The 57,671-nt window shown below is 58.6% G+C and carries 52 protein-coding genes and 1 tRNA gene (2 of these 53 cut by a window edge); 36 read left to right on the top strand and 17 right to left on the bottom strand.

Annotated elements, in window-relative coordinates; all coding sequences use genetic code 11:
- On the bottom strand, positions 1 to 317 hold the 5' end (the start) of the coding sequence (locus tag ASN_RS05070; RefSeq protein ID WP_197603335.1) for an HPP family protein. Its footprint begins 388 nt before the window's first position; only the first 317 of its 705 coding nucleotides appear in the window; its start codon is at positions 315 to 317; the stop codon falls past the left edge of the window.
- A 264-nt stretch (positions 318 to 581) separates the two neighbouring features.
- Between ASN_RS05070 and thyX the strand changes: the two genes are divergently transcribed.
- The 3 genes from thyX (at position 582) to ASN_RS05055 (ending at position 2,246) form a co-directional block, all read left to right on the top strand.
- Positions 582 to 1,490 (top strand): FAD-dependent thymidylate synthase, encoded by a 909-nt coding sequence (gene thyX, locus ASN_RS05065; RefSeq protein WP_006558914.1) that lies wholly within the window; start codon positions 582 to 584, stop codon positions 1,488 to 1,490.
- Between the two features lie 6 nt (positions 1,491 to 1,496).
- A complete protein-coding gene (locus ASN_RS05060; protein ID WP_058987401.1) occupies positions 1,497 to 1,796 on the top strand; it encodes a hypothetical protein in 300 nt (99 codons plus the stop codon).
- Positions 1,797 to 1,937: 141 nt separating this feature from the next.
- The gene (locus tag ASN_RS05055) at positions 1,938 to 2,246 is read left to right on the top strand and encodes an AAA family ATPase (RefSeq protein WP_058987400.1); all 309 of its coding nucleotides are present in this window, start codon (positions 1,938 to 1,940) and stop codon (positions 2,244 to 2,246) included.
- A gap of 84 nt (positions 2,247 to 2,330) precedes the next feature.
- On the opposite strand, the gene ASN_RS05050 is transcribed toward ASN_RS05055, so the two are convergent.
- From ASN_RS05050 to ASN_RS05040, 3 genes are read right to left on the bottom strand one after another with little or no spacing between them, the layout of a single operon-like run.
- Positions 2,331 to 3,002: a methionine ABC transporter permease gene (locus ASN_RS05050; RefSeq protein ID WP_006560422.1), complete on the bottom strand. Its 672-nt coding sequence runs from the start codon at positions 3,000 to 3,002 to the stop codon at positions 2,331 to 2,333.
- Positions 2,983 to 3,972, bottom strand: coding sequence for a methionine ABC transporter ATP-binding protein (locus ASN_RS05045; RefSeq protein WP_058987399.1), 990 nt, complete (start codon positions 3,970 to 3,972; stop codon positions 2,983 to 2,985). Before ASN_RS05045 ends, ASN_RS05050 begins: the two co-directional genes overlap by 20 nt.
- Positions 3,969 to 4,781 (bottom strand): MetQ/NlpA family ABC transporter substrate-binding protein, encoded by an 813-nt coding sequence (locus ASN_RS05040; RefSeq protein ID WP_058987398.1) that lies wholly within the window; start codon positions 4,779 to 4,781, stop codon positions 3,969 to 3,971. The genes ASN_RS05045 and ASN_RS05040 overlap by 4 nt, the downstream gene beginning before the upstream one ends.
- Positions 4,782 to 5,069: 288 nt before the next feature.
- On the opposite strand from ASN_RS05040, the gene ASN_RS05035 reads away from it, so the two are divergent.
- On the top strand, positions 5,070 to 5,345 hold the full coding sequence (locus ASN_RS05035) for a hypothetical protein (protein ID WP_407922294.1): 276 nt from the start codon (positions 5,070 to 5,072) through the stop codon (positions 5,343 to 5,345).
- Positions 5,346 to 5,399: 54 nt separating this feature from the next.
- Here ASN_RS05035 and ASN_RS05030 read toward each other — a convergent pair whose 3' ends face one another.
- Positions 5,400 to 6,533, bottom strand: coding sequence for an Mrp/NBP35 family ATP-binding protein (locus ASN_RS05030; RefSeq protein ID WP_058987397.1), 1,134 nt, complete (start codon positions 6,531 to 6,533; stop codon positions 5,400 to 5,402).
- A gap of 162 nt (positions 6,534 to 6,695) precedes the next feature.
- Here ASN_RS05030 and ASN_RS05025 point away from each other — a divergent pair, with 162 nt between their 5' ends.
- The 8 genes from ASN_RS05025 to ASN_RS04985 all read left to right on the top strand — a co-directional run bounded on the left by ASN_RS05025 (position 6,696) and on the right by ASN_RS04985 (position 16,589).
- Entirely contained in the window at positions 6,696 to 7,907 is a 1,212-nt protein-coding gene (locus tag ASN_RS05025; RefSeq protein WP_006560173.1) for an OpgC family protein, read from the top strand.
- A gap of 152 nt (positions 7,908 to 8,059) precedes the next feature.
- Entirely contained in the window at positions 8,060 to 8,926 is an 867-nt protein-coding gene (locus ASN_RS05020; RefSeq protein ID WP_082666585.1) for an SGNH/GDSL hydrolase family protein, read from the top strand.
- Between the two features lie 394 nt (positions 8,927 to 9,320).
- Entirely contained in the window at positions 9,321 to 10,898 is a 1,578-nt protein-coding gene (locus tag ASN_RS05015) for a DegQ family serine endoprotease (RefSeq protein ID WP_006559578.1), read from the top strand.
- 25 nt (positions 10,899 to 10,923) lie between these two features.
- Positions 10,924 to 11,949: an FUSC family protein gene (locus ASN_RS05010; protein WP_006559577.1), complete on the top strand. Its 1,026-nt coding sequence runs from the start codon at positions 10,924 to 10,926 to the stop codon at positions 11,947 to 11,949.
- A 504-nt stretch (positions 11,950 to 12,453) separates the two neighbouring features.
- The gene (locus ASN_RS05005) at positions 12,454 to 13,443 is read left to right on the top strand and encodes a quinone oxidoreductase family protein (RefSeq protein WP_082666584.1); all 990 of its coding nucleotides are present in this window, start codon (positions 12,454 to 12,456) and stop codon (positions 13,441 to 13,443) included.
- A 517-nt stretch (positions 13,444 to 13,960) separates the two neighbouring features.
- Complete coding sequence (locus tag ASN_RS05000; protein ID WP_407922299.1) at positions 13,961 to 15,208, top strand: autotransporter strand-loop-strand O-heptosyltransferase; 1,248 nt, start codon at positions 13,961 to 13,963, stop codon at positions 15,206 to 15,208.
- 251 nt (positions 15,209 to 15,459) lie between these two features.
- Positions 15,460 to 16,185 carry a hypothetical protein gene (locus ASN_RS04990; RefSeq protein ID WP_006559572.1) on the top strand — a complete coding sequence of 242 codons (726 nt, stop codon included), beginning with the start codon at positions 15,460 to 15,462 and terminating at the stop codon, positions 16,183 to 16,185.
- 158 nt (positions 16,186 to 16,343) lie between these two features.
- Complete coding sequence (locus tag ASN_RS04985) at positions 16,344 to 16,589, top strand: hypothetical protein (protein ID WP_006559571.1); 246 nt, start codon at positions 16,344 to 16,346, stop codon at positions 16,587 to 16,589.
- Between the two features lie 329 nt (positions 16,590 to 16,918).
- Here ASN_RS04985 and ilvD read toward each other — a convergent pair whose 3' ends face one another.
- Positions 16,919 to 18,787, bottom strand: coding sequence for a dihydroxy-acid dehydratase (ilvD, locus tag ASN_RS04980; RefSeq protein WP_058987394.1), 1,869 nt, complete (start codon positions 18,785 to 18,787; stop codon positions 16,919 to 16,921).
- Positions 18,788 to 19,071: 284 nt separating this feature from the next.
- Here ilvD and pstC point away from each other — a divergent pair, with 284 nt between their 5' ends.
- The 6 genes from pstC (at position 19,072) to ASN_RS04950 (ending at position 27,060) form a co-directional block, all read left to right on the top strand.
- Complete coding sequence (gene pstC, locus ASN_RS04975) at positions 19,072 to 20,061, top strand: phosphate ABC transporter permease subunit PstC (protein ID WP_039905138.1); 990 nt, start codon at positions 19,072 to 19,074, stop codon at positions 20,059 to 20,061.
- Positions 20,058 to 20,936, top strand: coding sequence for a phosphate ABC transporter permease PstA (gene pstA, locus ASN_RS04970; RefSeq protein ID WP_006559568.1), 879 nt, complete (start codon positions 20,058 to 20,060; stop codon positions 20,934 to 20,936). The genes pstC and pstA overlap by 4 nt, the downstream gene beginning before the upstream one ends.
- Before the next feature lie 23 nt (positions 20,937 to 20,959).
- Positions 20,960 to 21,763, top strand: coding sequence for a phosphate ABC transporter ATP-binding protein PstB (pstB, locus tag ASN_RS04965; protein ID WP_058987393.1), 804 nt, complete (start codon positions 20,960 to 20,962; stop codon positions 21,761 to 21,763).
- Positions 21,764 to 21,780: 17 nt separating this feature from the next.
- The gene (gene phoU, locus ASN_RS04960) at positions 21,781 to 22,485 is read left to right on the top strand and encodes a phosphate signaling complex protein PhoU (protein WP_006560290.1); all 705 of its coding nucleotides are present in this window, start codon (positions 21,781 to 21,783) and stop codon (positions 22,483 to 22,485) included.
- A gap of 44 nt (positions 22,486 to 22,529) precedes the next feature.
- Positions 22,530 to 23,480, top strand: coding sequence for a retroviral-like aspartic protease family protein (locus ASN_RS04955; RefSeq protein ID WP_058987392.1), 951 nt, complete (start codon positions 22,530 to 22,532; stop codon positions 23,478 to 23,480).
- Positions 23,481 to 23,973: 493 nt separating this feature from the next.
- On the top strand, positions 23,974 to 27,060 hold the full coding sequence (locus ASN_RS04950) for a Hint domain-containing protein (RefSeq protein WP_082666582.1): 3,087 nt from the start codon (positions 23,974 to 23,976) through the stop codon (positions 27,058 to 27,060).
- Positions 27,061 to 27,589: 529 nt separating this feature from the next.
- On the opposite strand, the gene ASN_RS04945 is transcribed toward ASN_RS04950, so the two are convergent.
- The gene (locus ASN_RS04945; protein WP_058989131.1) at positions 27,590 to 28,432 is read right to left on the bottom strand and encodes an SDR family oxidoreductase; all 843 of its coding nucleotides are present in this window, start codon (positions 28,430 to 28,432) and stop codon (positions 27,590 to 27,592) included.
- A 135-nt stretch (positions 28,433 to 28,567) separates the two neighbouring features.
- Complete coding sequence (locus tag ASN_RS04940; RefSeq protein ID WP_058987391.1) at positions 28,568 to 29,917, bottom strand: hypothetical protein; 1,350 nt, start codon at positions 29,915 to 29,917, stop codon at positions 28,568 to 28,570.
- A gap of 219 nt (positions 29,918 to 30,136) precedes the next feature.
- Between ASN_RS04940 and rplM the strand changes: the two genes are divergently transcribed.
- Positions 30,137 to 30,613: a 50S ribosomal protein L13 gene (gene rplM / locus ASN_RS04935; RefSeq protein WP_006560057.1), complete on the top strand. Its 477-nt coding sequence runs from the start codon at positions 30,137 to 30,139 to the stop codon at positions 30,611 to 30,613.
- Between the two features lie 5 nt (positions 30,614 to 30,618).
- Positions 30,619 to 31,104, top strand: coding sequence for a 30S ribosomal protein S9 (rpsI, locus tag ASN_RS04930; protein ID WP_006560058.1), 486 nt, complete (start codon positions 30,619 to 30,621; stop codon positions 31,102 to 31,104).
- Positions 31,105 to 31,434: 330 nt separating this feature from the next.
- On the opposite strand, the gene ASN_RS04925 is transcribed toward rpsI, so the two are convergent.
- Positions 31,435 to 31,731, bottom strand: a complete 297-nt coding sequence (locus ASN_RS04925) for a hypothetical protein (protein ID WP_167541293.1) — start codon at positions 31,729 to 31,731, stop codon at positions 31,435 to 31,437.
- 60 nt (positions 31,732 to 31,791) lie between these two features.
- On the opposite strand from ASN_RS04925, the gene ASN_RS04920 reads away from it, so the two are divergent.
- On the top strand, positions 31,792 to 32,517 hold the full coding sequence (locus ASN_RS04920; RefSeq protein WP_231948385.1) for an SGNH/GDSL hydrolase family protein: 726 nt from the start codon (positions 31,792 to 31,794) through the stop codon (positions 32,515 to 32,517).
- A gap of 428 nt (positions 32,518 to 32,945) precedes the next feature.
- Here ASN_RS04920 and ASN_RS04915 read toward each other — a convergent pair whose 3' ends face one another.
- Positions 32,946 to 34,520, bottom strand: a complete 1,575-nt coding sequence (locus tag ASN_RS04915) for a S10 family peptidase (protein WP_058987389.1) — start codon at positions 34,518 to 34,520, stop codon at positions 32,946 to 32,948.
- Between the two features lie 151 nt (positions 34,521 to 34,671).
- Here ASN_RS04915 and ASN_RS04910 point away from each other — a divergent pair, with 151 nt between their 5' ends.
- Positions 34,672 to 35,394: a hypothetical protein gene (locus ASN_RS04910; RefSeq protein WP_058987388.1), complete on the top strand. Its 723-nt coding sequence runs from the start codon at positions 34,672 to 34,674 to the stop codon at positions 35,392 to 35,394.
- A gap of 94 nt (positions 35,395 to 35,488) precedes the next feature.
- Here the strand turns inward: ASN_RS04910 and ASN_RS04905 are convergent, their stop codons facing one another.
- Both ASN_RS04905 and ASN_RS04900 read right to left on the bottom strand, forming a co-directional pair.
- The gene (locus tag ASN_RS04905) at positions 35,489 to 37,255 is read right to left on the bottom strand and encodes a DEAD/DEAH box helicase (RefSeq protein ID WP_058987387.1); all 1,767 of its coding nucleotides are present in this window, start codon (positions 37,253 to 37,255) and stop codon (positions 35,489 to 35,491) included.
- A 115-nt stretch (positions 37,256 to 37,370) separates the two neighbouring features.
- Entirely contained in the window at positions 37,371 to 39,302 is a 1,932-nt protein-coding gene (locus ASN_RS04900) for a hypothetical protein (protein WP_058987386.1), read from the bottom strand.
- 155 nt (positions 39,303 to 39,457) lie between these two features.
- Between ASN_RS04900 and ASN_RS04895 the strand changes: the two genes are divergently transcribed.
- The 11 genes from ASN_RS04895 to ASN_RS04845 all read left to right on the top strand — a co-directional run bounded on the left by ASN_RS04895 (position 39,458) and on the right by ASN_RS04845 (position 48,050).
- Positions 39,458 to 39,859 carry a VOC family protein gene (locus ASN_RS04895; protein WP_039904813.1) on the top strand — a complete coding sequence of 134 codons (402 nt, stop codon included), beginning with the start codon at positions 39,458 to 39,460 and terminating at the stop codon, positions 39,857 to 39,859.
- A gap of 73 nt (positions 39,860 to 39,932) precedes the next feature.
- Positions 39,933 to 40,745, top strand: coding sequence for a diaminopimelate epimerase (gene dapF / locus ASN_RS04890; RefSeq protein WP_058987385.1), 813 nt, complete (start codon positions 39,933 to 39,935; stop codon positions 40,743 to 40,745).
- Positions 40,742 to 41,986 (top strand): tRNA (N(6)-L-threonylcarbamoyladenosine(37)-C(2))-methylthiotransferase MtaB, encoded by a 1,245-nt coding sequence (mtaB, locus tag ASN_RS04885; protein WP_058987384.1) that lies wholly within the window; start codon positions 40,742 to 40,744, stop codon positions 41,984 to 41,986. Before dapF ends, mtaB begins: the two co-directional genes overlap by 4 nt.
- A 57-nt stretch (positions 41,987 to 42,043) precedes the next feature.
- Positions 42,044 to 42,913: a signal recognition particle-docking protein FtsY gene (ftsY, locus tag ASN_RS04880; RefSeq protein WP_058987383.1), complete on the top strand. Its 870-nt coding sequence runs from the start codon at positions 42,044 to 42,046 to the stop codon at positions 42,911 to 42,913.
- A gap of 130 nt (positions 42,914 to 43,043) precedes the next feature.
- Positions 43,044 to 43,343: an AtpZ/AtpI family protein gene (locus ASN_RS04875; RefSeq protein WP_006559154.1), complete on the top strand. Its 300-nt coding sequence runs from the start codon at positions 43,044 to 43,046 to the stop codon at positions 43,341 to 43,343.
- A gap of 55 nt (positions 43,344 to 43,398) precedes the next feature.
- On the top strand, positions 43,399 to 44,148 hold the full coding sequence (locus tag ASN_RS04870; RefSeq protein WP_035377334.1) for a F0F1 ATP synthase subunit A: 750 nt from the start codon (positions 43,399 to 43,401) through the stop codon (positions 44,146 to 44,148).
- 52 nt (positions 44,149 to 44,200) lie between these two features.
- Entirely contained in the window at positions 44,201 to 44,425 is a 225-nt protein-coding gene (locus ASN_RS04865) for an ATP synthase subunit C family protein (protein ID WP_003624142.1), read from the top strand.
- A gap of 38 nt (positions 44,426 to 44,463) precedes the next feature.
- Positions 44,464 to 45,054 (top strand): F0F1 ATP synthase subunit B family protein, encoded by a 591-nt coding sequence (locus tag ASN_RS04860; RefSeq protein WP_035377335.1) that lies wholly within the window; start codon positions 44,464 to 44,466, stop codon positions 45,052 to 45,054.
- A 33-nt stretch (positions 45,055 to 45,087) separates the two neighbouring features.
- Entirely contained in the window at positions 45,088 to 45,582 is a 495-nt protein-coding gene (gene atpF / locus ASN_RS04855) for a F0F1 ATP synthase subunit B (RefSeq protein WP_035377347.1), read from the top strand.
- 27 nt (positions 45,583 to 45,609) lie between these two features.
- A complete protein-coding gene (locus ASN_RS04850) occupies positions 45,610 to 46,365 on the top strand; it encodes a glycosyltransferase family 2 protein (RefSeq protein WP_006559158.1) in 756 nt (251 codons plus the stop codon).
- Positions 46,359 to 48,050: an ArnT family glycosyltransferase gene (locus ASN_RS04845; protein ID WP_058987382.1), complete on the top strand. Its 1,692-nt coding sequence runs from the start codon at positions 46,359 to 46,361 to the stop codon at positions 48,048 to 48,050. Before ASN_RS04850 ends, ASN_RS04845 begins: the two co-directional genes overlap by 7 nt.
- A 1,503-nt stretch (positions 48,051 to 49,553) precedes the next feature.
- Here the strand turns inward: ASN_RS04845 and ASN_RS04840 are convergent.
- Positions 49,554 to 49,629 (bottom strand) — tRNA-Thr (locus tag ASN_RS04840).
- A 172-nt stretch (positions 49,630 to 49,801) separates the two neighbouring features.
- On the opposite strand from ASN_RS04840, the gene ASN_RS04835 reads away from it, so the two are divergent.
- Genes ASN_RS04835 through ASN_RS04825 form a run of 3 tightly spaced genes read left to right on the top strand, consistent with a single transcriptional unit; the run spans position 49,802 to position 53,704 of the window.
- Entirely contained in the window at positions 49,802 to 51,292 is a 1,491-nt protein-coding gene (locus ASN_RS04835) for a paraquat-inducible protein A (protein WP_058987381.1), read from the top strand.
- A gap of 44 nt (positions 51,293 to 51,336) precedes the next feature.
- Positions 51,337 to 52,992 (top strand): PqiB family protein, encoded by a 1,656-nt coding sequence (locus tag ASN_RS04830; protein WP_050942266.1) that lies wholly within the window; start codon positions 51,337 to 51,339, stop codon positions 52,990 to 52,992.
- Between the two features lie 4 nt (positions 52,993 to 52,996).
- Complete coding sequence (locus ASN_RS04825) at positions 52,997 to 53,704, top strand: PqiC family protein (RefSeq protein ID WP_058987380.1); 708 nt, start codon at positions 52,997 to 52,999, stop codon at positions 53,702 to 53,704.
- 160 nt (positions 53,705 to 53,864) lie between these two features.
- Here ASN_RS04825 and purF read toward each other — a convergent pair whose 3' ends face one another.
- The 4 genes in view from purF to ASN_RS04805 are tightly spaced (at most 48 nt apart) and all read right to left on the bottom strand, a layout consistent with a single transcriptional unit that may run on beyond the window.
- The gene (gene purF / locus ASN_RS04820) at positions 53,865 to 55,346 is read right to left on the bottom strand and encodes an amidophosphoribosyltransferase (RefSeq protein ID WP_006557658.1); all 1,482 of its coding nucleotides are present in this window, start codon (positions 55,344 to 55,346) and stop codon (positions 53,865 to 53,867) included.
- Positions 55,347 to 55,394: 48 nt separating this feature from the next.
- Positions 55,395 to 55,919, bottom strand: a complete 525-nt coding sequence (locus tag ASN_RS04815) for a CvpA family protein (RefSeq protein ID WP_058987379.1) — start codon at positions 55,917 to 55,919, stop codon at positions 55,395 to 55,397.
- 46 nt (positions 55,920 to 55,965) lie between these two features.
- The gene (locus ASN_RS04810; protein WP_006557660.1) at positions 55,966 to 56,394 is read right to left on the bottom strand and encodes a hypothetical protein; all 429 of its coding nucleotides are present in this window, start codon (positions 56,392 to 56,394) and stop codon (positions 55,966 to 55,968) included.
- Positions 56,391 to 57,671: the 3' portion of a Na/Pi cotransporter family protein gene (locus ASN_RS04805; RefSeq protein ID WP_058987378.1), read on the bottom strand. 477 nt of this gene lie beyond the right edge of the window; only the last 1,281 of its 1,758 coding nucleotides appear in the window; its start codon lies beyond the right edge, outside the window — the gene reads right to left on this strand; it ends in the stop codon at positions 56,391 to 56,393. Before ASN_RS04805 ends, ASN_RS04810 begins: the two co-directional genes overlap by 4 nt.

Genomic DNA, 57,671 nt, shown 5'->3' with positions numbered 1-57,671 from the left:
AGCCCCACGGCCAGCCCTGCCGCTGGCATGGGGTTACTGACCACCAGACTGACCAGCACCCCCACCATGGCGGAGATCATGTTTCCGCCGATCACGGCCCGTGGGGAGGCCAGTGGGCTGGCAGGCAAGGCGAACACCAGAACGGAGGACGCCCCTATGGGCGCAACAAGAGCGGGCAGGGAGGCCGGGGTGACGCATCCTGTCACCAGCATGCTGGTCAGGATTCCGCACACGCCTCCAAGTCCGATCAACACGGGTGAGGGCTTTGGCCGGATCAGAGTCATGCCGGAGGGCAGAAAAGAGACATGTTTCTTCATGGAGGAGAGATCTGCCGGAAGGGCGGAGAGAAGTTGAAGAGTTTTTTGTAACGGTTTCAAAATTACTTTCTGGGGGCAGGATTTTTTCTGACACGTCTGCTCAGGTGTGTCCAATGAAGAGTGCTGAAATACGGGCTGGTGGCGGGGAAAAGGCCGCTCACCTCGCGGGGCTGACGTGCTTGACGGAGGGCGTATGAAGGGATTGGGTTCAGTTTCCCGCTTCTGTAGTGTATGCGATGCCTCCAAACAGTTCCGGGGAACAGCATGTCACTGACCGATGCCCAGCGGGCGGAAATCGCCGCGCACGCCAAAGAAACCACCCCCACTCGCCGGCCAACCGTGCCCGCGCTGGAGGCCATGCTGTATGAACCGCAGGAGGTTCTGGACCACGGATTCCTGCGTGTGATTGATTACATGGGGGACGATTCCGCCATTGTGCAGGCAGCACGCGTTTCCTACGGCCGGGGCACCCGCAAGGTTTCTGAAGATGCCGGGTTGATCCGTTACCTGATGCGGCACCGCCATTCCTCACCGTTTGAGATGTGTGAGATCAAGTTTCACGTCAAACTGCCCATCTTCATTGCCCGGCAGTGGATTCGCCACCGTATGGCCAGCGTGAACGAATATTCTGCCCGCTATTCCATTCTGGACAGTGAGTTCTATTTGCCCGCGCCTGAACACATGGCGGCGCAGAGCGAAATCAACCGGCAGGGCCGTGGGGCCGTGCTGGAAGGCGAGGCCGCGGCGGAGGTGCTGGATATTCTGCGCAATGACGCCATGCGCACCTACAGCAATTATGAAAAAATGCTGAATACGGACGAAGGCTACGGTCTGGCGCGTGAATTGGCCCGTATCAACCTGACGCTGAACACCTACACGCAATGGTACTGGAAGATTGATCTGCATAACCTGATGCACTTCCTTGCCCTGCGGCTTGACCCGCACGCGCAGTACGAAATCCGCGCCTATGCGGAAGTGATGCTGAAGGTGCTGCATGCGTGGGTGCCCCAGACTGCTACCGCCTTTGAAGAGTATCGGCGTGGCGCGGTGACATTCTCCGCCAGCATGATGAAGGTGGTGCGCCGGATGCTGGCTGGTGAAAGCGTGGAGCGCGAAGGCTCCGGCCTGAGCAAGCGCGAGTGGGATGAAATGATGGCCAGCCTGAAAGGCTGAGAACAAATGGGGCAGGGTGTGCAGCAGAACAATAAGCCGGTTGCCCCAGTGCCTTCTTCTGTGCCGGACTCTGATATGGACGCCGTGTTTCTGGAGGGGCTGGAAAGACAGCAGGGCGAGCATCTGCCTGCCCCCCCCTCCAGCTTCCGTCTGCCGCGTTTTACGCCGTTTGTGGTGGCGGCTGTTGTGCTGGTCGGTATCTGGCTGGCGCTGTTTCTTACGGCTCCCAAAAACACAAAGCCTCAACATCTGCATATTTGCGAGACCGGAGGGCCGGAAAGCCACAAAGCCCTCTGCCTGCATTAAAGGGCAGTCCCAAAAGGCATGCAGATTAGTCTGCGCTTCCTTCATTTACGTCTGAAAGCATAATCTTCTTAAAGAAGAACCCGGATTTTATCCTATTTTGGCGGCGTGCCTGGATCACAGCGCTCTCATGGTGAGGGCTATATGGCGCTGTTTCGCAACAGGCTTTCTGGCGGGGGTGTCTATCTGTTTGATGAACCTGAGGCAGCGCTTTCCCCGGTGCTTCAGATCGAATGTCTCCAAAGCGTGCGGGAAGCGGAAAAACGGGGGGACGCGCAGTTTGTTATCGCGACCCATTCCCCTTTTGTCATGGCCTATCCGGGCGCAACCCTGCTGCATTTGACGCCTTTCGGCTTAATGAAGCGTCCTTTTCAGCAGACAGAACATTTTCAGGTTCTTAGTGAATGTTACAAGGCCCCTGAAGACTTCATGAATACAATTTTCGACGAATGAAAGGGGATAAATATTTTCTGAAAAATTGTTTTCTTGTAACTGTCTTTCGTAAATATGGATTTGCAGTGTTCCTGCCAGGTGGTGTTACGCCGCGTGCGTGGCAGCCCCATGCCGCAGGCGGCGGGAGAGCAGATTGCCTACGCCCTGTAGCCCCGTTACCAGCACAATCAGCACAGCCACCACCCCCAGCATGACAGGTGTATTGAAGCGTTGGTACCCGTAGCGGATGGCCAGATCTCCCAACCCACCAGCGCCGATAACACCCGCCATGGCGGAAGCGCCAACCAGCGTGACCAGTGTGACGGTAAAACCGGAGATCAGACTGGGCAGGCTTTCGGGCAGCAGCACATAGCGCACCACCATCCAGCGGGTGCCCCCCATGGCGCGCACGGCGTCTACCAGTCCGGGGTCCACTTCGCGCAGCGAGACCTCGGCAATGCGGGCAAAATAGGGAATGGCCGCAATGGAGAGCGGCACAATGGCCGCCGTGGTGCCCAGTGCTGTGCCCGCAATCAGCCGCGTTACGGGAATAAGCAGCACCAGCAGAATAATGAACGGCACAGCCCGCACGGCGTCAATCATCAATCCAAGAATGCGGGCCAGCAACGGCATGCGGCAGAGGCCGGAGGGGCCTGTCAGCACCATAAGCACAGCCAGCGGCAGGCCACCTGCCACGGCAATCAGACCAGAAGCCAGCACCATTTCCAGCGTCTGGCCTGTAGCCTGTAGCAGAAGCTCAAGAATCAGCCGGGACATACCCTATCACCTCCACGGACTGGCTCGCATTTTTCAGAAAAGTCAGGCTTTCTTCAGATGGGTTGGCAATCTGCACAAGCACGTCCAGTTCGGGCACGCTCTGGTGTGCGTGAAGCCGCGTGGCCAGAACCGTGGCGTTGGTCTGGTGCTGGTGGGCGAGTTGGGCAAGCAACTGGCTCACCAGATCCTGTGTGCTCAGGCCAAGCCTCAGCACCGTCTGGGCGTTGGGCGTGTGAATGGTGGAAAAACCTGCTGGCAGGGCGGGTTCGGATGTCGGTTCGGCGGCGTCCAGAATATCCGCTGGTGTGCCTCGGGCGACAATGCGGCCTTTATCCAGCACCAGCACATGGTGGGCCAGTTGCCGAACCACATCCATTTCATGCGTGATGAACACAATGGTCAGGCCCAGCGTGCGGTTGATATCCGCCAGCAGCGCCAGAATGGAGGCTGTTGTCTCCGGGTCCAGCGCGGAGGTCGCTTCATCACACAGCAACAGGCTGGGGTTGGCTGCTAAGGCACGGGCAATGCCAACACGCTGCTTCTGCCCGCCGGAGAGCAAGGCCGGATATTTGCGGGCGTGATCAGCCAGCCCAACCAGTTCCAGCAGTTCGGCCACGCGGCGGGTACGCTGTTCCTTGGCGACACCAGCAATTTCAAGCGGCAACGCCACATTGGCGGCCACCGTGCGGGCATTGAGAAGGTTGAAGTGCTGAAACACCACGCCAATCCGGCGGCGCAGTGTCACCAGACGGTCTTCGGGCAGGGTGGCGAGGTCTTCGCCCTCAAGCAGGATACGGCCGGACTGGGGGCGCTCCAGCCCGTTCAGGCACCGCAGCAGGGTGGATTTGCCAGCACCTGACCGCCCGATAATGCCGACACTATCCCCTTTGGAAACGGAAAAGCTGATGTCCTGCAAGGCTGTTTGCGAACCAAAGGCGCGGCTGACATGCTCGACCTGAAGGAGTGTCATGACCACGCCGGAACAATGGCTCCATGATACACATCCAGCAGGGCTTGCCGCACATTGGGCTGCTGATAGGCCGCAACCAGCGGTGCAACCCATGGCGTGGTATGGTCAGCCTCGTTCACGGCAATGAAGCACACGTAAGGGTTGTTTTGCAGGGATTCCTGCCCAATACGCTGCTTTTCAACATCAATACCGGCTTTTCTGGCCCATTCCGTGTTGACCACCGCCGCATCCAGATCAGGCAGGGCGCGGCCCACCACACCAGCATCCAGCTCCCGAATGGTGATGTTGCGGGGGTTTTCCGTAATATCCAGTGCCGTGGGTGTCAGGCCCGCGCTGTCTGACACCTTGATCAGCCCCAGCGTTTGCAGCAGCTTGAGGGCGCGGCCCTCATTACTGGGGTCATTCGGCACGCCAATGGTGGCGTTTTTGGGCAGGTCGGCCACGGATTTCCAACGGGTGGCATACAGCCCGATGGGGGCAAAATAGGTATTGCCCACCGGCACGATATGGAAATTGCTGGCGCTGTTCTGCGCTGCCAGAAACGGGCCATGCTGGAAGGCATTGGCATCCAGTTCGTGCTCGAACAGGGCTTCATTCGGGCCGTTATAATCGGAAAACGTGGTGATCTTGAGGATCAGGCCCGCTTTGGCCGCGTTTTCCGTCACAATGCGCCAGATATCCTCATCCTCACCAGACATGATGCCAACGCGCAGGGTCTGGGGTGCGGCGGCATATGCGGCACGGCCCAGAAAAGGCGCACTGCCCAACAGGGCCAGAGCAGACCGGCGGGAAAGAGCGGAAAAAGACATAATGTGCCGCACCTGAAAGCTGAGAGACGAGGAAGGAATATAACAGAAAGGGATGATTGAATGGAATATAAGTACGATGTCAAGTGTGCTTAGATGATTGGTAAATTATAATACGAAACAAAAACGGAATTTGAGTGTGTCTGCTCTTGTTTGCATCTGTCACATATTTGCCATGAGGGGCTGCATGCGCAACCGGCGCTGGACTTTCTCACTTAATCTGAGATGTCATGGTGGGTGTTCCTGCCATGACAGGAGCCGAGAGTATTTCGGACGTGAGGAATTAAAGGAGTGCCTAATTTGAAACGGTCTGTTTTTCAGAAAATGTGTCTGGTGCTTTCCGCTACGGCTCTGGTGGGGGTGATGACGCCTGCCCATGCCGAAAGTGAGCGGGAGAAACAGACAGCCGCATGCAAGGGCGATGCGATCAAGCTGTGCGGTCTTTACATTCCCAATGAAAATAAGATTACGGCCTGCATGGAAAAGAAAAAGGACAAGCTGAGCCCCAAATGCCGCGCGTTCTTTGATAAAGGGACCGCCAAGAAAAAGCCTGCGAGCAAAAAATAACGTGCCGGGCTGCCTGAGGAGGATCTGAAGCGGCAGCCAGACAGTATCAGCCAATCATGCAGATGTGGCGGCGGCTTGACGGTGCAGCGCCTGTGCTGTGGTGCGGGCAATGCGACGGAAGGCCTGAGCGGCTTCGCTCTCCGGTGCGCTGGCGACAATGGGAGCGCCTTCATCGCCACTGGCGCGGATGGCGGCCAGCAGCGGCACTTCGCCCAGAAATGGCACACCCATGGTTTCGGCTTCCTTCCGGGCCCCGCCATGGCCGAACAGTTCCGTATTGTGCCCGCAATTGGGGCAGCAGAAATAGGACATGTTCTCAACCAGCCCCAGAACGGGCACCTTCATTTTCTCGAACATGCTCACGCCGCGCCGGGCGTCAATCAGGGCAATATCCTGCGGGGTGGAGACAATAACGGCCCCGGCCAGCGGCACCTTCTGCATCAGGGAAAGCTGGGCATCCCCCGTGCCGGGTGGCATGTCCACCACCAGAACATCCAGTGTGCCCCAGTCCACATCTGTCAGAAACTGGGTGATGGCCCCCATCACCATGGGGCCACGCCAGATCATGGCCTGCTTTTCTTCCACCAGCATACCGATGGACACCGCGCGGATTCCCCAGACCGGAATAGGCTGAAGGCGACCATTGATCACTTCCGGCTTGCCCGCCGCACCCAGCATGCGGTGCAGGGAGGGGCCATGAATATCCGCATCCATCAGCCCCACGCTCAGCCCTTCCTGCGCCAGCCCTACGGCCAGATTGGTGGCGGTGGTGGATTTGCCAACACCACCCTTGCCAGAAGCCACGGCAATAACGGCTTTGACACCGGGCAGCACGGGTGCGTTCGGTTCTGGCGGGGTACCGCCAAAAGGCCGGTGGCCGCCTGCCGCTGCGCCGCGGGGGGCTGCGGGCTTGGGCGGGGCAGCGGGACGATGCGCGGTCAGGATAACCGTGGCGTCCTGCACGCCGGGCAGCGTTTTCAGGCGTGTGGCGGCTTCATCACACAAAGGGGCAAGGTGCTGGGCTTGCTCGCGGTCAACGGCAAGTGCCACGGACAGCTTGCCCTGCTCCAGCCGGAACCCCTCAAATTTTCCAACGGCCAGCAGGGAATGGCCAGTCTGCGGGCTGCACACCGAATCCAGAACCCGGGCGATGTCATCATGATGAGGCGAGGAGGGAGTCTGTGCCAATGGTTTTGTCCTGATCTGCAACAAGAAGCGGTGCGTGCCGTGTTGGCAACAGCAACGCGCAGGGTCCGTCAAGGGGATAAAGTGGCTTTGGCGCTTTGTTCTGCAAGGCAGAACGCGTAAAGAAGGCAGGAAGAAAGGCCACCTGACCATACTGGCTTTATCATGATCCGCATTAAAGGGGCCAGCTTCCTTACCATGACTGCACAGCCGGACACTCAGGGCGCAGAGCAGACAACAGCAGCACCGGCCATCAAACCAGCCCGCCCCGCATCAGGAATAAGTGCTGGGCGGGATCACCGGATTGACGCCATGCGCGGTGTGGCTTTGCTGATGATGTTTGTGGATCACATTCCTCAAAGCCTGCTCAACCGCTTCACCATGCGTAATATCGGCTTTGCCGATGCGGCGGAGGTGTTCGTGCTGCTGGCAGGATATGCATCCTGGCTGGCCTACGGGCGCGGGTTCCGAAAATATGGCACAGTGGGGTGCCTCAAGCGCATTTTCCGCCGGTGTGTGCAGCTTTATATCGGGCAGACCCTCATGGTGGTGGTGTCCGTGCTCAGCATCCGCATGTGGCGGCATTATACGCCTGTGCCCGTGGATTTTCTGGAGCCTGAACTGGCGCACGGGCTCAACTGGGTGTGGCGTGTCATGATGTTTGATGCGCTGCCCAGCAACCTGAACATTCTGCCGCTTTACATTGTGTTGCTGGGGGGCTTCCCGGTGTTTTACCTGCTCATGCGGGTGCACCGTTCTCTGGCGTTGCTGCTCTCCGGGGCGTTGTGGATGCTGGTCAATCTGGACCCCGGCCTGAACTTTCCCAACTGGCTGGACCCGGATGGCTGGTATTTCAATCCGTTTGCATGGCAGTTCCTGTTTGCGCTGGGGGTCTCGGCCTCGGCGGAGACAGAGCGGCGTGGCGCGGATTTTCCACGGCTGGACCTGCTGGCAGGATGTTGCATCCTGTATCTGGTCTTCTCCGCCCTGCAGGCGTTTCCGTGGGCGCAGTGGCACCTGCCGGACCTGCGACCCTTTGGCAGCATGATCATGCCGGAAAAAAGCTGGTTGTCTCCGTTCCGATTGCTGGATGTGATGGCTATTTTCTATCTGGTGCAGTCTTCCCCCAGGGCCCGTAAATGGGCGGCGGACTCCACAACCGGACAGTTGCTGGCCCGCGTAGGCCGTCATTCTCTGGAAATCTTTGTGGTGGGCACGCTGCTCGATCTGTATGCGCGGCTGATCTTCAACACCTTTGGCGATGGCTGGCTGTTGCAGGTGGTGGTGAACGTGACCGGATTGAGCATTCTTTTCGCATTGGCTGCATGGCTGGATAATTACCGCAAAGCCAAGAAACTGGCCGCCGCCAAAGCTTGAAGCACGATGCGCGCAGACGGTGCGACACATCGGACGGGAAATACCGCACCAGAAAGGGGCTGAACTGAAGGCTGTGCAGAATAGGCAGCAACAGGAGCAGATACGTCTGAGGATGGGGCAGACATAAGCCGCGAGAAGAAGGGACAGATCTGATGGCGCAGCATGAGAGCCATAGAGACGGGCTGCCTGCCGGAGATGCCGTCGGGCAGGCGAAAGAGCAGACGAGCCCGGATACCCAAAGGGATGCGCAAGGCTGTTCTGTTGGTGTTTCCGGCCTGGGCGAGGGAAAAACCGGAGGCTCAGCGCATGAAGCGTCTCAGAGAGATCAGGTGGCGTTTTCCGGCGGCGCTTCCCCTAGCGAGGAAGGGGCGGCAGCGGTGCGGTTGCCTCGTGTCCGTCAAAAGTTGCTGGCGGCGGAGCCGCTGCGGGTGACGCTCTTCGGTTCGTCCACAACAGAAGGTGTAGGGGCATCCTCACCCGCCACCAGCTATGCCGGGGTGTTTGAAACCTGCATCCGGCCGTACGCATCTGGCGGCCTTACGGTGATCAATCGTGGTATTGGCGGACAGGGAGCGGCGGAAATGCAGGCCCGGTTGCCCGCTGTTCTGGCGGATCAGCCCGATCTGGTGATCTGGCAGGGCGGTGTGAATGATCCGTTGACCGGCGTACCCTTGCCCCGCTTTGAGGACATGACGCGGCAGGATTTGCAGGCGATCTGTGCCACTGGCGCGGATGTTGCGCTGATGGACCTGCAATGGTGCCGCCTGCTGGATGAATGCCCTGCCGCCCCAGCGTTTCAGGCGGCGGTGCATGCCATGGGGCAGGCGTTGCATTTGCCTGTGTTCCCCCGTCTGGCCCGCATGCATGCGTGGGGAAAAGAGCTTGGCGTAGGGCGGGAGGATCTGTCGCCTGATGGGGTGCATATGTATGATTTCGGATACCGGCTGCTGGGGCAGGCGGTGGCGGACTGGGTCTTGACGCTCGCCGGTATTGCGCAGACCCGAGCCATAGAGCCATAGAGCCATAGAGCCATAGAGCCATAGAGCCATAGAGCCATAGAGCCACAGGTTCCCGCCGGGATGAGGGGTGTGCGTGGCAGGGGAGTGCTGGCCTGAGAGGCCGTTTGAAAAGCCTGTCAGGGCGGTGTGGCAAGTCTTTGGGTGAAAAGAAGATGCTGGATTTTCACGTCCTGCTTTCTCGGTATGCTTGCAAACATGCCGTGTCTGTCTGAGACATTCGCCGCCAGCTTTATCTGTTGCCCTTCAAACGGACTCTCACCAGCGTTTTCTTAAGAATGTGGCGCCCTCTGCCGTGCTCTGGCCGCTTTTGTGAAACAGGCTGACGTTCCGCCGTGATCGTGCGATAGAGCAATACTCTGCTCTGTTTTTCTGACTATTGAGAGTGACTTCGCCCATGCGTCTGCCCGTTCATCTCCTTTGTGCCGGTTCTCTCTCCTGCCTGCTGCTGGCCGGGGTTTCCGGCTCGGCCTCCGCATGGGCCGCAGGGTCTGCCGCCGTGCCGGCCAGTGTGCCGGCACCTGCTCCCGCAGCACCCTCCGCCGTGGCGGGTGTGGCGCGCGGGGTGCCAGACAGCTTTGCAGATCTTGCTGCCCGCCTGCTGCCTGCGGTTGTGAATGTTTCCACAACCCAGACGGTCAAGAGTGGCGATGATGACGATGATGAGGACGGCGATGGAGAAGACCAGCTTCCCCAGATGCCCAATTTTCCGCAGGGCTCCCCGTTCGAGAAGTTTTTTCATGATTTCATGAACCGGCAGAACAGCCCGGACGCGCCGCCGCGCCGCATGCAGGCGCTGGGGTCCGGCTTTATTATTGATCCCGCCGGTTACATTGTGACCAACAACCATGTGATCCGCCATGCGGACAAGATTACCGTCACCTTGCAGGACAATACGGTGCTGACCGCCCGTGCCGTGGGGCATGATGACCGGACCGATCTGGCCCTGCTGAAAGTGGATAGCAAGAAGCCGCTGCCCGCCGTGCATTTTGGCGATAGTGACAAACGCCGCGTGGGGGACTGGGTGCTGGCGATTGGTAACCCGTTCGGTCTTTCCGGCACGGTGACGGCGGGGATCATTTCCTCACGCGGGCGGAATATTGATCAGGGCCCGTATGATGATTTCATTCAGACGGATGCGCCCATCAACAAGGGTAACTCCGGTGGTCCGCTGTTTGATATGGATGGCAACGTGATTGGCGTGAACACCGCCATCTATTCGCCCTCCGGCGGCTCTGTCGGGATCGGGTTCTCCATTCCGGCCAGTGAGGCACAGGGCATTATCGAACAACTGCGCAAGACCGGCAAAGTCTCCCGTGGCTGGCTGGGGGTACGCATCCAGAACGTGACGCAGGACATTGCGGATGGCCTGAACCTGACCCCCGCCCGTGGCGCGCTGGTGGCCGGGGTGGAAAAGGATGGCCCCGCCGCCAAAGCCAAGTTGCAGACGGGTGACGTTATTCAATCCCTTGATGGCCACCCCATTGAGGGCAAAGCGCTGCCCCGGCTTTCTGCCCAGTTGCCGGTTGGCACGGTGGCGCATCTGGGTGTGTGGCGTCATGGCAAGACCATTGATGTGCCCGTGACTATTGGCGCGTTGCCCGAGCCCGCGGCTGAGCCGGAAAAGAAACCGGCCCCCGCCACCAAAAGCAGTGCAGAAGTCAGCCTGTCCACGCTCGGGTTTGCTGTGGGTGCGCTGGATGCGGCTGCACGCCAGAAATACAATTTGCCCGCCGCCCAGAAAGGTGTGGTGGTTACGTCCGTCAAGGATGGTGGTCTTGCGTCTGACCGTGGCCTGAAGGAAGGCGATGTGGTGACGGAAGTGCAGCAGGCGGAAGTCACCAGCCCGGCAGATCTGAAAAAACGGATAGAGGCAGCGCAGAAAGCCAAGAAGAAATCCATCCTGCTTCTGGTGCATGATGCCGATGGCCTGCGCTGGGTTCCTTTCCCGCTGACGGGTGATGATACGCCTTGAGCCGTAAGGTTTAGGTCCTCCGCGTATGGCGTCATTTCTTTTTGCTGCGCCGTGGCTGAATAATCCCACGGCGCGGCAGACCATCCGGCTGCTGGTTTCGGTCGGGCTTTCCGGGCTGGTGGCGTGGCTGACCAACCTTCAGGAACCGGGCTGGGCGCTCATCACATCCGTGATTGTCACCCAGAGCAGCATTACGGAAACGCTCTCCAGCGGGCGTTACCAGATGGTGGGCACGCTGATTGGCGCGGCTGTCAGCATTCTGCCTATTACCCTGCTGATGTTCCACTGGCCGTTGTGGCAATCGTTCGCGGTTGCGTTTGTGCCGTTGGCGGTTCTTGCCTCCTGGCGGCCGAACACGCGCATGGCGGTGGTCACGCTCATGATCGCAACACTCTTCCCCACGCAGGATGATCCCTATCTGCGGCCTGTGGAGCGTGTGCTGTCCATTCTGATTGGCGTGGGCGTCTCCATGCTGGTTTCTTACGTTGTGCTGCATGAGCAGGCCCGGCGGGATGCCTTCCGCAATGCGGCGGCCACCGTGCGCAAGATTGTGGATATTCTAGACCACGCCCGTAACAGGGACATCGACTGGCTGGGTATTCAGGACCTGAATGATGAGGGCGCAGCCGCCTTGCGCAAGGTGCAGGCTGCGGTTGAGGAAGCCCGGCGCGAGCGTTGGCGGCCCCTTGAACAGCGTGACCCCATGCTGGCGGCTTTGCCCAAGGCTCTGCGTCAGTTGCAGATGGATACGCTGGTGGTGGCCCGCGCCATTCTGCGGGCTGGCGGGCAAAACACGACCGTTTCCCGTGAGACCGCGGCAGCCCTGAGCGCCGGCATGATGCGCGGCTTTGAGTGGATTATCATCCGGTGCGAGAGCGAGGCCGTGACCCGCTCTGGTGAGGAATACCGTGTGGCCGCCGGGGTGATTACCGCCCTGCCCACGGAAGAAGGGATAGATGATGAGATCATCCGCTTTGCCGTGCATATTCTGCGCACGGACCTGATCTCCCTTATCCGCCTTTTGGGAGAAGATGACGCGGATCGCTCCTGAGAGCAGTTGCTTCAACAGGCGTGCTAAGAACAGCCATACCCATCTGCTGGGCTGTGTATGTTCGGGTGTAGTCGCTTTTGAATAGCGGTTTCAAACATCGCACCATCCTCTATCACCGGCGCTTTCTGCGCCTGAATACGGTGCCTGTTGGCTCTGATCTCACTGCATCGTGACGGCAGGACCGGCTTTTCCGCCGTAAAAACGGTCTGCCAGCGCTCAACTTTTGAAACCGACGCTTTTCTGCATGGGTGACGCGGGCCTGCCGAGACGAAAATTTTCGCGTTCAGCCTCAATAAGACCCTCGCTAGACAGACCAGATGTTTCACACAGACTTTGCCCTTTGCTTCGGATGGCTGCCGACGGTCATGAGGAGCGGGCAGGCGTTATTCCGATAGGCGATCCTCCGCACGGCAGGGCTCTTTTTTCATGGCCTGATCGTTTGCGGTTTTGGTGCGTTTTTCTGGCAGGGTAGCGCGTGGCGCGAATGCACAACACAGGAGTCTGATGGTTATGGTGACGGAAACCAACACAGCTATACGGGTTCATAAAACAGGCGGCCCGGAGGTGCTTCAGCTTGAAACCCTGCCTGTCCCTAAACCCGCCAAGGGGGAAGTGCTGCTGCGGCAGGAAGCCATGGGCGTGAATTTCATTGATACGTATTTTCGCTCTGGTCTGTATCCCTATCCTTCTTTGCCTGCCGTGCCGGGTGTGGAAGGGGCAGGGGTGGTTGAAGCCGTGGGGGAGGGGGTGAACAGTGTCTCGCCCGGCATGCGGGTGGCTTATGCCAGTGTTCTGGGGGGCTATGCCCGCTATCGCACTATTGCAGCAGACCGTCTGGTGGCCCTGCCTGAGGCTGTGAGTTTTGAAACCGCTGCCGCAGTCACGTTACGCGGGCTTTCCGCCCACATGCTGCTGCGGCAGGTATATGATGTTAAAAAAGGGCAGTTCATTCTGGTGTATGCCGCGGCCGGAGGGGTCGGGCAGTTGATGTGCCAGTGGGGCAAGCATCTGGGGGCGCATGTGATTGGCGTGACCTCCACACCGGAAAAGGCGGAACTGGCTAAGTCCTGCGGGGCGGCGGACGTGCTGGTGGGCACGGATAATCTGGCCGACCGTGTGCGGGACCTGACAGAAGGGGCCATGGTGCCCGTGGTGTATGACAGCATTGGCCGGGACACATTTGAAACCAGTCTGAACTGTCTGGCGCCCCGTGGGCTGATGGTCAGCTATGGCAATGCGTCCGGCCCGGTGACAGGCGTGGCGGTGGGCACGTTAGCAGCCCATGGCAGCCTTTACCTCACGCGGCCTTCTCTTGGATCATACATTGCCAAACCGGAGGAGTTGCAGGCCTCCGCCAGTGTGTTGTTTGATCTGCTGGCAAAGGGCGTGCTGAAACCCAGTATCGGTCAGAAATTTGCGCTAAAGGATGCCGCTAAGGCGCATAGTGCGCTGGAATCTCGCAAAACCACGGGGAGCACCATTCTGCTGCCCTAACGCCATCGGGCGGTCCCTTCAGGCCATTTGAAACCCTTGCGCGTAGAGAGGCATATTGCGCGGCTCTGGCATGTGACAGAGCAGGAATATGCTTCTGATGGCATGACGGCGTAGGGTTTATGGGATACTCTGCCTCTCAGCGTTCCAGACCTCTGGAAGGCAGAAAGAATGCAAGGATAGTCTGATATGGCAAACTGTTTGTCAAAATGCCCGAAATCTCCCTGCGTACGCGGCCTGATGCTGGTTGGGTTGATTGCGTCTGTGGTCTATTTCTTCCGCAAGAAGAAGTGCTGCGGCTAAAAAGGGTCTGACCTTGTTGCAAGACAGGGCAGGATAACAAAAACCCGCATCGGGAAACCGGGCGGGTTTTTTATATGGGGTCTTCCGCAGTTGACCGTCTGATCGACTTTCGCGCTATTCTTGCGTTAAATATGCGGATTGCAGACCCATTGTTCAGGAGAAAGACGTGACCGTAATCGAAACAGCTGAACAGGGTCTGTCCGGTAAAGGGGAAGAGATTTCCTCCGCAGCCGCTGCGCCGCAGGGCGCAAAGCCGGAAGAAAAAGCCAAAGCACCGCCTGCCTATGTCGCACCTGCCGAAAAACCGGTTCTGGATGGCGGCAACGGTATTTTTTATGATTTCAATTGTGGTGCACGCATTCTGCTGCCGCAACGGCAGGAAGGTAAATGGCGGGTCACGTTGCGGGATCTGGATACCGCGAACATTCTTTTTCAAAATGAAAACACGGGGGCCTTCATTTCTTCCGCCAAGCGCTATTACGTGCGCTTTGGTGTGGAAGTGGTGGATATCAACGCGGCAGGCGAGGAAACCCTTGTTTTCCAGCATGAATATAATGCCCGTGATCAGGAGGTGATCATTCAGTTGCCGGTTGGCACGTTGGGGGACACACTGGCGTGGTTTCCCTACGTGGCGCGCTTTGCGGAAGAGCGTGGGGCACGGGTGACATGCCTGCTTTCCGGCCTGATTCTGCCACTTCTGAAAGATGCCTATCCCACCCTGCGATTGATAACACCCGAGGATGCCCGAAAGGAGGGCGTATGCAGCAAGGCTTACGCCACCTACTGCATCGGCCTGTTTTTTGATGATGCGGAATGTGTTCAGCAGCCCACGGATTTTCGTTTTGTCGGCCTGCACCGCACAGCCGCCTATATTCTGGGGGTGTCACCCGAGGAGGAAGCCCCCTGTCTGGCGTTGCAGGATGAAAGCAGGCCCATCCCGGAGCCTTACGTCTGTATTGCCGTGCAGGCCAGTACCCAGTGCAAATACTGGAATAACCCCACCGGATGGCATGAGGTAATCTCTTTTCTGAAAGGGAAAGGCTACCGGGTTATCTGTATTGACCAGAAACCGGTGCATGGAGCCGGGATCGTCTGGAACCATATCCCCCACGGAGCGGAAGATCAGACCGGGAATCGCCCTCTGGCAGAACGGGCCCGCTGGTTAAGGCACGCAGCGGCCTTTATTGGCACCAGTTCCGGGCTGGCGTGGCTGGCTTGGGCGGCGGGCACGAAGGTTGTGCTGGTCTCCGGCTTTACGCATCCCACCAACGAATTTTCAACGCCTTACCGGGTGATCAACTGGCACACCTGCAATTCCTGCTGGAATGATGTGCAGGTGCGGTTTGACCATCACAATTTCCTGTGGTGCCCCCGGCATGAGAATACACCCCGCCAGTTTGAGTGCTCACGGCTGATTACGGGCGTTCAGGTGATCAACGAGGTCAAGAAAATAGTCGGGGCCTGAACAGGCTTTTTTCCATCAACCTTCACATGGGAAAGGGCGCGCGCCGGGGGATTGGCACAGCGCGCCTGTTTGCAGCGCGGAGGCCCGCCTGTCTGGCCGGAGAGCCTTGCCTGCCAAGAACGCGCTTCTTGAGGCAGAGCAATGCGAAGCTGGCGGGTTGTGTTATGGTGGGAGCGCTGTATCAGATTACCCAAATAACTGCTGTCTGAAGCCCCGCGTTTTTCAGACTGATTTCAGAAAGGATAAGGGCGTTGCATCCTGTTGTTTCTCGTCTCGCTTCTCTGGCTGCCGGTTCCGCGGCGGTATGCGCCCTCGCCTTGGGCGGGGTGGTTGCAGGTCTGCCTTCAGAAGCGCACGCGCAGGCTTCTGTGCTTCTCAAACATCAGTCTGCCAAGGCTGTGGTGGAAACAGTCGATCACGATGCGCGTGAACTGCTGCTGCGTGAAGCCAACGGGCATCTGATCACCATTGAATATGGCTCCGCCGTGCGTGATCTGCCGCATGTAAACGCAGGCGACAAGCTGAGCATCTCCTTTGTGGAAACGCTGGGCGCTGATCTGGCTCCTCCGGGCAGCCCGCTGCCGGAATCCACGCTGACCACCGCACGCGGATACGTGCATGGCCATCCGCGTGGTGTGATTGCGTCTTTCCGCCGCGAACGCGCCAAGATTGACAGCATTGATCTGCCAACCCACACCGTTTCCTTCTCCACGGAAGATGGGTCCTCCCACGTTGCGGTTCTGCGCACGCAGGCCATGCAGGATTTCCTGAAAACACTGAAGGTGGGTGATGTGATTGATATCACCCGTATGGAATCCATCTCCTACGTCATCCTGAACGAACAGACGGAAGCCGCTCAGGACGCAGCGAATGCCGCAGCCGCTGCGGGTGCAACATCCGCACCGGGTGCTCCGGTGCCTGCCACAGCCCCGCAGCCCGCTACGGTTCCGACTGCTCCTGTTGCTCCGGCGCAATAAAGACACCAGCCGTCAGGCATAGGGCCAAGATCAGAGGGTGAAGCAGGGCAACCTGACCACCTTCTGATCTGGTTTTTCAAGGCGTATTGTCTGTGGGGTGGCGTTTTCTGCTCCCGCAGCCATGCGCTTTCTTTTCCAGCCAGAAGGAAGAACAGCGTATGAACTCTCAAAACAGGTCAGGCTCTGCTTTTCTGGAAAAGCTGGAACAGGTGAATGATGGCCGCTCTTTTCTGGCCAATCTGTTTGGTTTTGTGTGCGTGGGGTGTACGCTTGGTCTGGCCAACCTCATCTGCCGGTTTGGCCTGCACATAGAACTTACCTACGTTTTGCGTATTCTGATTGTGGCTGTTGCGGCTTATTTCTTCCTGCCATTGTTCATTCTCTGGCTCTGGAAAGGCCGCTGAACGGTCGTTTCCGGTCGCGGCTAAAGCGATAGCGTTTCAGAAAGCAGTCCGACTGGCGCGTATAAAGTCTGTCATGTGCAAAACCGGAAAACACCTGTCCGTCTTCCGTGATCAACAATGTTCGGGCCGCGTTGATACTCTGAAGGGGCCGAACACCCTTCGTCCCTGATAGTGGGACGCATAACGCAGTGATAAGTCAACACGCGGAAAAATCTGAACGGGGGTTTGCGAACCCTCCATCAGACTTCTCAGATTTCTTGCATATCGGGGCGCGTGCATAAAAAAACCGGGCGAAAGGCCCGGTTTTTTATAGCATGGCGTTTTTTGCGTCAGCGGGGAGTGCGGCGTGTCAACTGGCTGACATCGCGTACAGCACCCCGTGCAGCGCTGGTGGTCAGGGCAGCATAGGCCTTGAGCGCATTGGAGACAACGCGGTCACGCTGCGGCTGCCAAGCCTGATCGCCCTTGTCATCCATCTTTTCGCGGCGTGCGGAAAGTTCGCTGTCTGCAACGGCTACGGCCAGACGACGGTTGGGGATATCAATTTCAATAATATCACCTTCTTCCACCAGCCCGATGGTGCCACCTTCCCCTGCTTCAGGCGAGATATGGCCAATGGAAAGGCCAGAGCTTCCGCCAGAGAAGCGGCCGTCTGTAATCAGGGCGCATTTTTCTGCCAGCCCTTTGGATTTCAGATAGCTGGTGGGGTAGAGCATTTCCTGCATGCCGGGACCACCCTTGGGGCCTTCATAACGGATCAGCACCACATCACCGGGTTTGATTTTGTCACCCAGAATGGCGGAAACAGCCGCATCCTGGCTTTCAAATATGCGGGCAGGGCCAGAGAACGTTTCAAGCCCGGCAGCCACCCCGGCGGTTTTCACAATCGCGCCGTCTTCGGCAATGTTGCCGTACAGCACGGCCAGCCCGCCATCCTTGCTATAGGCGTGGGCTGCATCACGGATGGCACCTGTGCTCTGGTCCTTGTCCAGTTCCTTGTACACGCTGGACTGCGAGAACGCCTGCGTCGTGCGGATACCCCCCGGTGCGGAGCGGAAGAAGGTTTCCGCTTCCGGCTTTGGTGCACCATCGGCCGCGCGGATATCCCACTTGGCCAGCGCGTCCGTAACGGAGGTGGCGTGGACCATCGGGATATCGTTATGCAGCAGGCCCAGCCGGTCCAGTTCACCCATAATGGCGGGAATACCGCCAGCGCGGTGCACATCTTCCATATGCACATCCGGGCGGGAAGGAGAGACTTTGCACAGGTTGGGCACCCGACGGGAAAGCTGGTCAATGTCCTTCATGGTGAAGGGCACATTGCCTTCATGCGCGGCTGCCAGAAGATGCAGCACAGTGTTGGTTGAACCACCCATGGCAATATCGACTGACATTGCGTTTTCAAACGCCTGCATGGTGGCAATGCTGCGGGGCAGCACGCTGGCGTCTTCCTGCTCGTAATGGCGGCGGGCAAGATCCACAATGCGGCGGCCAGCTTCCACAAACAGCTCACGCCGGGCGGAGTGAGTGGCCACAAGGCTGCCATTGCCGGGCAGGGACAGGCCCAGTGCCTCGGTCAGGCAGTTCATGGAGTTGGCAGTGAACATGCCGGAGCAGGAGCCGCAGGTGGGGCAGGCGGACCGTTCAATGGTTTCCGAATCCGCTTCACTCACGCTCGGGTTGGCCGCAGCCACCATGGAGGTCACAAGGTCCGCGCGCTGTTCAATATCGTTCAGCGTGACACGCCCGGCTTCCATCGGCCCACCAGAAACAAAAATGGTGGGAATGTTTAGCCGCATGGCGGCCATCAGCATGCCGGGGGTAATTTTGTCGCAGTTGCTGATGCACACCAGCGCATCCGCGCAGTGGGCGTTGACCATATATTCAACGGCATCGGCAATCAGTTCGCGGGAGGGCAGGCTGTACAGCATGCCGCCATGACCCATGGCAATGCCATCATCCACCGCAATGGTGTTGAATTCACGGCCAATACCGCCTGCTTCCGCAATGGACTCGCACACAAGCTGGCCTAGGTCTTTAAGGTGAACATGGCCGGGCACAAACTGGGTGAAGGAGTTGGCGACGGCAATGATAGGTTTGCCGAAGTCTGAATCCTTCATGCCTGTAGCGCGCCACAGGCTGCGCGCGCCTGCCATGTTGCGGCCGTGGGTGGTGGTGCGGGAGCGATAACCGGCCATTATTGCGGGTCTCTCTGGTCATGGTTCACAGGGCTCTGATATCAGGGAGAGGACGATATCAGGAGAAATGCGTGGCAGGGGGCCAGCATATGGGGCGCACCTTATACGGCAGAAAGGCGTTTCTGTCAGGTGGCATCTGTGCATGTGGGCAGCGTGCGCCGTAAATACTACAGTTTCATGACAAAATGAGACTTTATCTGGCTTTCCGTGCTCCTGTGGTTGCAGGAGGGCGGGCGGTTCAGTATTGCTCGCATCGCCCGATTGCAGATCGGAACGGAGTGCAGATGAACGTATCCGCAACGCAGCCCGTCCCAGTGGATGGCGTGAAACCCCGCGCTGGCACGCGGTTTACGGGGGACCCTCTCTTCAAGGCGCTGGTGGTCGCAACAGGCATTGGCGTCCTGCTGGTGCTGGGGGCGATTATTGCTGTCATGAGCATTGGCGGGATACCTGCGTTCAAGGCGTTTGGCCTCCGTTTTCTGATCACGGCAGTCTGGAATCCCGTTACACAGCATTTCGGGGCGGCGGCTCCGGTTTTTGGCACCCTGGCCAGCAGTGCGCTTGGCCTGATTATTGCCGTGCCGCTGGCATTTGGCACCGCCTTCTGGCTGACTGCGCTTGCGCCGCCAATGCTCGCTTCTGTTATTGGCATGGCCGTGCAGCTTCTGGCGGCTGTGCCCTCCATCATTTTCGGCATGTGGGGGTTCTTTGTGCTGGTGCCCCCCATGGCGCATTACGTGCAGCCCATGGCGCGGCATCTGTTCGGGCATGTGCCCGGCCTGTCTGCGCTGGTTTCCGGCGCGCCGTTTGGCACAGGGCTGCTGACGGCGGGGCTGGTGCTTGCCATCATGATCATGCCCTCCATTACCGCCGTCATGCGTGACGTGTTTACCTCCATGCCGACCGTACTGCGTGAGAGCGCCTATGGGCTGGGCGCCACCCGATGGGAAGTGATGCGCCAGGTGGTGCTGCCATGGTCCCGCCAAGGCGTTGTGGGTGGCATTGTGCTGGGCATGGGCCGCGCGATGGGGGAAACCATGGCCGTGACCTTTGTGATCGGGGATAGTAACCACATTGGCTGGTCCCTGTTTGCGCCTGCCAACACCATTGCTTCCCTTATTGCGTTGGAATTTCCGGAAAGCCCGGCCGGTAGCCTCAAGCTGGCGTCTCTCATGGCGCTGGGGGCTATTCTGATGGCCATTTCCTTTGTCACACTCTGGTGCTCCCGTGTTCTGCTGGCGCGAGGAGAAGCACAGGCAGGGAAGCGCTCATGAGCCCGCAAAGCCTTACCCGTCCGGTTTCCGGAAAATCCCGCTCCCGCGCAGTGCAGCGCCGGGTGATGGACCATCTGGCCACGGGCATGAGTTGGTGCGCCACCTTTATTGTGGTGTTCGTGCTCGGCTCCATTTTGTGGACACTGATCAAAAACGGCCTGCCGGGTCTGTCTCTCACCCTGTTTACCCACTCCATGGGCGCACCGGGTGCGGGCGGGGGGCTGGCCAACGCCATTGTTGGCAGCCTGTTGCAGACAGGGCTGGCCATTCTGCTGGGCGCGCCCGCAGGGCTGCTGACCGGCATCTATCTGGCGGAATATGGGGCTGACAGTGCACTGGCCCGTACCGTGCGTTTTGTATCAGACATGCTGCTGTCCGCCCCGTCCATTCTGATCGGCCTGTTCATCTACATGGTTCTGGTGGCGCCGCTGGGGCATTTCTCTGGTTATGCGGGCTCTGTGGCGCTGGCCATTCTGGCCATGCCCATCATGGTGCGTACCACGGAAGACATGTTGCGGCTGGTGCCTGTTGCCATGCGTGAGGCGGGCATTGCACTTGGCGCACCAAAATGGCGTGTCACCCTGTTTATCTGCGTGCGGGCCGCACGGGGCGGGATCATGACGGGTGTGCTGCTGGCCATAGCCCGCGTGGCGGGTGAAACGGCGCCGCTGCTGTTTACCTCGCTGGGGAATTCCGAGTGGTCTCTGGACATGCAGCGGCCCATGGCCAGCCTGCCCGTTGCCATCTACCAGTATGCGGGCTCCGCCTATCAGGACTGGATGCAGCAGGCGTGGACCGGCGCGCTTCTGGTGACAATGGGTGTTCTGATTATCAATATTGTGGTGCGGGTGGGCATCCGCGGAGGACGGACATGAACGGAGACACCAGGAGCAGCCCCATGCAGGCGGATACGATCACGGCAGGGCAGGATGTGGCGGAGGCATCGCGTCCGCTGGCCATTCAGGTGCGGAATCTGGACTTCTATTACGGCAAAACCCGCGCGCTGCATGATATCTCGCTCGATTTTCCCGAACGTAGCGTAACAGGCATGATCGGGCCTTCCGGCTGTGGCAAATCCACCCTGCTGCGTGTGCTCAACCGTATGTATGATCTCTACCCCGGCCAGAAGGCTACCGGGGAAGTGCTGTATGATGGTCAGAACATTCTGGCGCCGGGGGTTGATCTCAACCTGCTGCGGTCTCGCATTGGCATGGTGTTTCAGAAACCAACGCCGTTCCCCATGTCCATTTATGACAACATTGCTTTTGGTATCCGCCTGCATGAACGCGTCAGCCGGTCTGAAATGGATGGCCGGGTAGAAGATGCCCTGCGCCGCGTGGCGCTGTGGGGGGAAGTGAAAGACCGCCTTCAGGCTTCCGCTACCGCCATGTCTGGCGGCCAGCAGCAGCGGTTGTGCATTGCCCGTACCATTGCCACCCGCCCGGAAGTGATTTTGCTTGATGAACCCACATCAGCGCTTGATCCGGTTTCTACCGCCCGCATTGAAGAACTGCTTGATGAACTGAAAACCGAGTTCACTATTGCGATTGTAACGCACAATATGCAGCAGGCTGCGCGTTGTGCTGATCAGGTTGCGTTTTTCTATCTGGGGGAACTGGTGGAAGTGGACAGCACAGCCCGCATGTTCACCAACCCGCGTGAAAGCCGCACACAGGACTACATTACCGGCCGCTTTGGCTGAACAGGGAGGGCAGACCGATGGGAAACGAACCCGCACATACCGTCACCCGCTATGATCAGGAACTGGACCGCCTGCGGGGTATTGTGGCCCGGATGGGCGGCCTTGTGGAACGCCAGACCGCACAGGCCATTGCCGCTGTGGTGGATCAGAATGAAGAAGCCGCAGTAGAGCCACCTGAACTGGATGTTGAGGTGGACGCGCTGGAACGGGATGCCGAGAGTCTGGCCATCCGTATTCTGGCCCTGCGCGCGCCCATGGCGGTTGATCTGCGCCTGATTGTGGCCGTGCTGAAAATAACCGGTGATCTGGAACGCATTGGGGATTATGCCTCAAGCATCGCCCGGCGCGCCATGAAGGTGGAACCGCTGGATGGTGCGTTGTCTTTCGGGGCGCTCCGCAGCATGGGTCGCCTTGTGCAGGAAAACCTGAACAAGGCCATCGAGGCCATGGCCAAGAATGACAGCACCCGCGCCATGGAAGTCTGGAATGCGGATACGGTGGTAGACGAACTCTACACAACCATGTTCCGTGAACTTGTAACGTACATGATGGAAGATCCGCGCAAGATCGGCCCCTGTATTCACCTGCTGTTTGTGGCCAAGAATCTGGAGCGTATTGGGGATCACGCCACCAACATTGCGGAGCGTGTCTATTACGCGGTAACCGGAGAGATGCTTCCGGCTGTGCGCCCCCGTGGGGGCGCTGCCAGAAAGGGCGGCTGAGAAACAGGTTTCTCATTCCCGCTCCATAGAGAAGGAGAGCGGGAATGAAGCAGACGCTTCGGGCAGTTTATCTGGCCCTTATGGCGAGCGTGGCAGGGTGCGCGCAAACCCCCGCCGGGTGTCAGGTGGCAACGCTTGGCACGTTGCCGGTGCTGAACGCCACCGGTTCTCCTATTGTGGAAGTCACACTCAACGGCCAGAAAGCCGCGATGATTGTGGATACCGGGGCCAGTGTCTCCATGGTCTCGCGCAAGGCGGCGCACGATTACAAACTGACAGCACTTTCAGGCGATGTATCCATTCAGGGTGTGGGTGGTCTTGTTCAGTCCTCCCTGTTTCAGGTTCCTTCCATGGGGCTGGGCTCCGCCAAAGCGCGGAACGTGGTGCTGGTCGATACCCCTCGTGTGTTCGGGTACATCAACACCGTGCCTGTTGTGGGTCTGTTCGGCGGAGATTTTCTGAAAGCGTACGAGGTCGTGTTTGATCTGCCCGCGCATACCATTAATCTCTATCAGACAAATGGCTGTTCTTCTCCCACCCCCATGTGGGACGGGCCGGTTTCCAGTCTCTCCTTTCAGCGGATAGGCCGATCACATATCGAGGTTCCGCTTGAACTGAATGGCCACAAGATTGATGCGGTGCTGGATAGTGGTTCAAGCATGACGGTCATTCTGCCACGGCAGGCGCACCATGCCGGTGTGCATGAGGAACAACTGAAAACCGACGTTTCTTTTCCTTCCAGAGGCATTGACCGGAACGTCTTGCAGGTTCGTCTGCATCGTTTTGAGCAATTGAAGATAGGGGAAGAGGTTTTTATCAATCCTGTTCTGGCTGTAGGTGCGATGCAGACAGAGGGAGAAGCCCTGCTGGGGGCGGATTTTCTGCGCCACAACCGTGTGTGGGTCTCCAATCAGAATGAGAAAATCTACATTCAGCGTCTGGTGCCGCCACCCCGCAAAGACCCGACCTTTGAGCCGGAAATGATGCAGCCGTAAGGACTGTTTCCTTCCGTTTTTGGGCCTGCGGGACAGAATAAAAGAAAAAATTGCCTGAAGCGGTGCAAAATCTTTTATAAACTTTTTGCATAAAAGTCCCCTGTGTTCTCTGATTCCTGAGGCACGATATCATTCAAAATATGGATGATGTTTCTGCGTCCTCAATTGACATGAACAGAACATGACGCAATATTTAGTTTGTTAATATTCAATAATATTTGTTCTATAGTATAGAAAATAAATAATTGCAGAACATATGAAAATAAGAAGAGAAAAAAATGTATGAATGGAAAATCCCATATTTTAATTATTTGAATAAATTTATCGTAACGAGTCATCGCATATAATATTCGTAAATTGTACATCTTTAATTAACATTTGATTAATGAATTTTTCCCTTTATGACTCTTCTGATAGTTTTTTCAAAACATTCGAGTCGCTAGACGTCGGTTGGGTTGGAAAAACTCGCGATGACAAATCAGGAGAACACGCGATGTCCAACAACAACGCCGTCAGTCCCGAGGAGCTTGCACAAATAGCGGCGGATGCCGCAGCAGCAGGCGGGGATACGTCTCAGTACAGCAGCGACGGCCACAATTTCCATCAGCACGACAATGCGTGGCGATGGGTAGGCCCGGCTACGGGGGGTGACTGGTCAGACCCGGCGAACTGGGAGCTTCAGGACCCCCGCGGTAACAGCATTTCAGACATTACCGGGTCTCCTGCCGTACCGCAGAGCGAGCAGAACGCGGACGCCAATGTCGGGTATTATGGCAACACAACCCCTATGACGGTTGTGGTCAACGCCCCTTATTACAATCAGATCCGCAGCCTGAGCGTCTGGCAGAACAGCACGCTGAAAATCACCGCCAATTATCAGAATGGTGATACCAACGGCTATGTTTTCGCCACTGCCGGTTTTGAAAACTACGGCACCATTCTTGTCGATACAGCCGCCAAGGTTGAATTGGGCGGCATCAATTCGCAGGGCGGCACGCTGACCATTAAAAACAATGATGGCAACGTGGTTTTTGATAATGATCAGGTGAACAATGGTGGCACCATCAATCTGATCAATGCCTCATTGGGTACCACTGCCAATCCCATCACAGTCGCCGGCGGTACGGTCAACCTTCAGCAGAACAGCACCCTGGTGGCTAATCTGTGGGGCGAGGGCACAACCATCAATGTTGACCCCAGCACCGTTAATACCATTTATGTGAATGACAGATACGCCAACAATGATGGTAACGCGCAGGGCACGACCATCAACGGTGTTTCGGAAAACACGCATTTTGGCATTCTGGGTACGTCATCCGAACCTGTTGCTGCTGATTACACGCAGAATTCGGATGGGTCCTACAAGCTGGTTATCTCCCTGGAGGATGGGCGTAGCATTACCTATCCCACAGTCAACATGGCGAGTGGCTACACCCCGCCTGCCCATGCCCAGATTGCGGCGGATGGCACCACAGGCTGGCTGATTGAAGATAAATCAACGGTTCCTGGCTCTTCCTACACGGATGACACCACACACCAGACCCTTGCCCAGATTGCGACAGATACTGACACGACTGGCGCAGGCATTGCAGCAAGCAGTGACGGGCACAACTATCATGAGCATGATGGTTCCTGGCGCTGGGTTGGACCGACCAGTGGTGGAGACTGGTCTGATCCGAACAACTGGGCGCTTTATGATAGCTCCAACAACCGTATCCCTACCGAGGACATCACGGGTTCTCCCGCCATTCCGCAGGCTGAACAGAATGCGGATGTTAATGTTGGTTACTCGGGCAGTACAACGCCGAGTACGGTTGTGGTCAATGCGCCATACTATAATCAGCTTCGTAGCCTGAGCGTCTGGCAGGACAGCACCTTAAAGATCACGGCCAATTATCAGAACGGCAGTAGTGACGGCTATGTTTTCGCGTCTGCCGGTTTTGAAAATTACGGCACGATTATTGTCGATACGTCCGCCAAGGTTGAACTGGGTGGTGTCAATTCGCAGTCCGGCACACTGACCATCATGAATAATGATGGCAACGTGGTTTTTGATAACGGGCAGGTCAATAATGGTGGTGGCACGGTCAATCTGATCAACGCCACACTGGGCACCACCGATACCCCCATTACAGTCAGCGGCGGTACGGTCAACCTTCAGCAAGGCAGCACCATTCTTGCCAATCTGTGGGGGGAAAGTGCAACCATCAACGTGGACCCCAATACCGTTAATACCATTTACGTGAATGACAGATACGCCAACAATGATGGTAACGTGCAGGGCGCGGTGATCAACAATGTTTCTGGCAACACGCATTTTGGTATTCTGGGTACGTCCTCCGAGCCAGCTTCAGCCAATTACACCAAAAATGATGATGGCTCCTACACGTTGGTTATCAAACTGACTAACGGACGAAGCATTACCTACCCAACTGTGAACATGGCTGCCGGTTATGCACCCCCGGCCCAGACAACCATTGTGACGGATGGTACGACCGGCTGGCTGATTGAAGACACTACCCCGGCAGCCTGCTTCCTGACGGGCGTGAAGCTGCGCACGGTGTCTGGTGACGTATCTGTGGAAGATATCCGCAAAGGGGATATGCTTCTGGTTCAGCATGATGGGCGTGAGTGTGAAAAGCCTGTTGTCTGGGTTGGTAAAAACCGGAAAATTGTCTCTGCCGGTCTTCCTGATGACGAAGCGGGTTATCCTGTACGCGTTCTGAAAGATGCTTTGGCAGAAGGCGTGCCATATCAGGATATGCTGATAACATCCGAACATTGTCTGTTGATGGATGGCAGGTTTGTTCCTGTGCGGATGTTGGTAAACGGCACAAGCATCTTTTACGATCGTACCCTCACCACCTATGAGTATTATCACGTTGAGACGGAAGATCATTCCGTGCTGGTGGCAGATGGCGTTTTGACAGAAAGCTATCTGGATACAGGAAACCGTTCTTCCTTTGTGTCTGACAGCAATGTTGTGTCCCTGCATTCTCGCGGAAAGACCTGGGCGGCTGATGCCGCTGCCCCGCTGGAAGTGCGTGCTGATTTTGTTGAGCCACTGTTCCGGGCGTTGGCAGAGCGCGCAGGTGTGGTGGCAGGCACCGCACCAGACGCGCAGGACCGGCATTTGACGCAGGACGCTGAACTGTCCTTGCTGACTGAGGCAGGGAGCCTCATCCGTCCGGTGCGGCAGACCAAAGGGCAGATGGTGTCCTTCATGGTGCCTGCGGGTGTAAGCACCGTGCGCCTTGTCTCGCGCGCAAGCCGTCCGTGTGATGTGATCGGCCCGTTTGTGGATGATCGCCGCACGCTTGGGGTGCTGGTTGGTAGCGTGATGGTGCTGCATGCCAACCAGATGCAGCCGGTAACAACGCATCTGACCGATGCAGATCTGTCCGGCTGGCATGGTCTTGAGCAGGGTGGCGTGCGCTGGACAAACGGTAACGCCGTTCTTCCGCTGGGTGATGCGCCAACGCAGGGTGTGAGCATGCTTACACTGCAAATCCTTGCCGCAGGACCGTATGACGTGAAACAGGACGCTACAGAAACCTACCGTCGTATCATGCAGAAATAAGCAGGGTGGCTGTTTAAAGGCCGAATTATGCTGTGAGAAGGCCGGATGTTCCACTGGAATGTCCGGCTTTTCTTTTTTGTGCTGTGTTCCGCGAAAGCGCTTTTAAAAGAAATGCGTTTCCTGAATTTTTTCAGGAAATGGAGCGGTGTTGGATAAAGCTACGTCAACCGCAATGCTGAGTGTCTCTTTCACAAAAATAGTCTTTGTAGAGTTTCATTTTTAAAAAGGCGGTTCAAAAATAGTCCAGATCTGTGTGATATTCCCTTTTTATGCCTGAAGACGGTATTTTTTCGTCTTAATGACATTATACCACGGCGGCGAAACCGCTTTTTCAGCCCTCAGATGCCAGCAGGTAACGGGGGGCGGAGACTGGAAAGGCGGATTTGAAGGCGCGATGCGGGGCCATCAGGACGAGTATCCAACATATTCGACCACAAAAGACCCACCAGACCGATCAAGCAGGGTTTTCAAACAATCCTTAGGCGAGGTGTTTTAGAAAACCCTTTGCCTTGAACGCAGTTCGAGCAGATCAGGGGGCTGGTGTTGGCCATAAGGTGGCCAAGCCTTCTTCCAGCGGAACCGGCTTTATGCCCAGAAAGGTTTCCATGGGAGTGATGTCAAAATTCTTGTCTTCCAGTAGGCGGCGTATTTCCGCAGGGTCAATGCGGGGGATGCCGGGCAGGAAGGGCGTCAGGCGCGCTAACGCCATAAGCAGGGCCGCCGGCACGGGGAGGACAGGGCGCGGCTTCAATCCGGCTGCCTGACAGACAAGTTCAATGAAATGCCGGTAGGAAATAGCGCGTGCCCCGGCAATAACCAGAGATTTCGGCCCCTGCCAGTTACCGTCCAGTGCGGCGAGAATGGAAGCCGTGACATCCCCCTGCCAGATGGGCTGCACCAGTGCCTTGCCGCCAGCAGGCAACGGGACAACGGGCATAAAGCGCAGCAGGGCTGCCAGCCGCTGCACATTATTTTCCCCCTGTGCGCCATAAATCATGGTGGGGTGCAGGATAATGCCGGTGCGGCCGGACGCCATCAGCGCCTTTTCTCCCCGTAACACGCCTTGCCCGTGGGCATCTGGCCAGCGGGTGAACTTGCGGGTGCTGCCAAGGCAGATCAGCTTGGCATTTGGGGGCGCTGCGGCCAGCAGGGCGGGAATGTTCCGGGCATGGGCGGTGCAGACAATGGCCGTGGCATCCGCCAACGCAGCGCGAAGCTGGTCTGTGGGGCCCGTCAGATCAATCAGGCGCGCTCCTGGCAGGCCGGAGGCAAACGCCGGGTTACGGATAAGAGGCACAACAGGCGTGCCCTGTGCCCTGAGTGCCTTATAGACAGCCTGCCCAGACCGGCCAGAGGTACCGATGACATGCACCGGCTCTCTGCTGCCTGTCTGACCGGGTGCTCCCGCTTGCCCAGTTGCCGGTCGTGGCTGCGGGGAAGAGGCTGGCCCTTCGGCCTTTTCTGCGTCCGAGGGCTGGCTCACGGCGTTTGTCTCCCTGGGCCTCGCTTATGGGGCCTTGATGCTCAGGCCAATCTGCTGGGCCATCTGGGGGGTGGTGGTCAGCATGCTCATGGCAGCGGCAATAGCCATCACCGGCAAGGGCTGTGGTGGCCGGATGGTAATGGTCAGAGGTCCTTTGCCCGGCTGGCGCAGATAGGTGGCAATCTGCGGCATGACGGCCTTGGGGTCTGATCCCTGCGGGGCCAGTTGGGCCTGCAGTGCGGCACTCAGCTCTTCCGGCTTTACGCCGCGTGCCTTGGCTGCCGCCCCAAGTACGCGGGGCACCAGCCCGTGATCTGTGTAGGTGATGTTCAGGCTCTGCACCTGCATGTCTGCTGCGCCAGCAGAAAGCAGGGTGGTGGTGCTGGTCTGGCTGAAATCTCCATCCAGATGCAGGCGGCCCATGCCCGGCGCATCCAGACTGAATTCTTCCACATGCAGCTTGGAGGCCTTGAAGTCATGCGTGTCGTTCAGGACCAGCGACCCCCGAAAGCGGTCATAGCCCAGCGCAGGCAGCATGGAGAGGTTAGGCACATCCGGCCACAGTTCCAGCCCCTGCAGGCTGGAGACTTCCTTTTCATCCGCGTCCGTACGTGTGGCGTGAGAATGCAGCGCGCCAACCCGCAGCAGCGGGGTGGTGCCATCGATGCTCAGCTTTTCAATCTGGATATCACGCGTGCCGTTATGCTGGGTATAGGGCGTGCCGGAGGAAAGGCTGGCGTACAGCCCCGCCAGATCAAGCCCATCCAGAATGATGGAGGCCGCCTTGATATGGCGTTGGGGCGCAACATCGGTTGAAAGCCCGGCTTCGTGCGCTTCCAAGCGGGAGGCCTCGTTGGGGCCGTAATCATCTACAATAAGAGAGCGGGCCGAGAGGTCAGATTGCAGGCTGCTGACAAACCCATGCAGCTTGCCCGCTTCCGCATGGCGAATTTCAAGCGCCTGCGCCGGGGTGCCGTGCTGCTCGTCCGCCTTGGTGGGCATGGTCACATCGTCCAGCGCCAGCGTATCCAGATGCAGGCTGCCTGCCGGGTCTGCCAACTGGAAATTGCGGAACGTTAGCCGCCCGATTCGGCGTGCATCCTCGCCAGCGGCGGCGATCTTGGAGATTTCCGCATCATCCGCCGTAATGGTTTCCGGCCCCTGCCGGAAGACAAGACCGGTGAACTTCACGCTGCGGCCCAGCAGGCCGGGCCATGCTTTCTGATAGGTGAAGGAGGCATCCGGGCCCAGAGTCTGGCGGAAACTGTCAATGCTCTTGTCCAGCATGACATGTTCGGCATGACGGGCCGCCAGCCAGCCAAGGCAGGCAACGGCGGCAACACTGCCTATAGTTACAAGAACTTTTTTCTTCACCAGCCGGAAATCCTGCCTGTTTTTTACAAGAAACTCTTCAACGCTTCTTCTCCTTTAGTGCACTGCGGGGGCGGAGAGCAAGTCAGGATACGGTAACATGTTACCTGAAGAAAAACCGTTGAAATAACGGTCATGAACGCCAATTTCTCTTGACGAAGCGGGTACGCATGCTCATAAGGCAGCATCTTTAAGCATACAGTCTTAACGGAATCATACTCTATGAAGACCACCCTCTCGCTGAAACCCGCGGAGGTGACGAAGAACTGGATCCTGATCGATGCCGAAGGCCTCGGTCTTGGTCGTCTGGCCGTCATCATCGCAAACCGTCTGCGCGGCAAGCACAAACCCCAGTTCACCCCGCATGTTGATTGTGGCGACCACGTTGTTGTCATCAACGCGGAAAAGGTGGCGCTGACGGGCAACAAAGCTGGCCAGAAGCTGTTCCACTACCACACCGGTTATCCGGGCGGCATCAAGACCCGCACCATTGCGCAGCGTCTGGGTGGCAAGAACCCTGACCACGTTGTGGTGAAGGCTGTTGAACGCATGATCACCCGTGGCCCGCTGCAGCGTGAACAGATGCGCAGCCTGCATGTTTATGCTGGCCCGAACCATCCGCATGATGGCCAGAAGCCGCAGGTGCTGGATGTTGCGGCGCTGAACCGCAAAAACGTTGTTAACGCGCAGAAAGGCTGAGCAACATGTCTGAAACTCAGGAACGTACAGGCACGCTGGCTGATCTGAAGGGCGTTGTTCCCACAGCTCCAGAAGCCCCTGTTTATGAAGCCAAGCGCGATGCGCAGGGCCGCTCCTACGCAACCGGCCGCCGTAAGGATGCCGTGGCCCGCGTATGGATCAAGCCCGGCAAAGGCGATATCACGGTTAACGGTCGCCCGGTTGGCACCTACTTTGCCCGCCCCGTGCTGCGTATGCTGCTGACCCAGCCTTTCCTTGTGGCTGACCGCTACAACCAGTTTGACGTTGTCTGCACGGTTGTTGGTGGTGGTCTGTCCGGTCAGGCTGGCGCTGTCCGTCACGGCATCAGCCGTGCGCTCACGCACTATGAACCCGGCCTGCGCAGCATCCTGAAGGCTGCTGGCTTCCTGACCCGTGACTCCCGTCAGGTTGAACGTAAGAAATACGGTCGCGCCAAAGCCCGTCGTTCCTTCCAGTTCAGCAAGCGCTGATCTACCGGAACGCTGCTTTTGCAACGCCGAAAAGGGCGGGAGAGGGTTTCCTCTTCCGCCTTTTTTTGTGCCTGTGGAGCAGCGCAGTCTGGCCGCTTGGTGTTTTACGAGGCTGTTTCCGCTTCGGGAAATGCGGCGCTCAGTAGTTCTTTCAAAATGAGTGTTCAAAAAGGCTGCCAGATCGGTCTGGCCGCTCTTTTTTGTTTTGGCTGGAGCGTGAAGAGGGCTGTTTCATTCTGATGGGACGGCATAGGACATGGCGATAAAATCTTCCCCTTTGCAGCGTCACATAGTCCTCGCCTGCTTTGTCTGCCGTTTTTGACAGTCGCGTCAGGGAAATTCCGACAGGAAACGGGCAATCTCCTGCCTGCTGCCAAGAATGTGTTTTTCGCCCGTGAACTGGTCATACAGGCCCTGATGGCCTGCAAAGGCGTTGGCATTCTGGCGGGTTCTATATTCCCGGCACCATTGGAGCAGGGCTGAGCGGGAGGCATCATCTTCCCCGCTTTTGATAGGGCGGGATTCCAGATTTCTCACGCATTCTTCTTCCGGCAAAACAAGCCAGATCAATTGCTGTGTTCTGGGCATCGCCTCGGCGGCCAGCCAGCCGAAAACGCCCTCAATCACCCATTTTTCAGCTAGAGCATGGTCCCGCACCGCGCTTTTGGCAGCCTCAGGCGGTCGTCTTTGCTGAAAACCTCCCGGCAGCCAGTGCAGCGTGTCCAGTTCAATCGCGGTGCTTTGCTGGCGGTGCGCCATGGTGGGCAGGCAGTCGTCGCCCTTGGGGATTCCATTACAGATGGTCTGCGCTCTCCGGTGGATGCCAACCAGCGCTGGCCAGATGATCTCAGCCAACGGTTGATCCGGGCAGGAATGGCTGTATCGGTTGTGAATGCAGGCATCAGCGGCAATCGCGTGCAGCATGATCTGCCCTTGGCGGAAAGCGGCCCAAGCGCTGTGTCCCGGTTTGATCGTGATGTGCTGTCCGTGCCCGGTGTGCGGACGGTGATCATCATGGAATCCATCAATGATATCGGGCATCCCGGCGCGCAGGGGTTGGCGGAGCAGGCGGTCAGCACGGAAGATCTCATCGCCGGGCTGCAACAGCTTGTTCTGCGGGCCCATCAGCATGGTTTGCGCGTTATTGGCGCAACATTGACGCCTTTCGCTGGTACCATTTTCCCCGGCTATTACTCACCAGCCGGGGAAGCCAAACGGCAGGCTGTCAATCAATGGATTCGGACAGGCCGCGCGTTTGATGGCGTGGTGGACATGGATGCCGCCTTACGTGACCCGGCCCACCCGGACCATATGCTCTCGGCATATGACAGCGGGGACCATTTGCACCCCAATGCCGAGGGATACCGTCACATGGCCGATGCCGTGCCTCTCTCTTTGCTACAGGCCCCTTAGCCGTTCATTGCGGAGATACGGGCGTGTTGGGGTGGATGGCGGCACGTTCGGAAGGGCCTGTGAGCGGAACATAGGCAGGAGCGGCGGTTTCTCTGCGCTTCAAGGGCTGGGTAGGGGGCATCTTTTCCCCTTGGCCAGCCCGGAACTCTTTTGCCAAGCCTGTAAGGCTGGTTCTCAAACAACGTTCAATAAAAAGGAGAAAACCCTTGTCAGAGTCTGGCGTATCGCCACACCCTGAGCCCTGAGCCCTGAGCCCTGAGCCCTGAGCCCTGAGCCCTGAGCCCTGAGCCCTGAGCCCTGAGCCCTGAGCCCTGAGCCCTGAGCCCTGAGCCCTGAGCCCTGAGCCCTGAGCCCTGAGCCCTGAGCCCTGAGCCCTGAAATGTAGGAGGCACAGGGCGGTTTCCCGCGTCTGCGAGAGACAGAAATGGTCAGGGAGAGAGGAAAGCCTTTACATCCTGCGCCAGTGCGGCGCGGGTTTCCGGGCGGGTGTAGAGCATGTGCCCACCGGGATACAGGTGCAGGCCAATGCGGTTGCGCCCCACCGGAATGTGCTCCGCCACCCAGCGGGAACTGGCAAAGGGGCAGGCCAGATCATAATAGCCGTTGGCAATAAAGATGCGCAGCGTAGGGTTCAGGGCCAGCAGGCGGCGCAATACGGGAATCTGCCGTGCAATGGGTTCTCCATCGCCACGGAAATCCCATGCGCCGTTCACCTTCATGCTCAACAGGTTGTAAGACAGATCAGTGTGGAAGTTCAGCGCCGTGGCGGCGTACTGTTCAAACGCGCTGCCATAGGCACGACCAAAACCGGCCAGAACCGGGTCCGGGCTGTCACTGTTGCTCACACCTTCGGGGAAGGGATCCGCAATGGAGAGCGTGCCATCATACAGGGAATACAGGCGTCCCTCACGGCTGCGGACATCATGCGCGCCGGGGTCGGGGGCGCCGCGTTCCTTGGCGATCACATCCTGCGGCAGGCCGGTGTGGGTGGCTACGTCTTCATAAAAATCCCGGGCAGCGTCTCCTGTGGGGGGCGTGTTGATCAGCGTGGAGAGATACGCCCCCAAAGCGTAGTGATAGGCTTCATCCAACTGGTGCGCCGCGCTTTCTGGGGAGAGCTTGTGCTGCAAGGCGAGGCGGGACGCCTCATAGGACGGCAGAACGAGGGCAGATGCCAGTGGATTGGCGGCGGTATCAAGCAGGGTCATGTCCAGGGCGGGGGAGATCATGACAATGCCGTTCACCAGCAGGTTCTGCTGCTGGGCCAGCGCCTCGGCCACTTCTATGGAGCGGATGCCGCCATAGCTTTCTCCGACCAGATAGCGCGGGGAAGCCAGCCGTTTGTTGGTGCTGGCCCAAAGCTGGATGGTTTTGGCAAAGGCGCGTGCGTCCTGTTTTACGCCGTAAAAGGTCTTGTCCGCTGTTTTGGGGTCAGTGGGGAGAGACCAGCCGGTGCCCGGTGCATCCAGAAACACCATGTCTGTCTGCGGTAGCCAGCTATCCGGGTTGAGAGCCAGTTTGGCGTTCGCACCGTCAGTCGGGTTGCCGGAAGGAAAGGAGAGCATGGTCGGCCCGGCGGCCCCCAGATGCAAATACGCCGTGCCAGCGCCCGGACCACCGTTGAAGAAAAAGGAGACCGGCCGGTGGGCGGGGTCTGCACCATCCTGCGTATAGGCCACATAGAACATGCGGGCCGTGGGCTTGCCGGTATCATCACGCAGAACCAGCGTGCCAGCCCGTGCGGTGTAGGAAATCTTGCGGCCTGCAAATGTGTCCGTGTGGTGGGTTACGGCATCATCCGGCAGCAGGGCCGCAGCCCCCTGAAAAGTGGGAGGCGCATTTTTTGCCCCCTCTGGCGCGGGTGCGGCTTCCGTCTTGGCGGCGGTTGGGGCTGCGTGGGTCAGCACGGGAGCCGTTGAAAGGCACAGCAGGGCCGCGAAGGCCACAGGCGCATGGCTTTTGCGAAAAGAGGCCCGTATGGCGCGTAAAACGGGGGAAAACATATGGTATTGATCTCCAGACACAAAGACGTCAGCCATGCCGGTGGTGCATTGCCGTGTTTAGAGGAGAGAACTGGCAATTTTTTGACAAAATTGCATGTCTAAACCTGCACAGATTTTCCTGCTGACTATCAGGAAAAAGAAAGGATTATACATGCGTTTCATTCAAAAAATTGCCGTTATGGGATTACCTCTTGCAACTGCATTGGCCTCAGTTTCCACCGCATATGCTGATCCGTGTGCAACAATAGGAACCTGTACGCAGGAACAGCTTAAACAGGGGTGGGGCAATATCCGGAATTCTGTCAAGGATGATACGCACCAATTTTCTTCTGATCTGAATAACAGCGGCAAATCCCTCAAAAATCAGGCGCGCACCAACTGGAACAACGCCAGTGAAGAAACCCGTCAGAAATGGCAGGCGCAGCGTGATACGCTGAAAAACACGGAGAAAAATGCCCGCGATAGCTGGAACAATGCGGACGAGGCAACGCGCAAGAAATGGGAAGCCCAGCGCGACAGCCTGAAGCAGACCGAGCAGAACGCGCGGGATAAATGGAACAATGCCGGTCAGGAAACACGCCAGAAATGGCAGAACAAACTGACGGACACAGAAAAGAACGCGCAGCAGAAGTGGCAGAATGCGGATGAAGCCACCCGCCAGAAATGGCAGAACAAGCTGACGGATACGGAAAAGAATGCGCAGCAGAAGTGGCAGAACGCGGATGCAGCCACCCGTCAGAAATGGCAGAACAAGCTGACAAATGCACAAAACAAATGGACTAACGCGGGAGAAAATTCCCAGAAGGCATTGCAGGCGCAGAAGGATCGTTTGAATGCGGACCTGAAAGACGCCACCACTCTGCCGCAGTTCTAAGCTGCCTCTCTCATCAGGTAAGACGTAAAAAGGCCCCTCCTGCAACAGGAGGGGCCTTTTTTCATAGCGTCAGCCTAGCAGCGCATGCGCAGGATCAGAATTCCTTGCGCTTGCGGCTGGAGGGGCCTTTGAACGGACCGCCGGCACCGCCGCCGCCCTTGCGTGGCGGGCGCTTGCCAGCACCGGCACCACCGGCACCACCGGGTTTGCCTTTGTAGCCACCACCCTGACGGGGTGCGGCTGCGGGCTCAACCGTGATTTCATCCGGGTCTGTCGCAGCGGCGCAGGCCTGGAAGCGTTCGGCCTTGTCCTGTGCAATTTCCACCAGCGTGTGGTCCGGCTGGATACGGATGGCACCAATATCCTGCTTCTTGATACCGCCAAGGCGGCACAGCATGGGCACCAGCCATTTGGGGTCTGCGCGGTCTTCCCGACCAACGGAGAGGCGGAACCAGGAGCCTGCTTCACGCGGGCCACGGCTGCGTTCACCGCGTTCTTCCCCATCACGGCTTCTCTCACGCGGCATCTTTTTGACAGAACCGGGGGAGAGCACCCGCACGCTGACAGGCGCAGGCAGGCTGTTCTGCCACAGGGAGATCAGAGCGGCGGCAAGCTGCTCTGGTGCGTGGCTTTCCGTCAGCTTGTTGATCAGCTCACGCGTATCGCCAGCTTCCGGCACAGGCGTGTTGAGGGCGGAGGAGGCCAGCAGGCGTTCCGTATCAGCCGTGGCAATGGCTTCCGGTGTGGGCGCGCCACTCCATTCTGCTTCCACCTTTGCGCCTTCAAGCAGGCGTTCGGCCAGACGGCGGCGGGCGGGCGGCACCAGCAGCACACAGGTTCCCTTGCGGCCTGCGCGACCGGTACGGCCGGAGCGGTGCAGCAGGGTAGCCGGGTTGGACGGCAGGCTGGCGTGGATCACCAGTCCCAGATCCGGAATATCAATACCACGGGCGGCCACGTCTGTTGCCACGCACACACGGGCCTGACCGTGGCGCAGGCTTTCAATGGCACGGCTCCGTTCGTTCTGGCCCAGATCACCCGAGATGGCGACGGAAGAGAATCCGCGTTCTGTCAGAATGGCCTGCAACTGCCGCACGGCTTCACGCGTGTGGCAGAACACAATGGCGGAGGGGGACTCCATCAGGCGCAGCACGTTCACAATCGCACCGGCCATGTCTGACTGGTCTGTCAGGATAGCGCGGTAAGAAATGTCCGTGTGCGGGGCGCTGCCGGTCTGGGTATCAATGCGCAGGGCATCGTTCTGATAACGGCGCGCCAGAGAGGCGATATCACGGGCGATGGTGGCGGAAAACAGCAGCGTGCGCCGTGTGTCCGGCATGGCTTTCAGCAGAGTTTCCAGTTCATCACGGAAGCCCAGATCCAGCATTTCATCCGCTTCATCCAGCACCACAACGCGCAGGTTGGACAGCACAAGCTGCCCGCGGGAGAGATGGTCACACAACCGGCCCGGCGTGCCGACCACAATGTGGCAGCCAGCAGAAAGCGCACGGGCTTCCTTGCGGGGTTCCATGCCGCCCACGCAGGACACAATGCGCGCGCCGGTCTGGCCATACAGCCATTCCAGTTCATTGCGCACCTGCAGGGCAAGTTCACGGGTGGGGGCAATCACAAGGGCCAGTGGCGCACCGGCGGGCGGGCAACGTCCGTTGTCGTCCAGCAGGGTGTTGGCCATGGCCAGCCCGAACGCTACGGTTTTGCCGGAGCCGGTGCGGGCTGAAACAAGAAGGTCCCGCTCTTCAGCCTCAGGCGCCAGAACGGCGGCCTGAACAGGGGTTGCGGAATCGTACCCGCGAGCAGCAAGAGCGCTCGCAAGAGAGGCGGGGGCATTCTGAAAAGGCATACGTCTTTAGGTCCAGGCAGCAAGAATGATGGGGGGATAAAGGTTCCCCGCATGAAAGACCAGAGCCTGGTCGGAGAACTTTTTGCCCTAAGCGCTTTTTTGCAAGCGTGTGGTGTTACTGGAACGGCAGGTAGCGGAAGTCCAGAAATATCTGACTCATGCTGGTATCAGGAGCACCGCCCTGACCCTTCCAAGCATCCCGGCGAGAATAGGCTAATTGGGCGCCAGCTTCAACCGTGCCGTATTTTCCTTTGAAGAAACGGTACCACGCGCCAATGGTCGCTTCCATCACGCTGCGCGTGTTGGCGGTGCAGCCCAGCGTGGACAGTTCAACCTCACACCCGGCGTTGGAATAGTTGGGGTTGCCGTAACCGTAGGAGCCATCGCCATAGTTGGAATAGCGGCGGCCAGCGGCCTGATAGCCAAAATAACCATACACATCGATCAACGGATTGGGGTGGGCGATCACCCCGCCCGTGGCCTGCACGGAGGGAATGGGCACAGGTTCACCCGTGGATTTCAGCGTGGCGTCAGGCAGCAGAACCGAGCCGTAGCGCCCAATACCAACGCCAGCCAGCCCTGCCAGACGCACTTCCACCTTATGCGGCACCACCGGCAGCACCATGGAGCCACCGCCGCCGCCAGCAATGGCAGTATGGTTGCGGCCCTCGCCAACAGAAGCCACCCGATCATGCGGAAAATGCAGAATTCCTTCGGCTTCGTAATGGCCCCATGATGGGTCCCACGCCACCTTGGCAATAACGTCTGGCGCAATTTCGTTGGAGAACGGGGCGTCATTGGTCAGGCCCGTGCCGTTGCTGCTGATGGTGGCTGTCTTGCCATTGGGCAGCGTGACGGCCCCGGCATTATCGGTAAAGCCGGTTGTGTCATACAGCGTGGCGGAGTTTTCGATGGACAGCCCCAGCCACAGGCGATGCTGGAGAAAATCCTTCACGAAGCGGAACTGAAGCTGCCGCGCCCATGTCTGGCCCGCCAGCATGGACGATTCGATGGTTTCCGGCAGACTTTCCTGACGCGGAATAATCCCGATCCGGCCCGGCGTGAGCATGCTCCACGCCTGCCCGGCCAGAAAGTGGAAATTGAGGTCACTGTTATCATACGCCAGATAAAGCTGGCGCATGCGGAAGGCGTAGCTGTTGCTTTCATACGCATCCGTGGTGTCCGCACCGGCGCCAAAATCCATTTCATAGAAGCCGGAAATGGTGGAATGGGCATCCACGTTCCCGCGCGCCATGAGCGAGATACGGCTGTAGCGGGCACTGCCTTCAAAATTGTTGGTGTGGTACCGGGACTCGTTCGGGTAGGGCATGGCCTGCCAGTAGTTGAACGTGCCAGAGGCGATGTGCCGGTTTTCCAGCACGGTGGAGGCATCCAGAAAGCCACCCAGAATCAGGGTGACAGGCCCCATATGGAACACGCCATGGTCACCCAGCGCACCAGCCGCCTGTGCGCCTGCGGTTTCACGCGCATGCGGGCCAACGCCGTTTTCCGCAATGCGGGAGATGATATCTTCCGCGCGGTGGCCAATAACGGCGTCCACTTCCGGCTTTTCGTTTGCACCTGAGAATACAGGCTGAATGGAGCCATCGCTGGCATGACGCACGCCATGGCCTGCATGCGTGTCCATGGCGGTGGTGGTGTCTCCGCCAAAGCTGATGCCGGTTTCAGGCTCGCCGGAGTGGAGGGTGTTTTCCGTGCCGGGGGCGATGGCTGCATTCCGGGCTGTCAGCACATGGTGGCCGCTGGTGGTGGGGGTGCCTGCCTTGCCGCCATGCGTCAGCGCTGCGCGGTGGGCGGCAATCTGCTTTTGCATGCTCAGCATGGTTTTCTGCAATTCCCGCTGCTCGGCCTGAATACGCGCCATCTGGCGTTCCAGAGCATCAAGCGAGGCACTTTCATCATCCGCTGCGTGCGCCAGGCTGGTCCAGGGACCAACAGCCGTGCCGGATGCCAGAACAGTACCGACAAACAGCCAATTACGCACGCGCCGCAAAGTTGTGGGCGACAGAAAACGGAGTGAAAGCATAATGTTCAAGATAATCCGGGTAAGGGTGATTTATTCAGCAGACCTGATTTCTTCTAACGCTCCGTAAAGAGCACAGCATTTAAAAAATAATTTCAGGAAGATCAGATCGTGCATTATGACATCTACAGAATTTCCTGCTGAAAAGGATGAATATCGTGGCAAAAATGATCCATTCCATGCTCCGCGTTCTGGATGAAGCGCGCTCGCTTGCGTTTTATGAGGAAGCACTGGGCCTGAAGGTTGCCGACCGCGTGGTGTTTGACAGTTTCACGTTGATCTATCTGGCAAATGCGGAACAGACGTTTGAACTGGAACTGACCATCAACCACGGCCGCAAGGAGGCCTATGCACTGGGTGACGGCTATGGCCATCTGGCCGTGTCCGTGGAGGATCTGGCGTCTGAACATGCGCGGATGGAAGAGGCAGGATTTACCATCACGCCCATCAAGACCCTTGAAAATAATGGCCGGACGATCGGCACGTTTTTCTTCCTGACAGACCCGGATGGCTATAAGATAGAAGTGCTTCAGCGGGGCGCGCCGGGGCGTTTCCTGTAATTCCAGCAGGCCAGAAGACAGCCGTTCCCTTACGGAATGGCATTGGCGGCCAATCTCGCTTATAAGGCGGCGAATGTTGACCTCCTTCCACAAGATGCACGGCCTTGGGAATGACTTTGTCATTCTGGATGAACGTGCTGGCCATCTGCCGCTCACCCCCGTTCGGATTGCTGCGCTTGCGCACCGCCGCCGGGGGATCGGGTGTGACCAGTTGGTCACGCTGCGCCCTGCCTGTGCGGAAGGGGCGGATGTGTTTGTGCGTTTTTTCAACCCGGATGGATCAGAGGCTGGAGCGTGTGGCAATGCCTCCCGCTGTGTGGCTGATCTGATCTGGCGGGAGACAGGAAACCGCACACCCGTTCTGCAAACCCGTGCCGGGCGTCTGCCCGCCAGTATTGCGGAAGATGGTCTGGTGACTGTGGATATGGGGCAACCCCGCACGGAGTGGCAGCAGGTGCCGCTGGCCGAAGCGATGGAAACACTCAGCCTGCCCTTGGCGGGTCATCCTGCGGCCCTATCTATGGGTAACCCTCACGCAACGTTTTTTGTGGATGATTTTTCGATGCTCAGCCAGGGTTCCGCGCTTGAGCATGACCCGCTCTTTCCAGACCGTGCCAATATTGGGTTTGCCGTTATTCAGGGGCCGTCCCGCATGCGCCTGAAAGTGCATGAACGCGGTGCAGGCGTGACAGAAGCCTGCGGCTCCGGAGCGTGTGCCGCCGTGGTGAACGCCGTGCGCCGCGGCTTGGTAGAGCGCATGTGTGAAGTGGAACTGGATGGCGGCCTTCTGCGCATTGAATGGGCCGCCAACAACCATGTGCTCATGACAGGTTCCGCCACCACAGCGTTTGAAGGGACGGTGGATCTCGCCGCCTATCCCTCATGACCCAACCTGAAATTCTGACGTTCGGCTGCCGCCTGAACACGTGGGAAAGCGAGGTCATGCGTGAGCATGCTGCCGCGCTGGATGATGTGATCATTGTCAACACCTGCGCCGTGACAGGCGAGGCGGAGCGGCAGGCGCGCCAAGCCATTCGGCGTGCCCATCGGGACAAGCCAAACGCCCGCATTGTCGTGACAGGGTGTGCCGCCCAGATTGACCCGGACCGCTGGGCCGGGCTGCCGGGCGTGACCCGCGTTCTGGGGAACGAGGAAAAGCTGAAGGCCGAAAGCTGGTCTCCCGCTGCCATGAATGAGGCCCGCGCGGTGTCGGACATCATGGCCGCCAAGGAAACCGCTGCTCATCTGGTGACGGAATTTTCCGGGCGCACGCGCGCTTTTGTGCAGGTGCAGCAGGGGTGTGACCATCGGTGCACGTTCTGCATCATTCCCTTCGGGCGTGGGCCGTCCCGTTCCGCCCCGGTGGGTGTGGTTGTGGAGCAGGTGCGCGCGCTGGTCGAATCGGGCTACCGCGAAGTGGTGCTGACGGGCGTGGACATGACAAGCTGGGGGGGAGACCTTCCGGGCACCCCCTCCCTGGGGCAGTTGTGCCGCCGGGTGCTGGCGCTGGTGCCGCAGCTTGAGCGCCTGCGTCTGTCCTCCGTGGACCCGGTGGAAATTGACGAGGACATCTGGCGGCTGCTGGAGCATGAACCCCGCTTCATGCCGTATCTGCACCTGTCCTTGCAGGCGGGTTCGGACCTGATCCTCAAGCGCATGAAGCGGCGGCATCTGGCGGAAGATGCGGCCAGGGTGATTGCCCGCGCCCGCGCCCTGCGCCCGGACATTGGGATAGGCGCGGACGTGATTGCCGGATTCCCGACGGAAGATGCTGCTTTGTTTGAGGAAACACGCGCGTTTCTGGCGCAGCAGGGTGTGCCGTATCTGCATGTGTTCCCCTATAGCGAGCGCCCCGGCACACCGGCGGCGCGGATGCGGGCTGTGCCCGTGCCCGAACGCAAGGCCCGCGCCGCGCAACTGCGCGCGGTAGGGGCAGAATCGGCCCAGCGGTATTTTGAGAGGCTTGTCGGGCAGGAATTGCGGGTGTTGATGGAAACGCCCACATCCGGCCACAGCGAGCAGTTTGCCCCGGTGCGTCTGGCACAGGGCGAAGCAGAGGTTGGCGAGATTATCAGCCTGCGGGCCACCACGGTGGATGAAACCGGCCTGCTGGCGGAAAGGGTTTGAGATGGCGCTAGGTTTTTTTCACGCCTCAAGCAGGGGCTTTCCCGCTCTACGCAGAAGCTGGGCGGGGGGCTTACCTCGGTTTTCACCAAGCGCAAGCTTGATGAAGAAGCGCTGGAGGAACTGGAAGAACTGCTGATTACGGCTGATCTGGGGCCGAACGTGGCAGAGCGGATTATTGAATCCTTCCGCAGTTCACGCTTTGGCACGGAAGTGACGGATGAAGAGATTCGCTCTGCCCTTGCTGAGGAAATTGCCCAGATTCTGGAGCCTGTAGCTGTTCCTTTTGAACCAGACCCGGCCCACAAACCGCATGTGGTGCTGGTGGTGGGCGTAAATGGCACCGGCAAAACCACCACCATTGGCAAAATGGCCCGCTTTTTTACCCAGGAAGGAAAAAAAGTGATGATGGTGGCCGGAGACACCTTCCGCGCCGCCGCTGTTGAGCAGTTGCAGGTATGGGGGGAGCGCACGGGCTGTCCCGTTATTGCAGGACCACCAAATTGTGATGCAGCGGGGCTGGCGTTTGAAGCCCTGAAGCGCGGCAAGGCCGAGGGGGCCGATCTGCTGTTTATTGATACGGCAGGGCGGTTGCACAACAAGGGCGCGCTGATGGAGGAACTTGCCAAAGTTATCCGCGTTATGCGCAAGTTTGATGAAACTGCGCCCCACACGGTTCTGCTGGTTCTGGATGCCACAACAGGCCAGAACGCCATGGAACAGGTGCGCGTGTTCCGTGAACTGGTGAACGTGACGGGCCTTGTTGTCACCAAACTGGATGGGTCGGCCCGTGGTGGCATTGTGGTGGCGCTGGCAGATAGTTTTGGCCTGCCCGTGCATGCCGTGGGGGTAGGGGAACAGGCGGAGGATCTGCGCCCGTTTTCCGCGCAGGATTATGCAAGAGGACTGGTCGGGCTGCCGGAGGCCTGAAAAAAAAGTGTCAGAAATGCCGCTTTTTTGCACGAAGTGATGGATTTTCCCGTGAGTGCTGGTGATGCTTCCTTGACAGGCAATAGCTGCCCCGTTAGCAAGCGCCTGCACCCCTCTGGAGGTGCGAAGAATGGGTGAAGAAAGCGACGAGTCTTTTGCCAAGCGGCTTGAAGCGGCGGAACGCCGGTCCGGGCTGAATGAAAAAGACGAAAAAGCCACTGCGGCTGAACGGGATGAACAATCCCTTCCCGCGTTGGCCCTGCGTGCAGGGACGGAAATGATCTCCGCCCTGATTGTAGGGGTTGCTATTGGCTGGGGGCTGGACCGTTGGTTCCATACTCGTGCCATCTTCCTGATCTTCTTCGCGCTGCTGGGCGGGAGCGCAGGAGTGCTGAATGTCTGGCGGTTGGTCAAACCACCCCAGGCCTGAAACAGAAGGCTGAAAGTCCGGCGCAGTCCGGGCGCAGTGGAGTAGGAGAACGGTTTTGGCGGGCGGTTCCGGTATCGACGTACTTGGTCAGTTCGAGCTTCGTCCCGTTCTTGGCGGGCTTGGTGAGGCACTGCGCTTCAGTCAGTCTCCCCTTTACATGCTTCTGGCGGTCTGCCTGGTTCTGGCGTTCCTGTATTTCGGCATGCGTCCGGCTGCTGTGGTGCCTGGCCGTTTTCAGGCCGCAGCGGAAGTCTGCTACGAATTCATCCGGAACATGGCGGTTGATACAATCGGGCCTGAAGGTGCTGCCTTCTTCCCGTTCATCTTCACGCTGTTCTTCTTCATTCTGGCCGGGAACTATATCGGCCTGCTGCCTTTCTCCTTCACCTTCACCAGCCACATTGCCGTAACCCTCGGGCTGGCGCTGATGGTTTTTGTGCTGACGGTGATTGTGTCCCTCAAGGTGCAGGGTTTCCGCTTCTTTGCGCACTTCATGCCGGCTGGTGCCAGCATGGCGCTCGCGCCGCTGCTGATCCCGATTGAAATCCTGTCCTTTCTCTCTCGCCCCGTGAGCCTGTCCATCCGACTGTTTGCCAACATGGTCGCCGGGCATGTCATGTTTGATATTTTCGCAAGCTTTGTCATCATGCTCGCCGGTTTTGGCGTGGTGGGTGACGTGTTTGCGATCGGGCCCATTGCCATTAACATGGCGCTGGTGGCTCTTGAGTTGCTTGTTGGTGTGCTGCAGGCCTATGTGTTTGCCATCCTGACGTGCATCTACCTGCGGGAGGCCGTGGCTCACTGAGCTGCTTTGCCCGTTTCGTTTGAACTGTACTTGAAACAAGGAAGTGACTGATATGGACATCGCTGCAGCCCGGGAAATCGGTGCAGGTATCGCCGTGATCGCCCTCGCCGGCGTTGGTATCGGCCTCGGCAACATCTTTTCAACGCTGGTGAGCAGCATTGCTCGTAACCCCGCATCTCGCCCGCACGTGTTCGGTCTGGGCATGCTGGGCTTCGCGCTGACAGAAGCTATCGCGCTGTTCGCTCTGCTGATCGCGTTCCTGATCCTCTTCGTCTGATAAACGGCAGGAAAAAGGGAGAAGTTCCTGTGGGTGTCATGATGAAGACTGTTCGTGCCGGTTTGCTCGCTGCGGTATCCGGCGTGTCTCTTCTGGCCATGGCGGCACCTGGTGCCTACGCCGCAGGGATGCCTCAGCTTGATTTTCACAATCCCCTGGTTACCGGTCAGGTAATCTGGGGTGCGGTGATCTTTCTGGGTTTTTACCTGGTGCTCAGCCGGGTCATGCTGCCCCGCGTGGGTCGCGTTCTGGAAGACCGGAGCACACGTATTTCGAGTGATCTCGAAGTTGCGCGCGCCGCCAAACAGGATGCGGACAAGGCAGTTGCCGAACTTCAGCAGGCCCGTAAGGATGCTCTGGCTGAAGCACAGGCCAATCTGCAGAAGGCGCTGGATGAAGAACAGCGTGCCTCCGAGCAGAAAATGCAAGAAATCAATGCACGCCTTGCATCAGAAATTTCTGATGCGGAACAGCGTGTTGCTGCCGAAAAAGTGCGGGCTTTTGCTGCACTGAAGGATATCGCGGCTGATACCACCCAGGCGCTTGTAACCCGCCTGACCGGTTCCGCTGCCGATGCCGCTTTGGTGGCGCAGAAGGTTGAAGGTGCTTCCGCGCACCGGACGCTCTGACCAGCTTCGAGAGGAATATTCATCATGAATGGCATTTTTCACGAAGCAGGTTTCTGGTTCGCCGTTTCCTTCGTTCTCTTCTTTGTCTTTTTCGGTCGCAAGCTGTGGGCGCCTATTACGGCGATTCTTGACAGCCGTGCTGCCCGGATCCGTGAAGAACTGGATGAAGCTGCCCGTCTGCGGCGTGAAGCCGAGCAGATGCTGGAAGATGCCACGCGTGAGCGTGAGCAGGCTCTGGTTGAAGCCAGAACGGTTGTTGAACAGTCTCGCAAGCATGCAGCCGATGCGGCAGAAAAAGCCCGTGCTGAAGCTGAAGAAGCTGTGAAACGCCACGAACAGATGGCACGTGACCGCATTGCCGCCGTTGAGCGGGAAGCTGTTAAAGAAGTGCGTCAGGCTGCTATTGATGTTGCGGTTGAAGCCAGCCGTAGCGTTATCAGCCAGTCTCTTGATGCACAGAAGGCTGAAACACTGGTCGATCAGGCCATTGAAAATCTGCCGGCCGCTCTGGCGCGCCAGGCGGCCTGAGTTCAGCCCCGTGCTGATTGATCAGGTTTGAACGCGCCTTCTTCTTTCCGGGGTGATGCAGCCCCGGTTTTGAGCATTGTTATCGCTGTTCTTGATGAACGCGATAACCTGCCTTTTGTGTGCAAGGAATTGGCGGAAGCCTGCCAGAGCCTTCCTCCCTCAGAAATTGTGTTTGTTGATGATGGAAGCCGTGATGACACGGTTGCCGTTCTTCAACGCATGCGCGCGGACTGTCTGCCCAATCTGCGTGTGTTGTCTCATGACCATCGGTGTGGAAAATCCGCAGCCCTGCGCACAGGCATTACCGCCGCGCGGGGGGAATGGATCGCCACTATTGATGGGGATGGGCAGGATGATCCGCGTGAACTGGAAGCCCTGTTGCGGTTGGCCCGTTCCGCCAACGGCACGCCGCCTCTGGTGGTAGGGGTGAGAACCCGCCGCAAGGATGGTTGGTCCCGCCGGTTCGCGACCCGCTTCGCCAACGGCCTGCGTCGTCGTCTTCTGCGCGATGATTGCCCGGATACCGGGGCCCCTATCAAACTGTTTCAGCGTGACGCTTTTCTGCGTCTGCCCCAGTTTGAAGGTCTGCATCGGTTTCTTCCGGCGCTGTTCGGGTCTTACGGTGTGCCGCTGGTGTGTCATCCGGTCACGCATCGGCCCCGGCTGCATGGTCAGTCCAAATATACCAATTTCAACCGCGCCCTTGTCGGCATCCGTGATCTGCTGGGTGTGATATGGCTGCGCAACCGTACCAGGTTACCAAAATCGGTTCGTGAATGCTGACATTTCGCTCGGGCGCTCAACGCCTTTCGGGGCGGGCGCTGGCGCTGCTGGGTCTGTTCGCGTTTCTGATTTTTCTGCCCGGGCGTGCCTCTACTCCCCCGTTTGACCGTGATGAGCCGCGCTATATGGAAGCGACGGCGCAAATGCTGGAAAGCGGCAACTTTGTTGATGTCCGTTTTCAGGACAAGCCGCGCTATCTCCAGCCCGCAGGTATTTATTGGTTGGAGGCTGCTGCGGTAGCAGCCTCTGGCACCCTGCATGATCGTGCGGTGTGGCCGTATCGGGTCCCCTCACTTCTGGCCATGACAGCCTCCGTGGTGTTGACCGCCTGGATGGGGTCCGTGCTGTTCGGCGCGCCCGCTGGGGTAGGGGCGGCGGTCCTGCTCATGACATCGGTGCTGGTGACGGCCGAAAACCGCATGGGCACCATTGATTCCTGCCTGCTGCTAACGGTTCTGTTGGCCCAGACAGCCCTGCTGCGTGCCTTCTGTGATCGTGAAAGCCAGCGTCCGACGCCTTGGCAGACCTCCGTTCTGTTCTGGGCGGCTATCGGCTGCGGGCTGATGCTCAAAGGCCCGGTTATTCTCATTCCCTCGCTGGGCACGCCGCTTGCTCTGGCTTGGGTGGAGCGGAACCTGAGTCTGTGGCGGCGCCTGCGTCCCTCATGGGGGTGGCTGATCTCTCTGGCTCTGCTGTTGCCGTGGTGCGTGGCCATTGGTGTGGTGAGCCACGGCGAGTTTTTCCGCAATGCAGTGGGCACCAATTTTCTGGGCAAGGTTTCTTCTGGTCAGCAGGCCCACGGCTTGCCGCCGGGGTATCACCTGCTGGTTTTCCTTATTGCTTTCTGGCCGGGATCTTTCTTTGTGGCGGCGGTATTGCCCGCCATCTGGCAGAACCGCCATCTCAGCACAGTCCGTTATCTGTTATGTTGGATTGTGCCGCATTGGCTGGTGTTTGAAGCGATCGCCACCAAACTGCCCCACTATGTGCTGCCAACCTATCCCGCCATCGCCATCCTGACGGCGGGTATGCTGACGCGTGGCGCATCAGTCTGGACAGGCTGGCCAAAGGCGCTGTGGGGCCGTGTGTTGCTGGCGGTTTATGGTGGTGCATGGGTGTTGGTGGGCGTGGCGCTTTCCGTCGCCGGGCCAATTCTGCTCTGGACACTTGAACATACCCTCTCCCCCGCTGCTCTGGTGCTGGCCGGTGGCTGCCTGCCGCTGGTCGGTCTTTCTGCTGTGCTGATCTGGCGGTCTGAGCTGCGGAAGGCCCTGCTGACCAGCGCAGTCTGCGCGTTGCTGCTCTATACGGGGCTGTTTCTGGTTGTTGTGCCCCGGTTGCACAGCATCTGGCTGGCCCCGCGGCTGACCAGCCTGGTGCATCAATATCAACCGTGCCCCACAACGGATGTGGCGTCTGTTTCCTTCTCCGAGCCCAGTCTGGTGTTTCTGCTTGGCGGCAAGGTCAAACTTGTGGGGGCCCAACAGGCCGCCACCATGATGCTGGCCAATCGGGCCTGCACGGTGGCGCTGGTTGATGAACGTGATCGCGCAGCCTTTATGGCGGCTTTGGGCAATGCCCAGAGTGCGGTTGTCTCCCATGGTGCGGTGTCTGGCCTGAATTATTCCAATGGGCATCACCTCACCATCAGTCTTTACAGCCTTTCCGCCAAAGAAATGCCCTAAAGCGTCAGGCTTTCTGCCCAGTCTTGGGGCCAGACCCTACCGCCGCTTTCCATGCTCTTATTGTTTGTCAGTTATGCCTGAGGGAACCGTACCCTCGCAGACTCATTAAGACCCTGAAGTGAAAGAAAGGAGGGTGTCATGATCAGTGTTGCAGGAATGACCGCTCTTGGGTTTGTGGTGAGTCTGGCCATAGCCAAGGCGGCTGATATGGCTGCTGCTGCATGGTTCACAGGATCTCTGCACCGTTTGTAACGGACGAAATATGCCCGAAGACCAAGGTAAGGTGTCGTCCGAAAAAAGTATGAGAGAGCCTGCGCGGCTCTGAGAGCCTCTCACATGGGCCAGCAACGATTGCGTTAGTGGTGCCCTGATGGGCGCAGCAGCCCCATAAAAAAACAAACACCATCGTTTGTGCCGTTTCCCGTTGTTTAAAGCGGGATGAGAGACTGCTTGAGATAGAAACCGCCTGAAAAAGCAGTCTTTGTGATGGCAGGAGGGGCGGTATGTGAGCCTGAAATGCGCGGGGCACGGATTGCGCCGCCATCAGGGAAAAACATCCTTTTCAGCCCGCAAAAGACCCAGAAGGCTGACCTGACAGAGTCTCCAAGCCGTCTTCCGAAGCCAAATAGCCTTTTAGAAACAGATCCCGAGCGTGCAGGCACCAGAAGGTTCCGGGGCGAGGGCTATGGTCACGGCAACAAGGAGGAAGGCGACTGCAAACAGAGCGCAGGTTCCGATTGCCAGTATCTTCATTCTGTATCGTCCTTCCATAATCTACGTTGGCATCACCGGCTGTAGTGATGCTGGTGCATATGCGCGCCTGCCAAGGGCGGTCAAATGAGTGCCACAGGTCACGGAATGCGGTTTTGCGCTGGCAGACACCGTAGGGGCGAGAGTGAAACTGGCAGCATCAGCGCGTTCTACAAGCCAGCCAGACCACTCCCGCTATCTGGCATTCTGCCGCACCCAAATAGTGTTCTGTGACAAAATTCGTAGCGTCAGGAGCAGACTTGGCACAGACAGATAACCATGTCACCCGATGGCAAAAGAGGTGACTTAAAGACGGCGGACCAAAGCCCTTTATAGGCTCACAGCGCGCGCGTGTAATGCGGTGCAGTCGTGAAGGGTGGCAGCGGTGGCACCGGGATGAGCCGCAAAATCATGCCGGTTAATATCGATGCTTCCTGTGGCGCTTAATATAGTGAGTGTCATGGCGCTCTCAGCCGCCTTATGCGTCTTTCTCGCAGTAGAACGAGGCGTGACTTCTAGCTGACAGGCTGACAGGCTGACAGGCAGGCAGAAGGAAGGCCCAAAACCTTATTGCGACCGCGAACGCCTGAACCGGGACCATGCCCAGATTTCAGGCGCAGTTTTTGGCCGTGTGAAAATAAGCTGACACAGCAGGAAGCGATAAATTTGTGGGAAATTTGGATGCTAGGACAGGCGTAAAGCCGAAAGCAAAGACTGTAACTTCAGCCTTCTGCCAAAAATCGAAGGAAAACATGGTGCCCGCTGGCGGATTCGAACCACCGGCCCCATCATTACGAATGACGTGCTCTACCAACTGAGCTAAGCGGGCATATTTTATTTTCGAACGGCTGGGTATCATAGCGTCTGGGGAAACGCAACGGGGAAAACAGGAAAAATGGCAGGACCATTGCCTGAACGCTGCGTTCCTGTAGGGGCCGCATGGCTGCAATCTGGTGTTCTGGCTATTACGTGGCGCGTTTTTTCGTTCTAAGGTGACTGTTATGAACGTGTCACATTTTACAGCCCTGCTGCGGGAGGCGGTTACGCCTGTGCAGGACTCCCCTGTGGATGAAACCCGGCACGTTCATCTTGTGCATGGTGTGGTGGAATGTCCGTGTTGCGGGCTGTTCCAGAAGCTGCCGCCGCTCAAACCCGGCACACAGGCGCGCTGCCTGCGGTGCAATCAGTCCCTTGACCGGCGCAACCGCACAGCCCCCATAGCCACGCCGCTGGCATTTTGCATCAGTTCAGCCGCCCTGTATCTGGCCATGCTGTTTTCCACGCTCATGATGCTGGATCTGTACGGGCGGCAACGTACGGTGGATATCATTACCGGCCCCATAGAACTTCTGCATGAAGGATGGGGCGAGGTCGGTGTGCTGGTGGCCATTGTCACCATTCTGGCCCCCGGCGTGGTGATTGCCATGATGGGCATGATCCTGACGGCGGCCCTGCGCCCCACTCTGCCATCCTGGGTGCCCCATCTGCTGAAGTGGTATGAGGTGCTTCGCCCGTGGTCCATGGTGGAAGTTTATATTCTGGGTGTGTTTGTGGCCTACACCAAGCTGGTGGATCTGGCGTTTGTGGAAGTGGGCGCGGCTGTCTATCTGGTGGCGTCTCTTATGGTTACCATGGCCGCAACGGATGCCACGCTGGATACGGAACTGATCTGGCAACAGCGCAAGATTGATCCGTGCATGCGCACCATGGACGGCAAGCGCCTGCGGCTGCAGGCTGTCTCGGCCGAGGAAGGGGCGCTTGCACCGTCTGACAGCCGTGTTTCCTGCCTGGCCTGCGGGGTGGTGCTGGAATTTGATCATCCCGTCAGTGCGACCCAGCCAGTTGGCTTCTGCCCCCGCTGTGGGCATGTGGTGCGCAAGCGCAAGCGTGATAGCCTCTCCCGCACGGTGGCGTTGCTGGTTTCTGCCATTGTGTTCTATCTGCCCGCCAATATCTATCCGGTCATGACCGTGATACGGATGGGGGCAGGCACCGGCCATACCATCGTAGAGGGCGCAATAGAGCTCTGGACCGATGGCATGATCCCGCTCTCGCTTCTGGTGTTGTTCGCCAGTGTGACGGTGCCAGTGCTCAAGGTGATCGGGCTGATTGTCATGGTGGTGGCGACACACCGGCATTCGACCAGGGGCCTTGTGCTGCGGTCCAAACTTTACCGAATTATTGACATTGTTGGCCGCTGGTCGATGATTGATGTGTTCATGGTGTCTATTCTTGTGGCGGTTGTACGGTTCAGCCACATGGCCAGCATTACGGCAAATGGCGGCATGGTGTGTTTTGCCGCCGTTGTGGTGCTGACAATTTTTGCCGTTCACACATTTGACCCCAGGCTTATGTGGGACGCGGTTGAAAAAAAGAAGGCCGTACAGTCTGCCAGCCCGCAGGACCGCGCCGGATCTGATCTGCCCGATCAGGCCGGAGAGCGGGACCACGCGGTGGCGTATTTGGGTAATATGGAGCCGGACAGGGCGTGAACGGACAGAACTCTCATCAGTCTCCTCAGGATAACGATGGCATCATGCCAGATGCCGTGGTGCGTCGTATCCGGTTTTCCATCATCTGGATCATTCCGGTCATTTCCGTGCTGATTGCCGGTTTTCTGGTCTGGCGCAGCTTTGCCAATAATGGGCCGGAAATCACCGTCATGTTTGATACGGCGGATGGCCTGACCAGCGGGCAGACGCAGGTCAAGAACAAGGCTGTGGTGCTGGGCACCGTGCAGGGCATTTCCCTGACGGATGATCTGCGCCACGTGCTGGTGCGTATCCGCATGAACGCGGGCACCAGCAACATGCTGACGGACAAAGCACGCTTCTGGGTGGTGCGGCCGCGTATCAACGGGGCCAGTGTCACTGGGTTGGAAACGCTGATGTCTGGAGCCTATATTGCCTTTGACCCCGGCCTTGAAGGTCAGGATGTGGGCAATGCGCGGCGCATGACCAGCTTTCAGGGGTTGGAAGCGCCTCCGGGGGTTCGTTCAGATCAGCCGGGCCGCACCTATACACTTATTGCGCCCTCCATCGGGTCCATCGGGCAGGGGGCTCCGGTCTTCTTCCGCGATGTGGATGTGGGGGAAGTGCTGGGCTACACCATGCCACCCGGCGGGCGCGGGCCTATCCTGATCCAGCTTTTCGTGCGGGAACCGTATGATCACTATCTTTATACGGACACCCGCTTCTGGAACGTTTCCGGCGTGCAGGTCGGGTTTGGCGCTGGTGGCCTGAAGGTTCAGTTGCAGTCCTTGCAGGCGCTGTTTTCTGGTGGTGTGGCCTTTGGCCTGCCGCATGATGAAAACCATGGCCAGAAAGATGAAGCGCCAGCGGATACAGTGTTCAAGCTGTATGACAGCAAGGCAGATGCGGACAGCGCGGGCTATCATGAACGCGTGCCGCTGGCCACTTATGTCACCTCCTCCGTCAAGGGGCTGGCTCCGGGCAGTCAGGTGGCCATGTTTGGCATCCAGATCGGCAACGTGACGAGCGTGAAGCTTGATCTGGACGAGAAAGCCGGTCACCCGCGGGTGCGCATTGGTATGGAAATTCAGCCGGAGCGTGTTCTGGCGGCGGAGGACATCCACCACGGCGCTTTGACAGACATGTTCAAGACACTGGTGGCCAATGGTCTGCGCGCCTCAACGGACAGCGTGAGCCTGCTGACAGGCGAGAGCATGATCTCGCTGAATTTTGTGAAAAACCCCAGCCCGGCCACCACCAGCATGGAAGGGCCGTCTCTGGTTATTCCAAGTCAGCCCGGCGGGATGGATGGCATCATGGAGTCTCTCTCCACCGTGGCGTCACGTCTCTCGGCCATGCCGTTTGAGCAGATTGGCGTGAATGCCAACAACCTGCTGGCCCATGCGGATCAGACCCTGACCAGCCCGGATGTGAAGCAGTCTCTCACCAGTCTGAAAGAGTCCATGAAGAACCTTCAGGCCATGAGCGCGCAGATGCGCAGTGGCATGGGCCCGCTGATGCAACGTCTGCCGGAAATGACCAACCAGCTTGATCAGACCCTGCAGAACGCCAACCGCCTGCTGGCAAGCTATGGCGGGAACAGTGATTTCCATCGCTCCCTGCAAAAAATGGTCCTTCAGCTCGGTCAGGCCGCACGCTCGCTTCGCTTCCTGTCAGACTTCCTGACCAACCATCCTACTGCCCTGATCTCCGGACGGTAACGCCATGACAAAATCATCTCTTGTGCAGCCCATGCAGGCTCTCTCCTCCCGCCGCAGTGTGCTGCTGGGGGCCGTGGGGCTCGGGGTTATGGCAACCACGCTCACAGCCTGCTCAAGCGGCAACCCGACGCTGTACACCCTCTCTGTGGTGCCGGGGCAGCCCATGCCGGGTGGCCCGCGCTATGTTGAGGTGCGCCAGCCGAGCATTGCGTCCGGGCTCGATCGGGACAGGATTGTCACGCAGGATACCGGCTACAAGCTGACCGTGGCATCTGCCGATGCGTGGGGCGATTCCCTTGGGGGCCAGATCAGCCGCACGCTGGCCGGAGATCTTGCGCAACGTCTGCCGGGGTCTGCCGTGTTCGCGGAAAATGATGCCGCCGCCACGGAACCTGATGCCTATGTGGACCTCTCCGTAACCCGGTTTTCACAAGGGCCTTCCGGCAAGGCGGAAATTGAAGCCTCTCTGTCCGTGCAGCCCGCTGTGGCGGGTGCGCCCAGCGGCAATGCGCAGCTTTATCTGCAACGGATTCAGGTGCAGGGAGACAGCGTAACAGGCACCATGCCGCTGGTGCAGGCGCTTAGCCAGCTTCTGGGGCAGGTGGCTGATATTGCAGCTACTCAACTCCGCATGATGCCTCCTGCACCCTCTGCCACTTCCGGTTCAGAGGCTGGCAGGAGCCATACTGGCCCTGCGGCAAGCCAGCGTTAAGTAAGGCTGCGTGTAAAAGGCTTAAACGCCGTTCCAGGGGCTGCTGACGGCACGTATGTGCGTGGAGCGTTTGGAGCGGCAGAGGCGATAATGTTCTCTGCATAAAAAACGGCGGCCTTTGATGGGCCGCCGTTTTTTCTTATGGGAGGGAAAAGGGCGTTCAGGCCGTGCCTGCGCCAAATTCCTGATCATGATCAATTAGCGGAATCGGGTAGTCGCCTGTGAAGCACGCATCGCAATAGCGTTCACGGTAGGCTTCCCGGCTTTCATGCCCCATGGCGCGGTACAGCCCGTCCAGTGAGATGAAGGCCAGACTGTCCACGCCAATCAGTTCCGCCATTTTGGCCAGATCATACTGGGCGGCAAGCAAGTGGCTGCGTTCAGGCGTATCAATGCCATAGAAGCAGGAATGTCTGGTGGGCGGGGAGGAAATGCGCATGTGCACTTCCTTGGCTCCGGCGGCGCGGACCATGTCCACAATCTTGCGGGAGGTCGTGCCGCGCACAATGGAGTCGTCCACCAGAATCACCCGCTTGCCATCCAGCGCAGGCCGGTTGGTGGAGTGCTTCATTTTCACGCCCAGATTACGGATCTGGTCTGTGGGTTCAATAAAGGTGCGGCCCACGTAATGGTTGCGGATAATGCCCAGCTCGAAGGGAATACCGCTGGCTTCTGCATAGCCCATGGCGGAAGGCACGCCCGAATCCGGCACCGGCACCACAATATCGGCGTCCACGCCGCTTTCCAGCGCCAGTTCGCGGCCAATCTGCTTGCGTACGGCGTAGACCGGCAGCCCTTCCAGAACGGAATCCGGGCGGGCGAAGTAGATATATTCAAACACGCAGAAATGCGGCTTGGTCTCGCCAAACGGGCGCAGGGACCGCACGCCTTTCTTGTCGATAATCACCAACTCGCCCGCTTCAACATCGCGGACATATTCTGCGCCGATAATATCCAGCCCACAGGTTTCAGAGGCCAGAACCCAGCTTCCTTCCGAGCCATCTTCACCCGGCAGACGGCCCAGCACCAGCGGGCGCACACCCATGGGGTCACGCACGCCCATCAGGGCATCCTTGTGGAGTACAACCAGAGAATAGGCACCCGTTACGCGCTTGAGCGCATCAATCAGCCGATCTTCCACCGTGGCGTAAAGCGAAGTGGCAATCAGATGCACAAACACTTCCGTATCCATGGTGGATTGGAAGAGGCAGCCGCGGCGGATAAGCTCCTTGCGCAGGGTTTCCGAATTGGTGAGGTTGCCGTTATGCGCCACGGCCAGCCCGCCAAAGGCAAATTCCGCAAACAGGGGCTGCACGTTGCGCAGCAGCGTGGCCCCGGTGGTGGCATACCGGTTATGGCCAATGGCGCGGTCCCCTTTCAGGGTGGCCATTACGCGGGGGTCATTGAACACATCGCCCACCAGACCAAGGCCGCGGTGGGAGTGAAACTGCGTATCGTAAGACACAATGCCCGCGGCTTCCTGTCCGCGGTGCTGGAGGGCATGAAGGCCCAAAGCTGTCAGGGCTGCGGCATCCTTGGCGTTCCAGACGCCAAAAACAGCACATTCTTCATGAAAATGGTCATCATCCGGACAGGGAGCGTCAACAGGAGAAGAAACACAGGGGGCGTCGTGGGCGTGCATGGGTGCGCAGGGCCTCCGCAAGAGAGCCAAAACAGGCCGGTATGGGGTCTACAGGGTGGCGTCATGACCTGTGGAGCGCGTTGGCGCAACCCCCTTCGTGCCGAAATCAGGCAGGTAGGGCTGGATATAGGCTGCGCCCAGCCGAATGTAAGGGGTCAGCTTGCCGTTCTGTTCAAGGGTCTGCATGTCTTCTGGCAGTAAAAGCCATTGGGCGGCCAGAAACAGCAGAACCACCAGAAGCGCCCCGCGCAGAATACCAAACCCGGCCCCCAATGTGCGGTCCAGCCCGTTCAGGGCCGTGACCTGCACCAGGCGCACAAGAGCGCTGGAGAGAAGGGCCGCCACAATCAGCAGCGCCAGCAGCAGGATGCCGAAGGCGGCCAGATCAGCCGCCAGATGATTGCTGATATAGGGCCGCGTGAGGGGAATGACCGCCCCATAATAACGGCAGGCCAGAAGGATGGCCACAATCCAGCCCCCCAGCCCAAGAGCCTGCCGGGTAAAGCCGCGCCAGAAGCCATGCAGGGTGGATAACCCCACCAGCGCAAGGGAGAGGATGTCTATGGGCGCCATAACAGGGGCCTTATGCCATGCGTGCGCGGAATGTCACGCCCCGAGTTCAGGGCAGCTTGCTGGTGGAAACACGCCAGGGGCGCGTCAGTTTGCCATCACGCTTTTTACGGTGCGGCGGCTGGTTGAGGCGCAGGAACAGATCACTCACTTCAATCCGCCGCAGAATCTCGGTCCAGATTTCGGTTGGCTCCAGCCCCTGCAACTCCCAGATGGCGGTCAGGCTCTCCAGAAAAGCGGCACTTTCCGAGAGAATATCTTCTCGGTTTTCCGCAATGAAGGCGGCCGTGCAGGCAACAGCATGCGTTCCCGCCCCATTGCACAGCGCCACCATATCCTGCTGGGCATAGGGGTGGGGTGCCTTCGGTGCGTCTTCCCGCGGGCTGGGCGAGGAGCCGGAGGAGGCAGGGGACAGCACGGGTGTGGAGGGGGCGTTCAGCATTTCCTCATGATGGGCAGGAGAATGGCCGCCGGTCAACTCTCCGTGTCTGCTTTGAGGGTGGGAGCAACGCTGGAGGGTTCCCCGGCGGAGGGTGCGGGCGCGTTTGGTGCTTCCTTACCCAGAAAAAGCTGTTCGTCTTCTGTCACCAGTGGGTAGGAGGCTGCGGCGACGATATGCGTGTTCACGCGGCGCAGGTCCCGCAGCAATGTAAGCTGATAGGTGGCGGTTTCCCCTACCAGAGCGGCATCTCCCTGCTCCAGCGCAGACCCCGGCTCCGTTGACTGGTTTCTCAGCCGTTCAAAATAAGCTGCGGTGGCTTCAATTTCCACATCGCGGAAAAAGTCTTTCTGGCCGGAAAGCGGGTTGTTCTCCTGCGTCTGCCGTCCAAGCAGCACCGTGGCGCAGATGTTCAGGTTGTGGCTCAACTGCTGCGTCATGCTCAGCACAGGGCGCAGCAGATCGGGCGGCAGGACGATTCGCTGGCGGGCCATTTTCTGCACCATGGGCACAATGCTGCGTTCCACAATATCTTCCGCGTGCAGCATCTGGGTGCAGAAGGCCAGAATATCCTCCGCACGCTCCATTTCGGGCTGGCTGGCCGTGTCCGGGTCAAGCCCCGCCAGATAGGAGCGGATGGCCGCACCCAGATCTTCCATGGCGTTGCCCAATGGCCGGGCCGCCCCGGCTTTGTTCGGGTCTGTTGTGCGCAGACCGTCTTTCATGGCGCTGAGCATCGCCCCCAGCAGGTCACACAGCCGCATGGCCTCCCGTGTGGCGCTGCCAATGGCCAGTTGAGGGGCTTTGTCCAGCAGCAGGCGGTCCAGATACAGCGGCTTGCCGGGGGAAGACTGCTGGCTTTCCTGCGGGGTGGGAATAAGCCGCAGCATGAGGCGCGCATACTGGGTCAGGGCGGGCATCATCATCACGGCCAGCCCGACATTGAACAGGGTGTGGAAGTCTGCCACCTGCCGGGCGGCATCCGGCTCCAGCCGTGCCATAAGCGCGCTGATAAAGGGCAGAGCCGGCACCAGCACCAGTGCCCCAACGCAGCGCACCAGCAGGTTGCCCATGGAAATGCGGCGCGCCGTGGGGTCCGTGCGGCTGCCTTCCATCACTGGGTTGATGGAGGTGCCAATGTTGGCTCCCAGCACCAGCGCCAGTGCGGTTTCAAGCGGAATGGTGCCGCTGGTGGCAAAGGTGGTCACCAGCATGACGGTGGCGACGGAAGAATGGCTGATCCAGGTGATTGCCGCACCCAGCAGAATGGCGGCCAGATCATGCGAGTTCATGGACGCCAGCACCGCCGTAAGTTC

This window comes from Acetobacter senegalensis, assembly GCF_001499615.1.
Lineage (GTDB): Bacteria > Pseudomonadota > Alphaproteobacteria > Acetobacterales > Acetobacteraceae > Acetobacter > Acetobacter senegalensis.
Note: the sequence above shows the minus strand (reverse complement) of the source record. Positions and strands in the feature narration are given on the sequence as shown.

Excerpts from the sequence above, each read along its gene's own strand:
- rpsI (WP_006560058.1), top strand. The coding sequence starts at position 30,619 with ATGTCTGAAACTCAGGAACGTACAGGCACGCTGGCTGATCTGAAGGGC.
- pstB (WP_058987393.1), top strand. The coding sequence starts at position 20,960 with ATGCAGGCGGATACGATCACGGCAGGGCAGGATGTGGCGGAGGCATCG.
- ASN_RS04910 (WP_058987388.1), top strand. The coding sequence starts at position 34,672 with ATGCGTTTCATTCAAAAAATTGCCGTTATGGGATTACCTCTTGCAACT.
- ASN_RS04905 (WP_058987387.1), bottom strand. The coding sequence starts at position 37,255 with ATGCCTTTTCAGAATGCCCCCGCCTCTCTTGCGAGCGCTCTTGCTGCT.
- ASN_RS04825 (WP_058987380.1), top strand. The coding sequence starts at position 52,997 with ATGACAAAATCATCTCTTGTGCAGCCCATGCAGGCTCTCTCCTCCCGC.
- ASN_RS04950 (WP_082666582.1), top strand. The coding sequence starts at position 23,974 with ATGTCCAACAACAACGCCGTCAGTCCCGAGGAGCTTGCACAAATAGCG.
- pstC (WP_039905138.1), top strand. The coding sequence starts at position 19,072 with ATGAACGTATCCGCAACGCAGCCCGTCCCAGTGGATGGCGTGAAACCC.
- ASN_RS04815 (WP_058987379.1), bottom strand. The coding sequence starts at position 55,919 with ATGGCGCCCATAGACATCCTCTCCCTTGCGCTGGTGGGGTTATCCACC.
- rplM (WP_006560057.1), top strand. The coding sequence starts at position 30,137 with ATGAAGACCACCCTCTCGCTGAAACCCGCGGAGGTGACGAAGAACTGG.
- ASN_RS04955 (WP_058987392.1), top strand. The coding sequence starts at position 22,530 with ATGAAGCAGACGCTTCGGGCAGTTTATCTGGCCCTTATGGCGAGCGTG.
- ASN_RS05025 (WP_006560173.1), top strand. The coding sequence starts at position 6,696 with ATGATCCGCATTAAAGGGGCCAGCTTCCTTACCATGACTGCACAGCCG.
- ASN_RS04830 (WP_050942266.1), top strand. The coding sequence starts at position 51,337 with ATGCCAGATGCCGTGGTGCGTCGTATCCGGTTTTCCATCATCTGGATC.
- ASN_RS04865 (WP_003624142.1), top strand. The coding sequence starts at position 44,201 with ATGGACATCGCTGCAGCCCGGGAAATCGGTGCAGGTATCGCCGTGATC.
- phoU (WP_006560290.1), top strand. The coding sequence starts at position 21,781 with ATGGGAAACGAACCCGCACATACCGTCACCCGCTATGATCAGGAACTG.
- ASN_RS05005 (WP_082666584.1), top strand. The coding sequence starts at position 12,454 with ATGGTTATGGTGACGGAAACCAACACAGCTATACGGGTTCATAAAACA.
- ASN_RS05040 (WP_058987398.1), bottom strand. The coding sequence starts at position 4,781 with ATGTCTTTTTCCGCTCTTTCCCGCCGGTCTGCTCTGGCCCTGTTGGGC.
- ASN_RS04835 (WP_058987381.1), top strand. The coding sequence starts at position 49,802 with ATGAACGTGTCACATTTTACAGCCCTGCTGCGGGAGGCGGTTACGCCT.
- ASN_RS04985 (WP_006559571.1), top strand. The coding sequence starts at position 16,344 with ATGAACTCTCAAAACAGGTCAGGCTCTGCTTTTCTGGAAAAGCTGGAA.
- ASN_RS04900 (WP_058987386.1), bottom strand. The coding sequence starts at position 39,302 with ATGCTTTCACTCCGTTTTCTGTCGCCCACAACTTTGCGGCGCGTGCGT.
- mtaB (WP_058987384.1), top strand. The coding sequence starts at position 40,742 with ATGACCCAACCTGAAATTCTGACGTTCGGCTGCCGCCTGAACACGTGG.
- ASN_RS05060 (WP_058987401.1), top strand. The coding sequence starts at position 1,497 with ATGGGGCAGGGTGTGCAGCAGAACAATAAGCCGGTTGCCCCAGTGCCT.
- ASN_RS04915 (WP_058987389.1), bottom strand. The coding sequence starts at position 34,520 with ATGTTTTCCCCCGTTTTACGCGCCATACGGGCCTCTTTTCGCAAAAGC.
- ASN_RS05020 (WP_082666585.1), top strand. The coding sequence starts at position 8,060 with ATGGCGCAGCATGAGAGCCATAGAGACGGGCTGCCTGCCGGAGATGCC.
- purF (WP_006557658.1), bottom strand. The coding sequence starts at position 55,346 with ATGCACGCCCACGACGCCCCCTGTGTTTCTTCTCCTGTTGACGCTCCC.
- ASN_RS05045 (WP_058987399.1), bottom strand. The coding sequence starts at position 3,972 with ATGACACTCCTTCAGGTCGAGCATGTCAGCCGCGCCTTTGGTTCGCAA.
- thyX (WP_006558914.1), top strand. The coding sequence starts at position 582 with ATGTCACTGACCGATGCCCAGCGGGCGGAAATCGCCGCGCACGCCAAA.
- ASN_RS04845 (WP_058987382.1), top strand. The coding sequence starts at position 46,359 with ATGCTGACATTTCGCTCGGGCGCTCAACGCCTTTCGGGGCGGGCGCTG.
- ASN_RS04860 (WP_035377335.1), top strand. The coding sequence starts at position 44,464 with ATGATGAAGACTGTTCGTGCCGGTTTGCTCGCTGCGGTATCCGGCGTG.
- ASN_RS05050 (WP_006560422.1), bottom strand. The coding sequence starts at position 3,002 with ATGTCCCGGCTGATTCTTGAGCTTCTGCTACAGGCTACAGGCCAGACG.
- ASN_RS05010 (WP_006559577.1), top strand. The coding sequence starts at position 10,924 with ATGGCGTCATTTCTTTTTGCTGCGCCGTGGCTGAATAATCCCACGGCG.
- ASN_RS04875 (WP_006559154.1), top strand. The coding sequence starts at position 43,044 with ATGGGTGAAGAAAGCGACGAGTCTTTTGCCAAGCGGCTTGAAGCGGCG.
- ilvD (WP_058987394.1), bottom strand. The coding sequence starts at position 18,787 with ATGGCCGGTTATCGCTCCCGCACCACCACCCACGGCCGCAACATGGCA.
- pstA (WP_006559568.1), top strand. The coding sequence starts at position 20,058 with ATGAGCCCGCAAAGCCTTACCCGTCCGGTTTCCGGAAAATCCCGCTCC.
- dapF (WP_058987385.1), top strand. The coding sequence starts at position 39,933 with ATGTTGACCTCCTTCCACAAGATGCACGGCCTTGGGAATGACTTTGTC.
- ASN_RS05015 (WP_006559578.1), top strand. The coding sequence starts at position 9,321 with ATGCGTCTGCCCGTTCATCTCCTTTGTGCCGGTTCTCTCTCCTGCCTG.
- ASN_RS05055 (WP_058987400.1), top strand. The coding sequence starts at position 1,938 with ATGGCGCTGTTTCGCAACAGGCTTTCTGGCGGGGGTGTCTATCTGTTT.